The organism is Paenibacillus sabuli (assembly GCF_014705605.1).
GTDB classification, from domain to species: Bacteria; Bacillota; Bacilli; order Paenibacillales; family Paenibacillaceae; genus Paenibacillus_D; species Paenibacillus_D sabuli.
Map to the genome: position 1 here is coordinate 1 of NZ_JACXIZ010000007.1, position 57,671 is coordinate 57,671.

Below are 57,671 nucleotides of genomic sequence, written 5' to 3' on the forward strand. Positions count from 1 at the left end.
ACCCTGGTCGCTCCCTCTAGCCGCCATTTTGGCGGTTACAGCACACGCTCGACCCTGGTCACTCCCTCTAGCCGCCATTTTGGCGGTTACAGCACACGCTCGACCCTGTCCGCTCCCTCTAGCCGCCATTTTGGCGGCTACAGCACACGCTCGCCCCTGTCTGCTCTCTCTAGCCGCCATTTTGGCGGTTACAGCACACGCTCGACCCTGGTCGCTCCTTCTAGCCGCCATTTTGGCGGCTACAGCACACGCTCGCCACTGGTCGCTCCTTCTAGCCGCCATTTTGGCGGCTACAGCACACACTCGCCACTGGTCGCTCCCTCCAGCCGCCATTTTGGCGGCTACAGCACACACTCGCCACTGGTCGCTCCCTCCAGCCGCCATTTTGGCGGCTACAGCACACGCTCACCCCTGGTCGCTCCCTCCAACCGCCATTTTGGCGGCTACAGCACACGCTCGCCCCTGTCTGCTCTCTCCAGCCGCCATTTTGGCGGCTACAGCACACGCTCGACCCTGGTCGCTCTCTCCAGCCGCCATTTTGGCGGCTACAGCACACGCTCGCCCCTGTCTGCTCCCTCCAGCCGCCATTTTGGCGGCTACAGCACACGCTCGCCCCTGTTTCCTCGCTTCCGTTACACCAAGCCGGCCCGGCTGTCGTGGAATGGTCCGTGGACGATTCCCGGCGAGTCGAGCTGCGGATCGAGGTGCCCGCATGAGAAAATCTAAAAGAAGCCGCACCTTCGTCATCTTGGATGAATGAGGTACAGCTCCTTGTCGATCATGGCGATCATGGAGATCATGGCGATCATGGGGAAGCCGCTGCCTCCGCCATTTGGCGGAGGCGCAAGCTTCGTTTTCGCGTCAGCTCCGATCCTTCCCGACCGTACGACGATACCGCGCCAGGATGAGCGTGTAGACGCCGTAGGCGACCACGCCCAGCGCGACTGCGCCGAGCAGCCAGCTGCCGTACGGCTGGTTCGCCAATTCGACCAGCGCGCCGTCGATGCCCTTGGTCTCGCTCGGGTCGGCCTGGACGGCCGTCTGGATCAGGAAGTAGCCGATAATCGCGAATACGACGCCTCTGGCGACAATGCCGGCCTTGCCGATTCGCACGGAGGTGCGGGAGACGGTCCGGCTCATTTTCTCGGTCTTGAACAGCTTGGTGAAATCCGCCCGATACGCCTTCACCCATTGGTACACCCCGTAGCCGATCACCGCCGCGCCGACGATACCAATCAAGAGGGCGCCGAACGGCTGCTGCAACAGCTTGGCCGTGACGCTCTGCTTACCGCCGGAGCCGCCCGAACCGCCGGAGCCGCCGGCGAGCGCCATATGCAGCGCCGTATAAGCCAGACCGGCGTGCACAAGGCCGCTGCCGAGCATGCCGATCCGCTTGGCAAGCGCTTTGCCGCTCGTGCCCTCGCCGTCCGGATCGAGCCAGGCGAAGACGATGCACCAGACCGTATATCCGATCAAGCCGATGCCCAGCACGACAAGGAATACACCGCCGAGCGGCTTCGAACCGATCGCCGCAATCGCACCTTTGGAGTCCGTCAGATCACCGCCAAAGCCGGCAGCCGTCATCACTGCGAGCACGCCAATCGTCACATATACGGCTGCTTTGGCCGCATAGCCGATCCGTGCCAGCTTATCGATCCAGGAGGCATGACGATGGACTGCGCGCCTCGAGTGCGTCGCCACCCGGCTCGGCCGGGTGGCGGTGGATGTAGGATTCATAAGTCAAAAACCTTCCTTCTATTGTGAATTCATGGGGCACGCCATGGAGCATGCGTTGTGTTCGTTCCTCCTCCCCATTTACCCGTTTGCGGTCGCTTTGAACGCAGCCGGGAGACATTTCCATACCCGCCTAACGGAGCGGTGGCGTTGCCGGCGGCAGACACACGCAAAACGTCCGGTACCCTTCTCGGGTACCGGACGTTTTGCGAGGCTTGCTTTTGATTCAGCGACTGCCGCTCTCGGCGGCATGGATGATGCGCACCGACTTGCCATTCTGCTCCAGCCGATTGACGATCTTGTCGAGCGCGAGGCCGGCCGAGTGGTCCATCACCGGCGCCTCGCTCAGATCGATCGACACATGATCGGAGGTGCCGCCCAGTCCGATTTCGTCCTGCAGCTTGGAGGAGGAGACGAAAAACAGCGGCCCCTTCACCTTGTAGAGCGCGTCGCCGCCCTGCAGCTCCTCGCGGCTGATCTGAATCTTCGACGTCTTGTGCGCGAACAGCAGCACGCTTAGCAGCACGCCGACGAGCACGCCGATCGCCAGATCATGCGTATAGACGACGATGCCGACCGTGACGATCATGACGAATGCTTCGCTGCGCGGCACCTTGTGAATGCGGCCGAGGTACTTCCAATCGAAGATCTCGATGCACACCATCAGCATGACGCCGACGAGCGCCGCCATCGGGATATAATTGAGCAGCGGGCCGAAGACGACGGCCAGCAGCAGCAGCGCGACCGCTGCCACCAGCGTGGAGAGGCGCGTCTTGCCGCCGAGCTTGATGTTGATTGCGGACTCGGCGATCAGCGCGCAGCCTGCCATGCCGCCGAAGAAGCCGGTGACGACGTTGGCCGCGCCCTGGCCGACCATTTCCTTGTTCTTGTTCGTCTGCACGCCGGTCATCTCGTCGACGATATCCTGCGTCAACAGCGTCTCGGTGAAGCCGACCACCGCCAGCGACAGCGAATACGGCAGAATAATCCACAGCGTACTGAGATTCCACGGAATATCGGGTATGAAGAACGACGGCAGCGTCGGCGTAATATTCGCCAGATCGCCGACCGATTTCGTCTGCCAGCCCAGCAGCAGCACGACGACGGTCATCATGCCGACCGCGACGAGCGGAGACGGAATTTTTTTGAAAAACCGCGGCAGCACGTAGATGATGAGCAGCGTCACGCCGACCACGACATACATCGGCCACGATTCGCCGCTGAAATTTTTGAGCTGCGATAAAAAAATCAGAATGGCCAGCGCGTTGATAAAGCCGGTAATGACGGCGTTGGGGACAAAGCTCATCCAGCGCCCCAATTTGAGTATGCCCATTAGATACTGTAAAATGCCAGTCAAAATTGTAGCGGCGAACAGGTACTGGATGCCGTGCTCCGCCACCAGGTGCGTCATCAACACGGCCATCGAGCCTGCCGCCGCCGAGATCATCCCAGGCCGGCCGCCCAAAAACGTCGTCACGAGCAAAATGCACACCGATGCGTAAATGCCCACCATCGGGCTTACGCCGGCGATAAACGAAAACGCCAGCGAGTCGGGAATGAGCGCCAGCGTCGCCGTAATGCCTGCGAGCACATCGCCTCGTATGTTCCCGAACCACTGATCCTTCCGCCAAATCGACATTTGATTCATGCTTCTCCTGCCGGATGGCCCCCTCCTTGGGGCTCCGGCATCTCCCACCTCGTTTTCTGTCTGTATTCAGACACATCACGTTCATCTATTCCCTTGCTGTCCTTGCTCCGCAGCCATCAATCTGCAGCCTATATATAGATCCTGCAACGTAATGCAGGCTATCTGCCTATCCGCTAGAAGCGTGGTGAAAAACAAACGCCGCCAAATGTAACCCTCATTAGTTGATCCTGTAACGTAATGCATACAGCGTATCTGCTCTTCACATACCTGCGGCGATGCAGGCAATTCGTATCGGTATTGCTGTAGGGTCCGGCCTGCTTGCTCCCCGTCTCAGCCGGTCTCCAATCACGTCACTCATTATAACACATCTCAGAAATTTGTCACCTTTGCAAACACTCGAACCTACTCTATTTTCACTGCATGAAGCCCGCTCACAAGCGATAGCGCGACACACCGGAAGATGACGCATCGCACAAATTAGACGCTGCCAGGTGGCAGCGTCTGCGGCGTCGCGCTTCATACTCCTTAGCCTCGGTATCGTGCGAGCCTCATTCCTCCTGCGTCGCGATCCACCACGTATTGCCGGCCGGATCCTTGACTCCGCCGCGGCGATCGGGATCGCCTTGCTTGCGCTCGGGCTGCTGGACCGACTCGCCGCCTGCCTCGAGCGCGCGCATAAGCAGCCTCGGCATCCGGCACGTACAGGTGCATGTGCACGGCGACGGCCTTCCACGTCGGCGTCGCATCCGACAGCATCACGACCGTGTCGTCGATTCGCAGCTCCGCATGCATGATCGTACCGTCCGGGCGCTCATAGCGACGCAGCGCCATGGCGCCAAAAGCCTGCTCCAAAAAATCCGCCACTCGCTGCGCCACTCGCTGCGACCAGATAGGGCGAAACCGACGAATACCCCTCCGGCTTCCACTTGGCCGTCATCTTTTTTCCCCCTCGCTTCGTTAAGAATATTCGTGCTCGGGTCAGGAACCGTCGGTCACCGCCACGTCGATATACGCAGGCGACACCTGATCCGCGAGCCAGATTCTGGCGTTGCCAGGATAGAACGGCACCCCGTCCCGCCAAGCCGCCTGGGCTGCAATCTGCAGCAGCACAGGGCGGTCGTCGCGGCGCCGCCCGACCTGCAGCGCCGTGTCAGCGTCCATTGCCAGATGCACGTATTGCCGTGCACGCGGCTTCAGGCCCTCGGCTCGAATAGCGGACAGGAAGCGTCGCGCCGTGCCGTGATACAGCACCTCTGGCGGCTCCGCCTGCTCCCGCTCGATGCGACTCGGTATAGAATGGCCGTATATTGCGCGGATCCGTTCACCCGCGAGCTCCAGCCGCTGCTTGTCCGAGCGCGCCATGACCTCCAGCAGTCGCTGTCGCGTGATCGGCTCGTCCCGCGGCGTCTCGTTCAGCGCCGCCAGCAACTGGCCCACATCGGCCCAGCCCTGCGCGTCCAGCTCCAGCTCATAGGCCCACGGCGCATGCCGCAGCGCGTAAGAGAGCTCCTTGCTCAGCTGCTCATCCTTCATCGGTTCATCCTTCATCGTAATCACTCACCTTACCCTGATCGTTCACCTTATCCTGCTTCGTACACGAACATCGAATCATCGCCCTGCCGCGCCTTCGTCGGAGCATCTCCCTTAGTCGCACCGTGTCAAGCGGCCGCGCCGCACATATGCTGCACTAGAGGAGCACCATTCGACAGGAGGGGACACGCTTGTCCACACCGGGCGTATCGATGATTACGTGTACGAATCAACCGCGGTTTTTTAACAACCTGCTGCGCAATTACCGCCGTCAGCGCTACAAGCACAAGGAATTGATCGTGATACTCAACAAAGACGGCGTCTCCCTTCGCGATTGGCGGCGCAAGGCGGCCCGTTATGCCAACGTACGCGTGTACCAGGTGCCAGAGCGCATCTCGCTGGGCCAATGCTTGAACTGCGGCATCAGCGTGGCCCGTTATCCGCTGCTTGCCAAGTTCGATCATGATGATTATTATGCGCCGTATTATTTGCAAGAACAAGTGAAGGCCTTGCGCCGCACCGGGAGTGCGGTCGTCGGCAAGCACGCTTGCCTCGTCTACCTGGCCGCCAGCCGCAAGCTGATCATCCGGTCGCCGCAGGAGCGCAGCAGACGGGTCGGCTTCGTGCAGGGCGGAACGATCTTGTTCCGCAGAAAGGTGCTCCGGCAAGCCCGTTTCCCGGATCTCTCGCTGGGCGAGGACGTGAAGTTCCTCCGGGACTGTACAAGGAAGGGCCTGGTCATACACGCCACTACGCCTTATAACTATGTCTATGTGCGCCGCAAAAACAAACGCACGCATACATGGCGAGTGGGCGATCATCGTTTCCTGCCGGGCAGTATCCCCGTGGCCGTCACCGGGAACTTTCGCCGGTATGCGGGGCGCAAGCCATGAATAAAGACTGATATGTGGGGCAAGGCGAAATGGCGAGGCCGTTTGGGTGCCGAGTAAGTTTCGTTCCGCCAAATCGAGCGTTGTGTTACGGGCGGGCAAGCTAACCACCTGGAATGGAGACGCTAATGTTTTAAGCCCTTCGCTGGAACGTCACAGGGAACGCTTAGCGGGCGGCCAGCGCCGCCCCTTTTCGCATTATCCTAATCAAGTATCACCATGGAATATTGTTTACGCATGCTTTTATTCCCTTATTGCGCAATTCGGAATCTCCCGTTATCGTCAATATAAGTAGCGGCTTAGGATCCTTTCATGAACGAAAACGTGAAATGATCGATTTCCTATTTTCCTTAATACAAGAAACTGGGCCAAGTGCGACATGGAGCCAAATGGAGAAATTGCATCAAGGGCGACAGTTGCTGCTCGCCATCTAATAAAGGGTTGGGGTATGAGGTAAAGCTGAAGATTCTTCTTGCTCACTCTGCTGATGGACAGGATGTTCGAAAAAGTCTGGTGTATAACTTAAGGTACCACGCAATGGCTCGCCCTGCATGACCTGTATCGCATGCTCTACCGCCGCATGCTGCGGGCGACCGGCGATCACGCCGCCTCCGAGAATCTCGTGCAGGAGGTGGCCATCCGACTCGTGCAGCGGCCGCCGCTTGATGCCAGCGAGGCCCGCTTGCGAACCTGGATCCATGTGGCCGCCCGCAATCTGATCGTCAACAATTGAAAAAAAAACGCCGTGCGCATGCTGGAGACGAGCCTGCCGATTGATGCCGCGCATCACGAAAACCCGGCTCCCACCATGCCGAGACGGTGGAAAGCCGGGTCGAAACAGCCATGCTGGAGGCCGTGATCGAGCGCTGCATGCAGACGATGACGCCCGAGCACAGCCAGCTGATCCGGCTCAAGTGGAAGCGGCAGCTCAGCTATCGGGAACTGGCTCAGACGCTCGATACCACCGAACCGATTATCCGGCAAAAACTGCATCGCGCGCGCCTGTCGCTGCTCCGCAAGCTCGCGCTCTTCTGGGATGAACAGCTCGCCCGGGAACCCTCCGCCAAGCACCGCGTGCACGGATAGCGCCGCTCCGTCCACGTCGGCCGCGCCGCCTCTGCCCGCGTCGCCGGCCGCTAGTCCGAATCCCACAGCTGCCGGCCTGCCGCTATTGCGTATCCGCCCACGGCTGACGCGTCGAGCGAATCGTCTCGCCGGTCTGCACCGCCTGCTCGATCAGAAGGCCGATATACTGATCCTGCGAGGCCTCCGGCAAGCCGTAGAAGGACGGGCCGCCGGCCGCGTAGGCCGCCATCCGGCCCAGACAGGTGGCAATTGCGATCTCGTCGTCGTACAGTCGGGCCGGCGCGTAGGGATTCTCATACAGCCACTGCTCGCCGACCAGGAAGCCCTTCAGAAAGTACCCCTCCGCATTCTCATACTCGCCCTTGTTGACGCGCTTGAGGTCCAATTGCAGCTCCGTGCAGGAGGCGCCCTGCAGACGGATGCGCTGATCGAAGATCTCGCCCCGCAGACCGCGGATGCAGATCGAGTTGGAACGCGTCCACGAGCGGTGCTGCCCGCCGGTAAAGTCGTAAATGCCCAACCTGTCGCCAAAATCGAGCCAGGCCAGATCCCGCGCGCACGGCACGATGCGATCCTCCGTCGGCGGCCCGCTCCGGCCCGGACCCGCCACCCATTCGGACTGAAAGCGCATGCCCCGAATCGTCACATTCTCGAACCGCACCCCCAGCGTCGACCGCATCAGACTCACGGCGTGGTACAAGTGTGAGATTGAGACCGTGACCTCGCTCACGCGGCCGAGTCTGCCGGAATCGATCACCGCCTGGCGCGCCGCCTGCGCCGGATATAAGGGATACTGCTCCGCGACTTGGATGCGCGCCCCCGAGCGCGCAAGCGTCTCATGCACCTGCAGCAGCCCGTCCAGATCGGAGGCCGGCGGCGTCTCCGTCAGCACTGGCACGCCCCGCTGCGCCAGCTCCTGCATGTAGGCATACGAAGCGGCGGGCGGCACCGACAAGACGACGAACTCCGGCTGCTCCGCCGCCAGCAGTCGCTCCAGCGTGCGATAGGTCTTCACGCCCCACTGCGCCTCCATCGCTTCGCCCTTCGCCGGATCGCGGACGACCATACCGCCCACGCGAAATCGTTCTGGAAGTGCTTGCGCAATCCGCAAAAAATATTGCGCCCGAAAGCCCGCTCCCCCCACAATACTAAAAACCGCTCCCATGCCGGTTCATCCTCTCCCTTACTCGAACTGCGAATTGATGCCGATAACCCTCTCCGCTAAGCAGCCGCTCCCCTCTCAGGGGGAATCTTTATATGAAAACACTATCTTTTATTTATATGCAAAGATGATATTATGCTCATTTAAAAGTTTTAAACCAGTCCCACTCTGTAATGAAGAATCTCCATCGTACAAAATAACACCTGACATCTTGCTCATTCCTTTGTAAACTTAATTTATTACAAATTTTCTATTTTCAAATGAGCACATCTCTTAAGAAGTTCTTCTATAAATATCTGTTTATGTGCAGGGGATAATTTTACCTCACCGTATTTATGAAATATATCAATTCCATCAAATTTAGTAAATTCGATAGACTGCCCATCTTCGTACACACGTCTCACCTGAATTTATTCTGTAGCGGACATCCGTTGCCTTGGACGAAGTCGGCCCGAGCTTTTCGCTGTTACGTGCGAACCAATGCGGACGCATGTTGCTTCCACCCGCTCCGCTTCCTTACACATTTCCAAGCAACCTTCTTCATTCCATATCATTAAAATTCTCCTTTTTTCTGAGCATTCCTTTTTATCGGTTTGATTTATGGCTATGATTAACTACAATTGCGAGCGTGACTCGAAAAAGCAGGCATTCAAAAGGCTACGCAGACGACTCCCCGCGAAGCCTTTTACCTAAACGCGTATTCGCTTGGCGCTGCTTATCGGGAGCGGGCCATTCCGCCTCTACGCAGGCGGCCAAGCTTCCCGTTACTTGCTATTCGAGTCCGACGCCAGCTCCAGCAGCTTCACGATATCGTCCGCCATGCCGCGTCCGGGCCGCTCGCCGTGCGCCTCGCTGCGGATGCGCTGGATCAGCTCGACCGCTTCCGGGCTTGTCGCCGTGAGGATCTTGACGTTTGCCCCCATAAATTCATGAATCTTGTCGACCGCTTGCTCGAGATTATTGTCCTGCTCCATCCCCGGCTCGGGCTCCGTGCCGTACGTGCCGACCCGGCTGCCCGGCTCCTGGCCGTGCCCGGAGAAGCCGCCGGTCTGGCTCAGCACCTTGCGCTGCATCGGATCGTATTGCGACGCGGTCATCTCCTCCCGCTCCGTCGCGGCCACGACGAGATCGTCGATGACCAGCACGGAGACGCCGTCGATGCCAGCGCCGCTGAGCCGCGATTCCAGATGCGAGGAGAAGCCCTCGCTCTGCAGCCCGGAGCTGCCAATCCGGCTATACGTCGAGGTGCCCATCCCATAGGTGGTGGCGCCGCGCTCGTTGGTCGTCTTGCTGTGCACGCCGCTGGCCCCGGGGATGAAGGCCTCGCCGTGCATGCCCGTCATCCCGTGCGCCTGGTTGGTCATCTCCCCGTTCCCGCCGTTCATTCCGTTATTGGCACCGTTGCCGTTTAATTCGTCACCGCCATTGTTGTTCCCGATATGGTTGGTGCCATCATTGACCATCCCGTTCGTGCACGCCGTCAGCGTCAGCATCCCGATCAGCAGCGCCGCCGCAAGCTTGTTGCGTGTTCGCATGTTGCATCCTCCCGCTTTCTCGTCATTGTCAGCCCGGCACGAGCTGCTACGCCCTTAGAATGACCAATTTCTGCATATGTATAATCGCCTTCGCATGGAAAATAATAACCGGGCAGGGAATTGGAAGGAGGACCAAACGATGGATGAACGTGATACACCGCAGCATTCGCCCGGCGACTCGGCGCAGGAGCCAGACTTGCCGCGCGAAAAAGGGCCGGGCACCGGACCAGAAAACGACCCGCTCACCAGACCCGACAACGGCCCGGGCGCCAGACCCGGCAATCCCGCCAACGCGCAGCGCGAGCCGACCCAAGGCGAGGCCGCCATCAGCAGTACCCGATCAGAGCCCGTCCGCGCCGCCGCGGCACCGGATGACGACGACCGCGTGCGCGAGCCCTCGCGGCGGCGCTTCCTCGCGCGCTCCGGGATCGCGCTCGGCGGCCTCGTCGTCGGCGGCGCGCTCGGCGCGCTAATCGGCCGCGAGACTGGCGACGAGGGCGACAACACCGCGCCGCCGGCGGCGGACGGCGAGCAGCAGCAGATCCCCGCCAACTTCAACCGCGCGCTCATGCACTTCTCGCAAGACCAGTTCCGTATCGTCGACGCGGCCATGGAGCGCATCTATCCCGCCGACGACAGCGGTCCGGGCGCGAGCCTGCTCGGCGCCGCCTTCTTCATCGACCATCAGCTCGCGGGCGAATACGGCTTCAACGGGCGCGATTACATGTCGCCGCCGTTCTACGCCGGAGAGAAGCAGCAGGGCTACCAAGGCCGCCTCAAGCGGCGCGAGATCTACGACATCGGCATCCAGGAGCTGGAGAATTACAGCCTCGCCGCCTTCGACGCCGGCTTCGCCGAGCTGACGGGGGAGCAGCAGGACGAGGTGCTGCAGGCCTTCGAATCCGACAGTGTGGGGCTGACGACGATCTCGGCGAGCGCTTTTTTCACTATGCTGCGGGCCAATACGCTCGAGGGTATCTACAGCGACCCGCTCTATGGCGGCAATGCCAATATGGATGGCTGGCGCATGCGCGACTACCCGGGCAATCAGATGAGCTACACCACCGTCATCGACCAGCCCTTCGAGGTGATCGAGCCGTCCAGCCTGCAACAGCATATGACCGGACACTAGACTACAAGAGGAGCGACAGACAGCTATGGCCAAAAAACTGCCGAAAACGGACGTCGTCATCGTCGGCGTCGGCTGGGGCGGCGGCATCATCGCCTCGGAGCTGACCAAGCAGGGACTGAATGTGGTCGGGCTCGAGCGCGGCCGCGAGCGCAAAACCGAAGACTACTTCATGGTGCACGACGAGCTGCGCTATGCGCTGCGCTATGATCTGATGCAGGATCTGTCCAAGGAGACGATCACCTTCCGCGGCAACGAGAAGATCCGCGCGCTGCCGATGCGGCAATACGGCTCGTTCCTGATCGGCGACGGGCTCGGCGGCGCGGGCGTGCACTGGAACGGCCAGACGTACCGCTTCCTGCCGTACGACTTCGAGATTCTCAGCCAGACGATCGAGCGCTACGGCAAGGATAAGATTCCCGAGGGCATGACCATCCAGGACTGGGGCATCACCTACGACGAACTGGAGCCGTACTTCGACAAATTCGAGCAGATGGCCGGCATTTCCGGCGAGCCCAGCCCGCTCGGGGCCGCCCGCTCGGCAGACTATCCGACTCCGCCGATGAAGATGACGCCGCAGCTGCAGTTGTTCACCGATGCCGCCAAGCGGCTCAATCTGCATCCGTACAGCATGCCGTCGGCCAACCTGTCGGAGAATTATACCAATCCGGACGGCATCGCCCGCATCGCCTGCCAGTACTGCGGCTACTGTGAGCGCTTCGGCTGCGAATACGGGGCCAAGGCCGATCCGGTCGTCACCGTTATTCCGGTGGCGAAGCAGACCGGAAAATTCGAAATTCGCACCCACTCCAACGTGCGCCGCGTGCTGCACACCGACGGCAAAGCGACCGGCGTGCTGTATACCGACGTCACGACCGGCGAGGAGATCGAGCAGCCTGCGGACATCGTCGTGCTGACGAGCTACGTGTTCAATAATACCCGCCTCCTGCTGCTCTCCGGGATCGGTAAGCCGTACGATCCGCAGAGCGGCAGCGGCGTAATCGGTAAGAACTACGCCTACCAGGTCGTCAAAGGCGGGGCGACCGGATTTTTTGAGGAACAATTCAACAGCTATGCCGGGGCGGGCGCACTGGGCGCAACGCTCGACGACTACAATGGCGACAACTTCGACCATAGCGAGCTGGGATTCATTCACGGCGGCAGCATCTCGACGAGCATGACCGGCAAGCGCCCGATCCAGAACAACACCGTGCCCGGCGGCACTCCGACATGGGGGGCGCAGTTCAAAAGCAATTCGCTCAAGTACGCCAACAGCGTGCTGTCGGTCGGCAGCCAGGGCTCGTCGATGCCGTACCGTCATCACTTCCTGGATCTGGACCCGGCGTACAAGGACGTCTTCGGCGACCCGCTGATGCGCATTACCTTCGACTTCGAGGAGCAGGACCGCCAGCTCGCCCTGCATCTGTCGGGCAAGTGCGCCGAGATCCTCAAGGAAATGGGCGCCGGCACCGTCGACCAGCTCACAGAGCTGGGACCGTACGACATCGTCACGTACCAATCGACGCACAACACCGGCGGTGTCATCATGGGCGCCTCGCCCGAGGATTCGGCGATCAATAATTACTCTCAGGTATGGGACATGGACAATCTGTTCGTCGTCGGCGCCAGCGCCTTCCCGCATAATTCCGGCTACAATCCGACCGGCACGGTCGGCGCGCTGGCCTACCGGGCGGCCGAGGGCATCCTCGCCTACCGCGACAAGGGCGGCTTGCTCGTCTAGCGGCGCGCCTCGCGCGGCCGGCAGACCCATGTCCTGCGGGGCTGCTCGTCTAGCGGCGCCGCGCGCTCGGATTGCGCTTGGCGCGGCGCCGCACCATGCCAGGCAGACCGCGCGCCAAGCCGTATGCGTCTGCCCCCACGTCTGCCGGCAAGACCAACAGGCTGTGCCGCACTCCCCTGCGCAGGCAGGATGCGGCACAGCCTTTTTGACACACAAATCGTATCACATCTTGATCGAACCGCTGGCGATGCCCTCGACAAAATTGCGCATCAGGAAGGCGAACAGGATCAACAGCGGCACGGAGGCCACGACATAGGCGGCCATCATCGCGCCGTAATCGATGAGCCCCTGCGTCGTCGACGAACCCTCGAAGGCGACCAGCGCCAGCGTCAGCGTCTGATGCGCCTGATTGAGCACCAGCGAAGGCAGCAGATAATCGTTCCACAGACTGTTGATGTTCATGATGCCGACCGTCGTGCAGATCGGCACCGACAGCGGCAGCACGATCGCGGTGAAGATGACCGGGCTGCCGGCGCCGTCGATCCGGGCCGCCTCGAAGAGCTCGTTCGACAATTGCTCGAAGAACGTCTTGAGCACGAAGATCGAGAACGCCTGACCGCCCGCGATATAGGGCAGGACGAGCGCCCAGTACGTATCCGAGAGCCCCAGCTTCTTGATCTGCAGATACAGCGGGATCAGCGTCAGGAAGCCCGGAATCAGCAGCAGCGAGAAGACCAGCAGGAACAGCGCATTGCGCAGCGGAAAGCGCAGCTTGGCAAACGCATATGCGCTCATTGCCGCAAACAGCAGGATGAACACGATGCTCAGCAGAACGATCACGACGGTGTTCGCAATCGGCGTATTCACGCGCTCCCATGCGGCGGCGTAATTGCTCCAATTCAGCGTCCGCGGCCAAGCGATCGTGCTCGTCGCAAAGCCGAGCGGCGACTTTAATGAATTCGCCGCAATGAAATAGACAGGCAAGACGGTGAGCACAATCAGCAGCCAGAGGCCGCCATGCTTCATCACGGACAAGGCGCGCAGCTTCACGGCCGTCCCCTCCTTTCGTTACCATATCGGCCCGGCATCCAGGCATCAGGCATCGGACTTGACCAGCCGCATATTCACGATCGTGAACGCCAGGATGACGACGAAGATGACCAGCGCGATCGCCATGCCGTATCCGAACTCGCCATTCACCGTCGAGACATTGTACATGTGCAGGATCGGAACGTAGGTCGAGTAGCCGGGTCCGCCGCCCGTCATCACCAGCGGCGGAATAATATTCTGCAGGCTGCCGATCAGCGTCAGGATGACGATCAGTCGAAACTGCGGCAGCGAGAGCGGGATGTCCAGCCGCAGCACGCGCCGCCAGCCCGTCGCGCCGTCCAGCTTGGCCGCCTCGATCACCTCCTTGGGGATGCTCTGCAGCCCGGCGTAGAAGATGAGCAGATTGAACGGATTGATCCACGGCACCCCCATGAAAATGATCGCGTAGAGCGCAATGTCCGGATCGCCCAGCCACAGCTGCTGCCAATGCTCCAGCCCGAACAGGGCGAACAACTGGTTGATCGCCCCGTCGCCTTGATACACGAAGCGCCATAGCAGGATGGTGACGACCATCGGGATGACGATCGGCAGCACGAAGATCGTCCGATAGACATACTGCCAGCGCGACTTGCGCACGTGGAAGATCAATTCCGCCACCAGAAACGAAGGCAGGACCGCCAGCAATACCGCAAACGCCACCCAGATTAGCGCATTGATCGTCGACTGGCCCAGCACGTCGTCGCTCAGCATGCGCCGGAAGTTGTCCAGTCCGATAAAAGCGGGCGGATTAAAGCCGTCCCAGTACGTAAACGCCCCGCTGAGCGCCTGATAGACCGGGTAGTACATGAACCAGATCAAAAACACGAAAGTCGGGAGAATGAACGCATACCCGGTCAGGGCCATCGCCGTTCGCGCCTTCAGCCGCATCCCGGACCACCTGCCTTTCCGCGCGGCCTGCCTGCCCTAGTACGCGCTGAAATCAATGTCATTTTTCGTCTTGTATTCGTTTTGCGCGGCGTCCAGCGCTTTTTGCACACTTTCGGTCGCTTCCTCCAGGCCGATGTTGCCGCTCAGATACAGGCCGAAGGTGCGCTGAATATCCTTGAGCAGATTGGCGGAGGAATTGCCGATCGAGACGACGCGCAGCGCCTGGGTCGATTGCTCGGCCAGCTCCTTCATCTCCGCGTTGGGCGAGGTGCCCGGCCATGTCGGCACGAAGGTGCCGTTCTCGTTCACGACCTGCTCCACATGCCCCGGCGTACCGATAAAGTGCAGCCAGTCGATGACCGCCTCCAGCTTGCCCGGCTCCTTCATCGTCTTGTTCGCTTCCTTGGTCGCCACGGCGAACTGGAACGCCGCATTCGGTCCCCCTACGGCGCCGGAGACGTCGAGGCCGTTGGTCAGCGGGGTCACCGAGGGCTCCAGGATCGGGAAATTAAAGGAACCGAGCTCGAATTGAATTTGCGCGTCCCGCGCAAGATTCGGCACCCAGCTGCCATCATAAAAAATCGCGGTTTTGCCGGCCAGGAAGTCGTTGCGCGCCGTTTCCGTGACGACCGCTACATCGGCGGTCAGGTAATCGGGCTTCCACGTATCGGTAAAGGTTTTGAAGATCGGCCACCAGGCCATCAGCCGCTCGTCCCCGGTACTCAGAATGCCCTTGTGAATGGCGACCGCCTCATCCTTCGACGACACCCCCGGCGCCTCGTCGAAGCCGGCGATCGTATCGTACTCTTCGGCGTAGAAGTCGCTCAGAAAGTGGCGCTGGAACCAGCCGTAATCCGGCGCCTGCGACATTGGGACAATGCCTGCCTCCTGCAGTTGAGCTGCGAGGGCCAGCAACTCGTTCCACGTCGTCGGCAGCTCCTCGATGCCCGCCTGCTCGAACAGGTCCTTGTTGTAGAAAAAAGCGGTGGCAACGTAATCGCCGTTGATGTTGTAATGCTCGCCGCCCGGCGCCACGGTCTCGTTGACCACCGTCTCGTTCATGGCATCCACCCACTTGTCCTGGTCCGGCAAATACGGATTCGGCGCGTTCAGATAGGGCGTGAGATCGACTGCAATTCCTTTGGGCAGCGTGCCGTTGAGATCCGCCCACTGGCCCCAGAATACGTCGAACATCTCGCCTGCCGCCGCCTTGACGCGCACGGTCTGCGTATAGTCCTTGAATTCCTCGTCGACGAACTGAATGTCGATGCCGGGATGCTCGGCCTCGTACGCCTCCGCCAGCGTCGCCAGCATCTTCTGCTCGGCCTGAATGCCGGAGATGTTTTTGGCATTCGGCGTATAGGCCTGCGCATACATGGTAATCGTACCCGTCCATGTGCCGCCTTCAGCTCTGCCGCCCCCGCCGGACGACGCGGTTCCGGAGTTCGCCCCCCCGTTGCCGTCGCTGCAAGCACCGAGAGCCAGCACCGGAACGAGCATCGCGATCGGCCAGACGCGCTTGAACTTGTTCTGATTCATATGAATTCCCTCCCGCCTTATTTGGTAAGCGCATTCAATTTCGGAATAGGTTCATCATAATAGACCACGGCGCGGGCAGCCAGTCACGTAAATTTGACCAAAGGGGGGATTTTTTTACCCCGGCACTTCCTGGACTCCTAGTGCGGCTGGTCCGGACGCTTCTTGAATTCCGACGGCGTACAGCCGACTGTGTCCTTGAACACGCGGTAGAAATGCTTGACGTCGGCGTATCCGATCCGGCTGCTGATCTCCTGCATCGTGCACGCTTCTTCGCGCAGCAGCCGCTTGGCCTCCTCGATGCGGCACGCCTTCAGATAGTCGACGAAATTGCGGCCGACGGCTCGCTTGAACCAACGGCTGAAATAGCTCGCATTCATGCCCATGTAATCGGCCGCCGTCTGCAGGCTGACCCCTTCGCCGAGATAATCGCGCACATATTGCTGCGCCTTCTGCGCCGCCGCCAGATCCGGCGGACGCTGCTCGGGCTCGACCAGCCGGCACACCTGCCCGATCAGCAGACCGAGGCGCTCCGACAGCGTCGCGCGGGTGGCGGAGCGCTCGAGCTCCGCCAGCCACGTCTGCCACGGCTTGCCATCGAGTCCGGGCGCATAGCCGCGCTGTGTCAGCTCCGTCGCCAGGCGCAGCACGTAATGCACGAGCAGCCGCTTCAGGCCTTGCGGGCCGAGCGCGACCGCCGATATCGCCTGCTCCAGCGCGCCCCGGGCCGGCTCCTCGCGGCCCTGCAGGAGCAGCGTCAGCGAATGCTCCAGCTGGCCGAGCGGCAGCTCGGGCAATTCCTGCTCAGCCTGGATCCGCGAGACCGCCAGCACGCGATCCCCGCCGTAGACATAGCGGTACCCGACAGCGAGCGTCGCCTCCCTGTATGCAGCCGGCGCACTCGAGAAGGCATGCGCCGCGCTGACGCCGACTGTGACCGTGCGGTTGAACAAGGCCGCGATATCCGCACGCAGCCGCTCCGCCTGCGCGGCGGCGTGGGCTGCCGCCTCATCCGCGCTCGCACCGGGCGCGCAGCGTGCGATGACGATCACCTGCGCCGCCTGATCCTGCAGGACGAGCGTGCCGTCGAGGTCTGCGTACCATTCCTGCGCACACTTGGTCAAGGCATACAGGAACAGCTCGATGTCGAAGGCGCTGTAGGCGTCTCGCTCGATCCAGTCCGGACTGACCGCCAGCACAATCACCCGGTCCGTCTCCCGGTCGAACGGCAGCGCGGCTCCGGCGCCGACGATGAACGCCTCGAGCTCCTGAATATCGTGGCCGAGCAGCGCATGCTGTCCGTACAGCTGGCGCGCCAGCGGCTCCGCCTGCCGCACCGCCCGCCGCAGCGTGCGCAGCTCGCCCTGGTGCGCGCGCTCGCGCTCGATGCGCACAGCCGACTTGCGCAGCGCCTCCAGCAGCTCCTGGCGGTCCAGCGGCTTGGTGATGAATTCCAGCACGCCGTGATGGATCGCTTCTTTGGCGAGCTGAAAGTCCGGGTAGGCCGTCAAAATAATGCGATGAATGCGCGGCGACTGCGCGGCGATGGCCCTACAGCATGCGAGACCGTTCTGCCCCGGCATGCGAAAGTCCAGAATTACCAGATCCGGCTGCAGGCGAAAAATTTGCCGAAGTGCCGATACCCCGTCCTCCGCTTCGCCGATCACCTCCCAATCGGGAGCAAATCGCGCGATAATTTTGCGTATGCCTTGGCGGATGACGAACTCGTCATCCGCGATGATGACGCGATACATAGGCGTGGACCTCGCTTTCATTGCGTATAATAGGGATGGAAATGACGACCTGCGTGCCCGCGCCGGGCTCGCTCTGCACCGTCATCGCGCAGCTCTCCCCGAAGTACAGCTTCAACCGGGCGTAGACATTGGCCAGTCCGATGCCTTGCCCCGACCCGGCCGCATCGGCGCCGGCACCCTGCACCTGCGCCTCCAGCTGGGCGCGCAGCTGCTGCAGGCGGCCGGCCTCGATGCCCAGCCCGTCATCGGCCACCGTAATGACGATGCGCTCGGGCTTCGCTCCAGCTTGCCGCGTCTTTTCCGCAACGGTCGAGTCCGCGCTCGCTTCCATGCTTACCCGCAGACGGCCCTTGCCTTCCTTCATCTCCAGCCCGTGGTAGAAGGCATTCTCAATGAGCGGCTGCACCGTCAGCTTGGGCAGATAGCAATCCAGAATCGTCGCCTCCGCCTCTACCGTCATGTCGAAGCGCGGGCCATAACGATTCGCCTGAATATGGAAATAACTGCGGACGTAATCCCGTTCTTCGCGGAAGCGGATAAAGTCGTTGCCGCGGTAGATCGACGTCTTCACGAGCCGTCCGAGCGAGGTCAGCATCTCCACCGTGGAATCGGCTTCGTCCAGCTCGGCCTTCATTTTGATCGTCTCCAGCGTGTTGAACAGGAAGTGCGGGTTGATCTGCGATTTGAGCGCCTGCAGCTCGCTCTCCTTGCGCAGCAGCTCGGCTTGGTACAGGTTGCGAATCGTTTCGTCCAGGCGGCGGCTCATCCGAATGACGCTGCGGATCAGATGGCCGATCTCGTTGCGCGGCGGGTTCGGATACGCAATGGCGAAGTCCTCCTTCTCGACGCGCTTGATCAATGCGATCAGCCGGTAGATCGGCTTCGTAATCTGGATAGAACTAAGCGTGGACAGCAGGATCGCAATTATAATGCAAGCCAGCCCAAGAATAAGCATGGAATTGCGCACGCTGCTGTTGCCCGTCGCAATCTGTACGACCGGCACATCCCCGACGACCGTCCAGCCATAGTCGCCGATCTGGCTGTACACGATGAGATTGCGCTGCTCGCCGTCGCGCACCCGCTGCATCCCCCGCTCGCCGTCGATCAGCTCGGGCAGCCGCTCCAGCAGCGCCTGCTCCACAGGGTCGTTGGCATAGATGAGCTGACTGTCGCGATCCATGATGAAGAACGAGCCGCTCTCGCCCAGGTGCACCGCATCCATAATCTCTTCGATGTCGCGGAGCATGAAGTCGACCTCGAAGTATCCGGCGTACTCCAGCATCGTCGACGATTTGTAAATTTTGCGAACCAGCGAGAAGACTTGCTGCTCGTCGAAGGCGGCGTTGAGGTCCTCCGAGAGCGGCCGGTGCAGACTGAGGAAGAGCAGATTCTCGTCCGATGCGCTAAAGCTGGCGTACCACGGCATTTGCTCCACCGTAAAATCGGCGGGCAAATACCCTTGGTTGAAAATGGATTCGCTCCCCGGACCGGGCTTGTCGAAATAATACATACGCGTGACGCTCTCGCGCTGCGATTGCCAGAGGCTAAAGTTTTTTTCAATCGTCTCCTTCTTCTCCCGAACGGCGGCGGGAGCGGTCGGGCGCTCAAGCGTGAGCAAGTCCTGGAATTCGCGGCTGTAGTAGGGCTGAAGGGTGAAGCGCTCCAGCTCGCGGATATAGCTCTCGATGCTGGCGGCGGTGCTGGTCGACACCTGCAGGGCAAAGTCGCTCAGCTTGTCCTCCATCGCTTGCCGGTACAGGTTGTACGCGCCCAGACCGAGCACGGACAAGGGGAGCACAATGAACACGATGTAGGTCAGGATCAATTTTTGCTTGAAGCTGATAAAATGGCGCATGCGCATCACCTGTCTCTGTCGGAGTCGGATGAGCGTATCATACCATACCAGCCGCGCAAAACAGCGCAAAATGGCCACCCTGCCGCATATGCGGCGGGGCAGCCAGTCTGAGCCGGGACATGCCGTTCGCTTCGGACGACGGCTGTAGCAGCGAGGAGGAACGGCTGACTGCGCCGCGCCGGCTACTCGATCAGCTTGCGCGGCTCGCGCACATCTTCGCGGACCTCTTCGCGTTCGCGGGCGCCGTCCTCATCGGCGATGCCCTTGGTCGAATTGCGGAATTCGCGCAGCGTGTCGCCAAAGGCGCGGCCGAGCTGCGGCAGCTTCGCCGGTCCGAATACAATCAGCGCGATCAGCAAAATGATCGCCAGTCCCGATACGCCAATATTGTTGAGCATGGCTCCTCAAGCCTCCCTCTCGTCAGCTCTGCGGCTGCAATGCGGCCCGATGCCGACGGTAATAGACCCTCGTGGCCAGCAGGGCGCTCAGTTCGAACAGCGCCAGCAGCGGGATCAGCACCGACAGATGCGACACCGCGTCCGGCGGCGAGATGCACGAGGCGAAGACCGCCAGCCCGACATAGGCGTACTTGCGCACCGCGCGCAGCCGCTGCGGCGTGAGCACGCCGAGCCGGGTCAGGAACAGCATCACGAGCGGCATCTCGAACGAGAGCCCGAGCGGCACGACGACATTGAACAGGAACGAGAAATAACGGTCGATGCCGTACGTCTCCAGGGCGCCGATGCGCGCGTTGAGCTGCATCATGAAGCGCAGCATCATCGGAAAGACGAGGTAATAGCTGAACGCGACGCCGCCGAGGAACAGCACGAACGAGACCGGCACATATGCCAGCGTGCCCTTCGCCTCCCGCTCCGTCAGGCCGGGTCTGGCGAACGCCCAGATCTGGTACAGCAGCACCGGCAGCGTGATCAGCGCGGCTACGAGCACGGCGCAGCGCAGATAGACGAACAGCCCGTCCGTAAAGGCGAAAACGTTCCACTCCACCGCGCCCGCGGCCGGCTGCCGCTTGAGATAGAGCAGCACCTGCGGCGAGACGTACAGCCCTGCGGCCAGCGCGGCGCCGAATACGCCGAGCACGACGATTAACCGCTTGCGCAACTCCGTCATATGCCGCAGCCATTCTTCCTGCTTGTCCATACGGCGACCTCCAGGCCCCTGAATTGGCCGAATTTGTCATCCGGCACAATTAGTGTAACCCATTGCACGGCGGTTATGCGGGCCGCGTGTTGGCTGGGCGGCTGCAGCTCCCGTTCCCGTTCCCGCTGACTGCGGGCGCGTCCGTCCTCGGCACGCTGCCCGGGCGGCCCGAGCCCGCGCGGCCGCGACTCAGCGGCGCCAGGCCTCCGCGGCGGCCGCAGCCATCCCGGGCATGCCCGCCAGCGCTGCATCGAGCTGCGCCAGCAATCCCATGCCCATCTGGGCATACACGCGGTAGCCTCCGCGCTGCAGTTCGTCGCCGCCCGCATTGTGCTGCGAGACGCCGTGCAGCACGCCGTCGACGGACAGATAGCCGGTCAGCGCATTCAGCGTCTCACAGGCGCGCTCCGCCATCGCCTCCGGCAGCGCCCCGCTGCGCGCGCCGAGCGCCAGTGCGGCGGCAATGCCGGCGGAGCCGGACGTCTCCGTTCCCGAGGCGGGATCGTCCAGGTAGCAGCTCCACAGCCTGTCGGCGCCGCGCCACGACAGCGCCGCGGCCGCGGCGCGCCGCAGCTCCGCCTCGACCTCGGGCAAGCCGGCCACTCCGGCCAGTCCGCCGTCCGTGAGCTCGGTCCAGGTGCGGGTCATGCCCAGCAAGTACCAGGCCCAGGCGCGCGCCCAATTGCGAAACGTCATGCGCGCGCCGCCATCTGCACTGCGCAAGTAGAAGTCGCGGCCCCGGGCCAGCCGGTCCCTGCGTCCCAGCAGCTGCCGCACAGCCTGCTCGGCCAGCGCCGGGCGCTGCAGACGCACTGCCGCCGCAGCCATCGGATAAGCGATCGTATACGCCCCCTCCGCCGTCACAATCGACCCGTCCATGACCAGCCCCTCCTTCTCCAGCGAGGCCCAGTACGCGATGACCGCCGCGATGAGCGGATGTCCGGGGTCGCGCTTGACCAGCACGCCCGCCGGCAGCGTCGCTTCGATCGTCGTCAGTCGGCCGTCGGCCGGGCGGCTGAACAGATCCTCGTAGCGCAGCCGTCCATGGTCGTCAAGGTACTGGCTGAGATGAGCGTCCAACGCGTCGTCCGCCCGGCGCGCACCGACATGGGGGCGCAAATCGTACAGGCCGTCGAGCACGCAGCCCTCGATCCAGCCGAAGGGCTGCAGCGACGTCAGCGACAGGAAGGCAGCGAGGAAACGCTCGCGCCGGCCGCTGCCGGCCGCACCGCCAGTCGCCGTGTCCTCCAGCAGCAAATGGGGCGCAAAAAATGCCTTGTCCGCCGCACCGCCCAATGAATCGAACACCCATACCGGCCCCGTATCTGCGCTCGTCCACAGCACAATTCCCTCGCGCACAGCCGCCTGCGCCTGCGCCGCGGTGAGCTGCAGCTCGAACGGCTGAAACACGTAGCCGTAGCGGATATCCAGACTGCCGAGCGGCTCGCCGCCGCCAAGGCGCGCCTCAACCCGCTTGATCTGGTGCATGTTCAGCGCCAGACAGAGCCGCAGGACCGCGCCGGACTCCGGCATGAGGGGCGATGCCTCGCCCGCCTCCGACCACTGCAGCAGCGCTTCCTCGCCCGCCGCGCCGATCCGCACCGCGCTCCAGCCCGCCGGGACCCGCGTCCCCTCGGGGAGATGCAGCGCAGGCCCCTTCACAGCGGCCGCCGCGCGCCGGAAGCGCTTCTCCGTCGTTTTGCCTTCCTCGATTCTCGTCATGATGATTCGTCTCCTCCCTCTTCCTGAATCCCCGGTTGCCCTCTCGTCGTACCGCCTCCGTGCCGCTCGCGGTACTGCCCGGGGGTCATGCCGTACGCTTTTTTGAAGTAGCGGTTGAAATTGGAGGCGGTGCTGTAGCGCAGCCGCTGGGCGATATCGGCGATGCGCATATCCGTCTCGTCCAGCCACGCCTTCGCCCGCTCCAGCCGGTACTGGGCGAGATACTCGCTGAACGTGACGCCCGTCTCCTTCTTGAACACCCGGCTGACATAGTTGGGATGGAAATTAAGCTGCGACGCGAACAACTCAATGCTCACATCCTGATCGTACGCGCTGTGGATGGCCTCGATAATCGTGCCCGAAATATGCACATTGCGGCTGCGCTGCTGCTCCCGCGTCCAGGCAAGCAACGGCACCAGCACCGTGCATTCGAGCCAGGCGGCCGTCTCCTGCGGCGTCGCCAGCCCGGTCCAATTGCGCGTCCGGAACACCTCTTCCGGAAACACTTCATGCGCCGGCGTACCCGCCTCCTGCACCGTGCCGACGAGCCGGCTCGTCAACCGGTCGAGGCACAGCCGATAGTCATACGGATGCAGATGGGCTTCGGCGTAGAAGGCGACAAGCCGGCCGAGCCGCTCGCGCGATGCCGCCTCGTCGGCGCGCCCGACCGCTTCGCGCAGGCTCAGCTCCAGCTCCTTGGGGTAGCGCAGCCGCTTGGTCCGCTCCGGCAGCAATTCATCCAGGAACAGGATCGACTCCTGGCCGAGCCGATAGCGATAGGCAAGCGCATCCATGCTCTCGCGGCAAGCGAGCGGCGCATGCGCCAGCTCCTGGTACGTCCGGCTGATGCCGTAGCTGGTCGCGACGCCGAGATAAGTTTTGATCTTGCGCTGGATATCCTCGACTCTATTGAATACCTCGACCTTGAGCGGGGTATCGCCACCTTGCGGCGTGCCGCAGACGAGCAGCAGGCAGCCGCTCTGTATGACCGGACAGAGCCGGCGCGAGGGCGGGACGATCTCCTCGATCATATTCTGCACCGCATACATCAGCAGATCGCGATCGCGCTGCGCATACCGCGTCTCCTCCAGACTGCCGAGCTGCATGGCCACCACGCACCAGTGTGCCCAGTCCGTCGGGAAGCCGCAGCGCTCGGCCCCTTCCTCCCACTCCTCGGCCCGCAGCTGTCCCCGCAGCAGCCGATCGACGAGGAAGGTGCCGGCCTGGCGGTTCAGCATCTCGATCTCATCGACCATCAGATGCTGCGTCCGCACCATCCGCTTCACCTGTTCGCCGATGTAGCGCAGCTCGTTGCTGCCGTCGGCGCCGGATGCGGGCTTGACGAAGGCATAGATCTGGCGGATCGGCGAATACATCCGCATGGAGACCGCCGCCGCGCCCAGCACGACGAGCAGCATCAGCAGCAGGATGGTCAGCACGGTGTAGCCCTTGATGCTCTGCGCCTGTTCGGTGAACTGCGCCAGCGGGGTCAGCGAGATGTAGCGCCAGCCGTTGTACCGCGATTCCGTGTGGAGCACCGCGTACCCGCCGCCCGGCCCGGCCTGCGTGAAGAAGCCATCGCCGCCGCCGCGCTGCGCGATCTCCTCGTAGTAGGGCGTCTCCGCGATCTGCGCGCCGACCTGTCCCGGGTCGGTATGGGCCAGCACGAGGCCGCGTTCGTCGACGATCATCATCGTCTCCGATTGACCGGGAGTCATCCGCTTGGCCAGCTCGGAGAGCGGGATATTGACCGTCATCAGCCCGTCGGGATCCCGCGAGTTGAGCGGAATATGCTTGACCAGCTTCAGCATCGGAGCATGCGGCACTTCCGACTCGAGCCTCCAGTACGACCACTGCGAGTCGCTGCGATAGCGGAGCAATTGCTGCTCCAGGCGCTGCAGGTAGCGTCCCTTGTCATCGGCAGCGTCGCGGCGGTCCATCTGATACAGCACCCCGCCCTCGATCAGCCAGCTCCGACGATAGCTGATGAGATGCACATCCTGAATGCCCAGCTCGTAGACCTGAATCTGCGTCAGTCTGGCGTACAAGCTCTCGAACTGCTTCAGGTATTCGTAGCGGTACGGCAGCTCGAGCAGCGCCGCCATCGCATCGTCGCCCGGCGCCGCAGGCGCGCCGATGGCCGAAGTCGCCAGCGTATCCACCGTCTTCAGGAAGAATTCCACCTGATCCCGGTTCTGCTGCAGGATCATGCGGTTGCCCTCCGTCACCTCGTCCTGGACGACTGTCGCCGACTGCGTATAGGACAAGTACCCCAGCAGCAGCAGCGGGAGGAGGCCGATGAGGCAGCTCAGCGCAAAAACAGTCACGAAGAAACCCGACATTCGAAAACGCTTCACCAATCATCCCCCCCTTGAAGAATACCCGAACGAGGGCTCCGCTGCGTGCTTGCCGGCGTCCGTCAGCTCCTAGCTGCGCTGCTCCCCGTACAACGCCGCCAGTTCCTCGGCCACCTTGCCCCCGCCTCGGCTGCGCCACTGCTCCACCGCCGTATCGAGACCGCCCTCGTCGATCTCGCCGAGCACGAACTGTACGATCGCGTCGCTGAGCAGCTCATTGAGCTGCTGGCCCTGCTCGATCTGGGTCGGCGACAGCAAGCCCAGCGACGGGTCGGCGACGCTCACGTCGGCATGCTCCTCCATCCGCGCGCGCAGCATCTGATTGAGCTCGGAGTCGCCCGGCGGATACATCGCCACCTCGTTGACGATGATATTCTTCAGATCGTCGATGTTGAACTTCGCGTCGTCCTCGCGCGTCTCGTTCTCCGTGACGAGCACCCGGAATTGCTCCGTCGCCTCCGCGCTGCGCTGCGTATCGAAGTAGCGCAGCACCTCGCGCAGCTCCTCCTCCGTGCGGACGCTTGTCTTCGGAATCATAGCCCCGCCGTAGTGCCCGCTCGTCGCATTGGCCTTGCCCTCGACCGGATGACCGGCCACGAGCTCGAAGCGATTGCCCGTCGTATTCATCTGGAAGTAGTAGAACGGAACAACCGCATCGAGCGCCTCCATGCTGACGCCGACGCGATCATTGTACAGATCGCGCCGCGCCTCGTTGCGCACCACGACGGGGAAGTCCGCATTGATGAGTCCTTCCTTGTACAGCCGGCGTACGAACCGAAGTCCCTCGCGGAATTCCGCCGTCTCGATATCCTTGACGAAAGCGCCGTCCTCGAGCTTCCAATTGTTCGGCGCCCCGAACCAGGAAAAGATATCCCGCGGAATCGAGCCCTCGTACAGCATCATGCCGTACGTGTCGTCCTGCCCATTGCCGTCGGGATCGTCGTCCTTGAAGGCAACGAGCAACTCGTAAAAATCATCGATCGTGCGCGGCAGTTCCATGCCGACATTGTCCAGCCAATCCTTGCGGATAATCAGACCGTTGCGGACGAGCGGACGCGGACGCGGAATGACGTACGTCTTGCCCTCGATCTGCAGATTGGCGGTTAGCGCCGGGTCGAAGGTCTGCAAATTCGGAAATTCGTCCAAATACCCGTCCAGCTCCCAAAACATGCCCGAACGCACACCGTTGAGAATCGAGGTGTGAAACGGATTGTCGACCATCAGCACCTGCGGCATATCCCCGGAGGCCATCGTTACGTTGAGCCGCTCGGCATAGACATTTTGCGGAACCCATGTGATGTCCAGCTCCGCTTTGGAGAATTGCTCGATCGAGCGCACGACCTCGCCCTCGTCGGACGGCGCGGTTTCGGAGAAGTACGTATTCATCATGGAGACGGTTACATTTTTACCCGCGGCCCCTTCCCCCTGCTGTGCGCCGCTCCCATTGACGCTATCGCTTGCAGGCGGATTCGAGGCATTGCCCTCGCTGCCCTCGGCTTCCGATCCTCCATTGTTGCTCGTACAGCCTGCTGCGACCACTAGCGCGGCGAGCAGCAGGATCGCCCTCCAGGCGCTACTTCCCCTTTTCTCCCTTGGCATGTCTTTTCCCTCCTCAGTCTATTATAAAACAAGATACAAGTCTGTGCCGCGTCACGCCAGTCGATCGCTTCAACCGACTAGCCCTTAACCGATCCGAGCAGGATGCCCTTGGCAAAATGCTTTTGCAAAAACGGGTAGACGAGCAGGATCGGGAACGTCGCCACCGTAATGACCGCCATGCGCACCGTATCCGGCGGAATCGACTGCTCGCCCTCGACCACGCCCTGCTCGACGAAGCCGGCTTGGGAGACCAGCACGATCTGCCGCAGCAGCACCTGAATCGGCCACTTCGCCGTATCCGTCAGGTACAGGATCGCATGCATGTACGTATTCCAATGAAATACCGCATAGAACAAGGTCAACGTCGCCAGCGCGGGCTTCGACAACGGCATCACGATCTGGAACAGCAGCCGCAGATCGCCGCAGCCGTCCATGCGCGCCGATTCCTCCAGCTCGACTGGCAAATTGCGAAAGAAATTGATGAGTATGATCAGATAGAACGGAATGATCGCACGCGGAATGAGCAGCGCCCAATACGAATTAAGCAGTCCGGCCTCGCGCACAATCAGATAATCCGGAATCAGACCGCCCTGAAAGATGAGCGTGAACACGATCAGGAACATGATCGTCTTGCGAAAATGCACGCGTCTGCGCGACAGGGCGTACGCCAGCAGCGAGGTGCATAACAGATTGATGGCGGTCCCGATCACCGTGATCATGACAGTCACCGCAAGACTGCGCGGCAGTGCGTCCGTCGTGAAGATGTAGGTATAGGCCTTCAACGAGAATTCGGTCGGAATCAGCAGGAAGTCCGTCCGATTGTACTCCGCCACCGAAGCGAAGGAGCTGGCGATGACGTGAACAAACGGCACCAGCGTCACCAGCCCCATCAGCAGCAGCAGCACAATATTGACCGCGTCGAACACACGGCCGCCAAGACTGCGGTCCGGCATAGCGCTCCCTCCTTGTCTGGATTAAAAAATGCCTTCCTCGCCAAACTTTTTGGCCAGCCAATTGGCCAGCAGCACAAGCGCCAGCCCGACCACGCCCTTGAACAGACCGACAGCCGTGCTGTAGCTGAGCTGACCGTTGATGAGACCGACGCGGTACACATACGTGTCGAAAACGTCTCCGACCTCGCGATTGACGGCATTGAGCAGCAGGAACACATGCTCGAAGCTCAGCTCCAGCACGTCGCTGAGCCGCAGGAGCAGCAGCACGACGATCGTGCTGCGGATGCCCGGCAGCGTAATGTGCCAGATCTGACGCAGTCGGCTCGCGCCATCGATGCGCGACGACTCGTACAGCTCCGGGCTGATGCCCGCCAGCGCGGCCAGGTAGATGATCGTGCCCCAGCCGGTATCCCGCCACAAGGCTTGCAAAATATACATCGGCCGAAACCAGCCCCGGTCCATCATGATCGAATGCGGCTCGAACCCAAGACCGGCCAGCAGCGACTGGAAGATGCTGTCCTGCGATTCGAAGATGACGAAGAACATCGCCACCACGACGACCCAGGACATGAAGTGCGGAATGTAAATCATCGTCTGGATCGAACGCTTGAACCACTGCACCCGCAGCTCGTTGAGCATCAACGCCACCAGGATCGGCGCGGGGAAGCCGAGTCCCAGATTGTACAGCGACAGCAGCAGCGTATTGCGCAGCAGCCGAAAAAAATCCGGGTCGGCGAACAGCCGTTCAAAATGCGTCCACCCGACCCACGGACTGCCCCAAAAGCCGGTAAACGGGTGGTAATTCTGAAAGGCGATCACGACGCCGCCCATCGGCAAATACTTGAACACCAGGAAATACAGCAGACCCGGCAGCATCAGCAAATAGATCCAGCGATCCCGCCGCATATCGCGCCAGATCGCAGACCGGGTCTCAGTCCGCATGCGAGGCGCCCCCCCTCCCGCCCGCCGGGGGCCGCCCGGTCAGACCGTACAAGGCGGCAGCGTTGGCCGAGCGGACCTTGGCCCGCATCTCGCGTGGCAGCGAAGCCAGCGCAAACTTCGGAGGGTCGAAATCCCAATGCGGATAGTCGCTGGCATACATCACCCGGTCCTCGGCGCCGCACATGCGGAAAATTTGTGCCAAATGCTCCGGCTCCTGCGGCTCCTCGATCGGCTGCGTCGTCAAGTAGACATGGCGCCGCAGGTAGGTCGAAGGCAGCTCGCGCAGCCACGGCACGGAGTCTCGCAGCGCCTTGTAATTTTTGTCCATGCGCCACATCAGATGCGGCAGCCAGCCGATCCCGCCCTCGATCGCGACGATGCGCAGCTCGGGGTATTTCTCGAACACGCCCTCGCAGACAAGACTGTTGAGATGGGCCATGTAATTGCCGGGCAATGCATTGTGCCATTCCATGTAGCGCGAGGGATAGCCCGACGGGGTCGGCGCGCCGGCGACGCCGCGTCCCTCGGTGCCTGGATGGAAGGCAACCGGCAGTCCGTGACGCTGCGCCGCTTCGTAGATCGGATGATAGCAGCGCTGACCGTACAGCGTGCGCGCGCCGCTGCACATGATGACCTGTACCAGATCCGGATGCCCGCCCAGGCGATCGATCTCGCGCGCCGCCGCTGCCGGGTCCGCGTGATTGACGACAATCGAACCCTTGAACCTGGGACTGGCCGGCAGCCATTGCTCGAGCAGGTAATCGTTGTAGGCCGAGACGGCGGCGTTGGCGTAATCGCAGTCGGGATTCAGCGACATCTCCAGGATGCCCGCTCCGGTGAGAATCGCATAATCGATCGCGAATCGCTCCAGATGATCGCGCAGCAGGTAATGCGGATCGCTGCCCGGGGGCCCGCCGCGCTCCGGCCCGGCGTCGCGGCGCAGCACGCCGACGGGCGAATAATACGGACTTCCCACTCCCGTTCCGACGGCGAGCCATTGCGCATGCCAGACCTTGGGCAAGTAAGGCAGCAGATCCTCGCGCGCCGCAAAGTCGTTGTGCACGTCCGTATCAATCAATCCGGGCCCTTCGCCTGACGCCGAGGCAGGATCAAGCTGTTCCTGTTTCCTTGCGTCCACTTGCCTCCTCCTCCTTTCCATTGTTCATGCATATCGTACAGAGCGCGGCGATTCTCCGTCTATAATCACTTCGTGACCTGGCGCTTTCCGAGGTGCGATATTCATGATCCACACTGCATGAATCCGAAGCCCACCTGCTGCGGCGCGAGAAGGAGGCATTGTAGCCGCCGCTATTAGACGGACACAAGTTGCGCTCCGAGAAATCGAGACAAGCAAAAAAACGGCGGTGCAAGGGAAATTCCCTCGCACCGCCGCTGTACAGATCGGTGGACCGGATAAAATGGCTTTCATTCATGCTTCCGTGCCGTCGTGGCCGGCGCCGGGCGCTTCGGCGCGCACGATCCGCAGCAGCACGGCCGCGGCTTCCGCGCGCGTCGACGTGCCTTGCGGCACGAACTGCCCCTGGCCGCGCCCGCGCACGATGCCCTGCTGCGCCATGGCCGCGGCGTAGCCGCTCGCCCAGCGCGGGATCTGAGCGGTATCGGGGAAGGGGCCCGCCGCGCCGTCCGCTGCAAGCGGCGCGAGCCCGAAGGCTCTGCCCGCCAGCGTCACCATCTCGGCGCGCGTAAGCGCCGCATGCGGGCGGAAGCTGCCGTCGGCGTAGCCCGTCACAATGCCGCTGCGCCGCGCGGCTTCCACCGCGTCGGCCGCCCATGCGGGGATGCCGGCCGCATCGGCAAATGGCAGCGCGTCCTGTCCGCGACCGTCCGCAAGACCAAGCACGTTCATCAGCATCACGACGAATTCCACGCGCGTGACCGGCGCGTCGGGGCGGAAGGTGCCGTCGCCGAAGCCGTCGACCATGCCGCATGCCGCCGCATCCCCGATCTCCCCGCTCGCCCAATGTCCGCCGAGATCGTCGAACGGCATCGCTGCGGCGGCCCGGGCCGGACAGCCTGCGCGTATCGGAGGCGCGCCCGGGGTCTCGGGCGACTCGGCTCCATCCGGCTGATCCGGGTCTCCGGGCTGCCCGCCATCCGAACCTTCGCCGCCGGGCGTATCCGATCCGCCAGGCGGCACGGGACCAGGCCCGGGCTCCGGTTCTGGCTCTGGCTCTGGCTCTGGTTCAGGCTCCGGCTCCGGTTCAGGCAGCGGGTCGTCCGCCGCCCGCACCACGGTCACCGTATAGACCTGCACGGTCGAGCCGTCCCGGGCCGTCACCGTGATCGTGAACGTCTGCCGTCCGACGGCAAGCAGGGCCGGCTCTCCGACGGGCTCCCCGTCTCGCAGGAGGGTCAGTGTGGCGTGCGCATCGTCAGGCGTCGCCGTGATGAGCGTGCGATCCGTCTCGTGCGGCACCTCCGCGGTATAGGTATAGGTGAGCGCCGAGACCGGCTCGCGCAGCCGGATGCCGCTCAGCTCCAGCGTGCCCAGTCCGGCATTGGCCGAGACGAGCGTGAAGCCGCTCGCCTCCGTCATGGGACTGGCATTGCCCGCCGCATCGACGGCTTGCAGCCGCACCGCATGCGCTCCGATTCCGAGCGCCGCGGCCGGCGTGTAGCGCCAGTCGCCCTGCTCGTCGACCGTGACCCTCACCGGTGCGGCGTCGTCCAGGTAGACGCTGATCGTCACACACGGCTCGCCCGTCCCCTTCATGACGGGACGCGGTACATTGAGCACCGCGCCGGGCGCGGGCTCCAGCAGCACCGGCAGACCCGGCGACGTCGTATCGATCACGAAGACGTGCGTCGGGGCGGCCGTCGTGTTGCCGGCGGCGTCCGATGCGGACACCTCCAGCGTCACCTCGCCGTCGGGGAGCGGCTCCGCCGGACGATAGCGCCACTGGCCGCTGCCGTCCGCCGTGACATACTCCGCTGCGCCGCCGTTCACGCGAAGGCTGATTCGCGCATCCGCCTCGGCATTCCCCTCCACGAGCGGACGAGAGGCGGCGACGTGCTGTCCCGAGGCCGGCGACGTCACGGTTACCGCCGCCGGGGCCTCGGTATCGATTGTCAGCGCGGCCGCGACAGTGTCGCTCGCATTGCCTGCCGCATCGACAGCCCTTGCCTGGACGGTATACGCCCCGTCCGGCAACGGCGCATCCGGCAGATAGCTCCAGCCGCCGTCGTACGCCGCTGCGGCGACCGTCGCTTCGGGCCCGTCGTTGAAGCGAATCACGACGCTCGCCCCGCGCTCCGCCGTACCCGAGACGAGCGGTTGCCGCTCGCTCGTGACCGTGCCGTCCACCGGCGCATGCAGCTGCGGCGCATCCGGCGGGAGCGTATCGATCGTCATCGTCACCGCCGCGGACACGGCGCTGCGGTTGCCCGCGGCATCGAGCGCCTCGGCCTCGAGCACGTAGAGGCCGTCGTCCAGCTCCGCCTCGAAGCGATAGCTCCAGCCGCCGTCGGCATCCGCCGTCAGCACCGTATGCTGCAGCGTATCGATGAGCAGCACGATATGCGCATGAGGCTCTGCGGTGCCTGCGACGAGCGGGGCCGGATCGGGCAGCGCCGCACCGTCGGCCGGCGTATCGATCTGCGGCGCTTGCGGCGCCTCCGTATCGATGGTGAAGCTCGCCGTCGCCGCAGATGCGCTCCGATTGCCCGCTCGATCCTGGGCGTAGACGCGCAGCGTGTGGTCGCCGTCGTCCAGCGGGGCGGGCGTATAGGACCAGCCGCCGTCGGATTGGACCGGGACTGGGGCCAGCTCTTGCTCATCCAGCACCAGGATCGCATAGACGCTATCGCTCACCATCGCTGTGCCCGAGAAGAGCGGCGCGGCGACGTTCAGCACGCGATCCGCCGCAGGCGAGAGCAAGGTCGCCGCAGACGGCGCCGTGCGGTCGATCCGGACGACCGTCGAAGTGCTCGACATCTGGCCCACCTGATCGACGCTGCGCACTTCGACCGTCGTCTCGCCCTCGCTGTCAATGACGACCGGCTCCGTATAGGGAGTCCAGTCGAGCGACTCGGCGCCGTCCAGCCGGTACGCGACCTGCGCCACGCCGGACCCCGACAGCTCGTCGGGAGCCAGCGCCTCGACCGATACCGAGGCGACCGATAGCCAGCCGTCCGAATCGGGGGTACGCGTCAGGACGGGGACCGGCGGCGCGGTGCGGTCAATACGGACGACCAGAGTCGAGTCCGGGCTGGCATTGCCCGCTCTATCCAGCGTGCGGGCATGTACAGTCGTCTCCCCCTCCGTCGCGATCGTCAGCGGGGCGGTATAGCGCGACCAGTCTGCGCTTGCGGCGCCCGTGAGGCGCACCTCGACGCGGTCCGCACCCGCGCCGGTGTCCGCGCCCGGCGCAATGTCGACGACGACGTCAGCATCCGTCCACCCGGTCTCCGAAGCCGTGAGCGCCGGCGAATCCGGCTTGGTCCGGTCGATGCGGACAATCCCGGTCGCCTCGGCTCCGACATTCCCCACCGTGTCCACGGTACGGGCGTGAACGGTCGTCACGCCCTCGGCGCTGACCGCGACCGGGCCTTCGTACACCGTCCAGTCCGCCGTCGTCGCCCCGCTCAGCCGGTACTCGGTGCGCGCCGCGCCCGAGCCGCTATCCGCGCCCGGGGCGACGGTCACCGCTACGCTCGCTGCGGCCGACCACGCGGTGGTCGCCGGCGTCACCGTCGGAGCGCCCGGCGCGGTGCGATCGATCCGCACCGTGCCGGAGGCCGCCCCGCTCGTATTGCCCGCGCGGTCGACGGTGCGCGCTTCGAGGGTCGTGACGCCCTCGGCGCTGACTGCGACCGGGCTCTCGTACGCCGCCCAGTCCGCCGTCGTCGCCCCGCTCAGCCGGTACTCGGTGCGCGCCGCGCCCGAGCCGCTATCCGCGCCCGGGGCGACGGTCACCGCTACGCTCGCCGCGGCCGACCACGCGGTGGTCGCCGGCGTGACCGTCGGAGCGCCCGGCGCGGTGCGATCGATCCGCACCATGCCGGAGACCTCTCCGCTCGTATTGCCCGCGCGGTCGACGGTGCGGGCATGGACGGTCGTCTCGCCGGCGGCCGTGACATTCACCGGCCCGGCATACGTCGTCCAGCCGAGTGTCACCGCCCCGCTCAGCCGGTACTCCACGCGCGCGGCGCCGGAGGCGGCGTCGCTCCCGGCAGCGATCGTCACCGTCACATTGGACGAAGTCCAGGCTGCGGTCGACGGCGTAATCGCAGGCGTGCCGGGCGCCGTACGATCCAGCCGCGCCACAGCGGTCGAGACGTCGCTGATATTGCCGGCCGTATCCACTGTACGGGCGCTGATGGTCGTCGTGCCCTCCTCCGTCACCGTGATCGGGGTCGTATACGTCGTCCATGCCTGCGACTGGGCCCCGCTCAGCGTGTATTCGGTGCGGGCGACGCCGGACCCGCTGTCCGAGCCGGGCGTGAGCGTCACCGCCACACTCCCCGCGGCCGTCCAATCCGTCGTCGCCGGACTCACCGCCGGTGCGCTCGGTCTCGTCTTGTCGATCCGCACGCCGGCGTTGGCCGAATCACTCACATTGCCCGCAGCATCCACGGTACGCGCTTCGACCTGTGTCGTGCCCTCGGCGCTGATCGCGACCGGACCGCTGTAGGTGGTCCAGCCTAGCGATGTCGCCCCGCTCAGCCGATACTCCGTGCGGGCCACACCGGAGCCGCCGCTGTCCGTACCGGCCGTCAGGACGACGTTGACCGCAGCGTTGCGCCAATTGCCGTCGGACGGCGCGATGGTCGGAGCGCTCGGGTTCGACTTGTCGATGCGCGCCACAGCCGTACGCTCGGTGCTGACATTGCCGGCCTGATCGATCGTGCGGGCGTAGACGGTCGTCTCGCCCTCCGCCGTGATCGCGGTCGCGCCCGTATAGGTCGTCCAGCCGAGCGTCGTCGCGCCTGCCAAGCGGAATTCCGTGCGGGCGACGCCCGCCCCTCCGGTATCGGTCGCACCGGTCAGGGTGAAGCTCGCGCTCGTCGCCGACCAGCCGGGCGGCGTCAGGTTGATCGTCGGGGCTACCGGCGCGCTGCGGTCGATGCGCACGATCGCCGAAGCAGAGGTGATATTGTTGGCGCGGTCGACCGTCCGCGCCTCTACGGTCGTCTGGCCGGCATTGGTCACGGTAATCGTATCGCCGCCGCCATAAGCCGTCCAGCCCTGAATCGTCGCGCCGCTCAGCCGGTACTCGGTCCGGTCGACGCCGGACCCGGCATCCGTGCCCGGCGTCACCGTGAGCGTCACATTGGAGTTGACCCACCCGCTCGGAGCGCCCTGGATGGACGGAGCCGTCGGAGGCACCTCGTCGAAGGACAGGCGATAGACGGTTCGGTTGGTGTCGTAGTTGGTATCGTTGTACCCGCCTATGACATAGACATCGCTGCCTGCCAGCACCAGATTGCCGGCCTCCAGCTTGCCGGGATTCGGAGCGTCGACCGTCCACGTATCCGTCGCCGGATCATACAGGTAATAGGAATTCACACCCATGACGAGCACCTTGCCGCTATCCAGCGTGACCTGCGCATGCCGGAAGAACACATCCCCCTGGCTGTACGGCATAGAAGCATTCTGCCTCTCCCACGTATTGGTCGCCGGATCGTAGATGTACGCATGAAAGGAAAAGGCCAGCCCGCTCTGACCGCCGGTCAGCAGCACCCGCCCGTCCTGCAGCGTGCTCATGGCAGCGCCGTAAATTTCGACTGGCAGCGGCGCCGCTCCGGTCCATTGGTTGGCGGCCGGATTGTAGATGTACGTGTTGTCGTACATCGGCGGTCCGCCGCCGCCAAAATCAAAGTAATAAATCTGATCCGAACCGCCGACAATCATGACCCGGCCGTCCTGGAGGGTCGTCTGGGCGTTGCCGTACATCGTCATGGGCAGATTCGCCGCGCTGCTCCATTGCGCGGTGTTCGGATTATAGATACGCGCTGCATTGTTGTACGTATAGCCAACACCCGTTACATAGTGTGAACCGCCTGTCACCAGCGCCCGACCGTCCTGGAGCATCGTCTGATGGTGATAAGACAGCTGCAGCGGCGGCGCAGCTGCCAGCCACGTATGCGTCGACACATTAAATAGATAAGCATTCGCGGTATAGCCGTTCGAAGACGTGTTGCCGCCGCTTGCAAGAATGCGACTGCCATTCTGAATCGGACTGGCCGCGACGCCGCTGACGCCAACTGGCAGATCGGACGAGGCGGGCAGCGCCTCGACCATGACGACCGCATGCGCCTCGCGCATGGGGCCCGCCAGCGCGCAGAGCGTCAGCAGGGCCAGCACGCCGAAGCCGCGCCATAGATGATGAATCAAACGCTCACTCCCTTCAAACTGAATAAGTGCCCAGCTTATCCATTGTACCAAGGGAGCGAACGAGGCAAAATTTACTTTGGTTAACTAAAATTTTAACGGGGTTACCGACTTTTGACGAGCAGCGAAATGGCCTCCTTGACGAGCTGGCTCGTGTCGGTATTGCCCGCCGCCTGCTCGCTCAGGATGCAATGCTGCAGATTCTCCGCGACGATATGGGCGATTGCCTTGTCCGAGGCGTTGCGAACTGCGGACAGCTGCGCCACGACCTCCTTGCACGGCTTGCCCTCGTCCATCAATCGCAGCACGCCGCGAATCTGGCCCTCGACGCGCCGCAGCCGCATCTTCATCTCATCGGTATACGTATAGTCCATCCGAATCAGCTCCTCGCTTGCTTGTATGCTATCAGTATAGAGCAAGACCGGCCGGATGTCGCGCGGCATGCCGCACCCGGTCATGGAGTGATACATTTTGTATTTTAAAGCGTGGAATCATGAAATAAAGTTTGACAGAATGCTCGTTTTATTTTATAGTTACCAATGATAATGTTACATAATGTATCATTTTATTAGACCCGTTAAACATCAGGTGAAGGTGGAAGGTGCACGTATGCCTAAGATCAATCAAGCAATCGGATTGCAAAAAATAATATCGCCTATGGTTTCCGTCGTAAGCAGAAAAGACAGCCTCGGCCATATTGCACGACTCGTGCTTTCGAGCGGATTCATCATTCTCTTGAATCTCGTTACCGGCATGATCGTGGCCCGGACTTTAGGCCCGTCAGGCCGCGGCGAACAGGCGGCAATTCTGATGTGGTCGCAATTTTTCACCCATCTGCTGACGATGGGATTGCCCTCAGCCATGATCTACACCTTGCAAAAAAAACTGGAAACCCCGGAAAGACTATACGGCGCCTCGATTTTGCTATGTATCGGTCTTGGAGCCTTGGGGGTCATTCCAGCACTCTTCTTCGTTCCGTTATGGATGGGCGACTATTCGAAGCCGGTCATTTGGTTTGCCCAGATTTTGATGGTGACCATTCCTTTGGGGTTACTAACATTTGTGAATAACGCGATCCTGCAAGCCAACAACGAATTTGGCTTGGTCAATTTCATGCGCTACGCGATGCCGGCGGGCACGCTGCTCTTCCTGCTCCTATTCCTGGCGACGGACACCTTGAATCCTTATACATCGGCGTTCTCCTATGCTTTTCCCACAATCCCGATCCAGATCTGGTTACTGATGCGCTTGGCAAAAAAAATCAAGCCGGTCTTTTCCAAAATAAGAGAACCCGCAAAAAAACTGACTTCCTACGGTTTTCGATCGTATGGCATCGACATTGCGGGCACGCTCTCCTTGCATTTGGATCAGATCATTGTCGTAGGCATGCTCTCCCCTGCCAATCTGGGGTTATATGTAATTGCCTTAAGCTTATCCCGAATGCTCAGCATGATTCAATCTTCCATTAATTTGGTACTCTTCCCCAAGGCATCGGCATTGAATGGCAAGGATGCGGTTCAACTCACGATTCGAATTTGGAAATGCAGTCTCATTACGACAGGGCTGCTCGCCGCCTTTTTGGCGGTTGCAGCGCCGATCGTGCTTCATCTGCTCTACGGGCCGGCGTACATGCCTGCGGTCCCGGTCTTCCGGATTTTGTTGCTTCAGGTCATGGTGACCAGCAGTGCCTGGGGATTATCGCAAGCCTTCATGGCGACGGGCCGTCCCGGCACGCTAACGCTCATACAGGCGAGTATGGTGGTGCTGAATGTTCCGCTGTTACTACTGTTGATTCCACCATTCGGAATCGCAGGAGCCGGTCTTGCCTTGCTTCTTACTTCCATCATCAGATTCATCGCCATCCTGGTTTTGTACAACCGCCTTTTACACGTCCCATTCAGTCATTTTATATACACAAGAGCGGACATTCGATGGTTCACTAACCAATTAAAAAACAGAGCGAATCGTGAAGCCAAATCAAAGGAAGGCGAGACAGGTTGAACAAGCTCATTTCTGTAGTCATTCCTACGCGGAATCAGCCGAACCCGGCTGGTCAAATGCCTGGAGGCGCTCGACATCGCTCGCAGGGCGATTGCATTCGACGTATTCGTATGCGATTCAAGCGACACGCCGGAGCTGCGCGACCAGGTGAAGGCGGTGTGCGGGGCGTTCTCTTTTGTGCATCACCGTACCCACGAAGGGAAAAACGTGGCCATGGCCAGGAACTTCTGCGCCGAGACCGCAACCGGCCAACTGCTGGTCAACTCCTGTTCAAACCATTCATCAAAGTAATGCGAACGGCCCGCCGCGGCTCCCCGAGAGAGTCGCGACGGGCCAGTGGGATTCGTTACTCCGCAGCTTCCTCCAGCTCGGCATTGCCGAACACGCGCGGGTCCTTCCAGCTCGTATCCTCCTCGGCCTTCCACTGCAGCTTGCCGTCGCGAAGATCGCCGTCGTCATCGTCGTTGACTGCAATCTCCAGCCCGATGACGCTGCCCGCCGCGGGAATCAGACCGAGCGTCGTCCACGGCAGCTTGATCTCCATCCGATACCCGACTGTCGTGTCCTGAACCGCGTACTGCACCCCGGCGATCCGATTCAGCTTGGTCTCAATCGGCGTCGTATCGCCGTAGCCGAACTGATACTGCAGGTCGTTCACCTGATCATACGCCGCCTCCTTGCTGTTGTCCGCATCGATGTAGACCTCGACGCTATCGTCGTCCCATACCGATCCCGAATCGTTCACCCGCACATCGTCGGCTACGTCCACCAGGACGTACAGCGCATCCGCGTCCCACAGCGCCTGCCAGGAGGCGGACAGGTCTGCAGCGGAATCGATCGTACCGCGGGTGACCTGCGTCAAGGCCGCCGGATCGGACTGTGTCCACACGCTATCCGCCGCGCCGTCTATGGTCGGCGCCGCAGCCGTAGCCGGGATGCCGATCTCCGGCTCGGTCGACACTTCCGGCTCCGGCTCCGGATCGGGCGTCGCGGGCGGTGTGACCGGGTCCGGGTCGGCATTATAGGCGATGACGGAGACCGGCACCGAATGGCCGCTTGGCAGCCGCACGAACAAGGTCGAGTATTCCTCCGCCTTGTCAAAGGCGGCCTTCGACTTGTCGAGCGTGATCGTGAAGGTCGTGTCCACACCGGCTGTGAACGTGCCGCTGCTTGGCGTCACCGTATACCAATCGTCCGAGGGCGCCTTGCGGATCGCGTACGCCCCGCTGTAGCTGCCGGGCGAGATCGTGAACTGCGCCGTATCGGCATCGTCGGGGATGGCGACGAAATAGCGGTCCGCTGTCAATGGAATCGGCCGCTTCGGCATGAGCCCGCTCTCCCCGTATTCAATGGCGCCGATGTCCGGCGCGCCGCCTGCGTACCCGTCCGTGAAGTTGGGCACGACGACGCCTTGATCGATGACATTCACCTCACCCGTACCGGCGCTCGGCTCCAGCGTGAACAGGCCCGCCGCCGGGTCCGTCATCGCGGCGATGCCCCACTGCGCATTGGCCTCGTTGCCCGGGTACGCCAGGATGCGGCCCACACCGTCCGTCCGGGAAGTCGTGCCCAGCGCGTCGTAATCGAAGCTGTTCTCCTGCCGCTGATAATCATCCCGAATATTGTAGAACCCAGTAGGCAGCGCACGATCAAGTACGATGATATTGTTGCGCGTGTAGGCGCGCATCGCCCGCTGGTTGCTGTACCGGTAAGAAGCGAAGCCGTTGCCGTCGGTATAGTACGTATTGTTGAACAGGAACGACCAGCCGACGCCCAGGTTCGCATTGCCCCCGCCCTTGACGATTGCGCCGCCCGTCGAGCGCGTGGCATCGCCCATGTTCGCCGACAGGTTGTTGTACACATACGACGGCCCCAGCAGGTTCGGAACGATGCTGATACCGCCGAACGTCTGCTCGTTACGGTTATTGTAGAAGCGGACGTTCATCTGGCCGCCGTCGAGCTCGGTCGCGTCGTCGTTGCCGTAGCCCAGGAAGTTGCCGTAGATGTCGGCATCCCGGTAAGGGCCGCCGCTCTCCTGCCCGTTCTCGTACGTCTCGACGACGTCATTGAAGCGGTGCGCGTCACTGGCGGCAAAGTCATTATAGCGCAGCACGATCCCGCCCCGGCCTCGCAGGAATACCGCATTGGGGCCCTTCGGATGTGTGCTGGAATAGGCCAGTCCGCCCATCGTGACACCCTTCCACGTATTGGACCAGCCATTGGGCTCGTACACGTAGCTGCGCTCGACGACAATATTGCGGCCGTCGTAGATGGCGATGCCGGCGTCGTTGTTGATCTCTGCGCCGTCGGCATCGACCGGATAGCCGAGCGTGCCGGTCTCGGTCGTCTCCACGACCTCGCGGCCCCAGCCGGTAATATCCGCGTTCGCGATGCGGATATCCGAATTGGTCCCGCCGATCTGGATACCGTGCCGGATGCCGCCGCGCACGACGAAATCCTCCAGGATCACATACTGGCTGTCCGTCACCGTGACTGCCGCCGTCGCCAGCTTGGCCCCGTCGATGACGATGCCGGTGTCGTTGACGACCTTGATCCAGCCATTCTCCGTTCCCGTCAAGCCGTCCAGCTCAAGTGCGCCGCCCGTATAGAGGGAGGCTAGCGAGATCGTCTGGGCGATGGTCGGCGAGGAGGTCCACGTGTCCACCGCAGCCGTCTCGCAGGCGACGGTCGCCCCATCCAGGGACACAGTCGCCTTCACCTCATAGCTCGTGTCTTCGTTTAGCTTGACGATGCTGCCGCGGAATTGATTCGTGCGCTCGTCATAGACAGGCGGAAAGGCTGTCTGCCAGACCGATGCCCCCGCCTCGCGATACTGCAGCCCGATCTCCGAATCCGCGCCTGCGCCGGGCATGTACACGCTGATCGCTTCGAAGCTCGGCACGAATTCGGCTGCCGGCGCCGTCGGCGTCGGCGACGCGACCGGCCCCGGGACCGGCGACGAGACGACAGGCGGCACGCTCGGCAGCGTGGCCAACGCTTCGACCTCCGCTGTAGTCAGCGCCTGATCGAACACGTACAACTCGTCCAGCTTGCCGGCAAACGGCGAGGAGAAATCCGGCTGGCGGCCGATAAACACCGCGTTGCCATTGACGACTTGCGCAGTCGGCACATCGGCTGTCACCGCCTGATCGAGCACGCCGTTCACATAGATGCGCAGCGCGGTCCCCGGCTCGTAGACGCCTGCCAGATGCACCCACTGCCCGGCCGGCAGCGCGCTCGCCGTCTCGACCGGCACCGTCGTATCGGCGCCGGTGGCAATCTGGAAGCGACCTTTGCCGTCCGCACCCGCGTACAGACTCCACCCTTGCGAGCCGGGTCCGTTCTCCTTGGAGATGATCCGGCCGTTCGTATCGAAGTCGTCCGCATAGACCCATGCCGTCACGCTCATCGCCCCGCTCAATTGCAGCGCGGCAGGATTGCCCAGATCGATGTAATCATTGCGACCGTCGAAGAATACGGCATTGCCGAGCACCCCCTCTACATGCGCAGGCCGGTTCATCAGCGTGCCGTCCAGCCCGCTGCCGGCGCCGTCCGAGGCGGCCTCGGTCCCCGACGATTCATCCAGGCTCCAGTAGCCGATCGGCTCCGCCGCGGTCGCATGGGCCGTGGGCAGAGGCTTGGCGCCTCCCCATACGGCGAATAGCGCCATCGTCAATACCAGCAGTACCGTCATCGGTGTAGCAAGCCGAGCACAATGCTTCATTTCATCCGCTCCCTTGTCCATAGGTTCAATTGCTTGCATACTCACTTGCTTCTCCCCGTCCCCCCCCCTGCAACCGCTTCCATATAATTGAGACTTTCGGTCGCTGCAAGTGCGCTGCAGGTTCATTATAGAAGCCCTGCGCACCGTCTGCGATGGGGCATTTCTACGATCTCCTGTGAGCATGCTACGAACCTCGCAGCCTCGCTTACATTTCCATCCGTTTTTTCAATTCAATCGGCGTCATCCCGTAATGCTCCTTGAACAGTCGCGAGAAATAGACGGCGTCTTCATACCCTAGCCGATCGGCAATTTCATAGAGCTTCAAATTGCTATGCAGCAGCATGTCCCGGGCGCTCTGCATCCGAATCCCGACGAGATAGCTCCATACGGTCGTGCCGGTCTCCTGCTTGAAGAGATGAGACATGTAATTTTTGCTGAAGCCGACGTGATCGGCGACCTGCTGCAGATTCAGACTCTTCTCCGCATGGCGCGCGTGCAGGTAGTCCTTGATGCGCGACATCATCGAGCGCGTCTGATTGTCGCGCTTGCCCTGCAGCGCCGCGAACAAGTGCCCGGCTCCGTCCTCCAGCCGCCTGACGCAGCCGAGCCGGAAGTATGCGCGCACCTTGTCCCGCGCGATGACGCGCTCGCCCAGCCCGAGATCGTCGCCCTCGGGCAATTCGAGCGGGGCGCGAGACTCGCGCAGCTCCCCTGCGACGAGCCGGAGCCATTCCATCGCCAATGGATGGAGCAAGTGGTAGCTCGATTCGACCCACTGCTCCAGCAGCTCCAGGGTATCGACGACGAGCAGCGGCATCGACTCGAATTGGTTGTAGCGAATCTGCTCGACCCAGCGGTCCATCAGCGGCTTGTGCGCGATCAGATGCTGCAGCAGCAGCTCCTTGGCGGCATGCTGCCGGCTGTGCCGGATGTGCGTCAGCGTCTTGTCCAGCACCCGCCCCAGATCCTCGGGCTTGACCGGCTTCAGCAGGTAATCGACCGCGCCGAGCGCCATGCCTTGCTTGGCGTAGCTGAATTCATCATAGCTGGATACGATGATGCTCGGCATCCCCGGATAGCGCCGATTGATCTCGCCAATCAATGCCAGGCCGTCCATCACCGGCATGCGAATATCGGTCATGCACAGATCGGCATAGCGATCGGCGAGCCAGTCCAGCGCCTGCACGCCGTTGGCCACCGTGCCGGACACCAGCGCTTCATCCGAGAGCCGCTCGGTCATCTTGGTCAGACCGCTGCGAATGATCGGCGAGTTGTCGACGATGAGTATGCGATACATCCTGCTCCCTCCCTTCCGCGAATCGTGTGAGCGGCAGCGTCAGCTCGACCTGCGCGCCGCCGCCGGCACGATTGCGCAATGTCATACCGGCTCGCTCGTCGCCGTAATAGATGCGCAGCCGGTAATGGACATTAAGCATTCCGATACTGGACAGCCCCCTGTACTGCTCTCGGCTATCGCTGCGCCGCAGCCGCTCCTCCAGCTCGCGCAGCCGCTCCGTCGCGAAGCCCGGACCGTTGTCCGCGACGCGAATCTGCACACAGGATTCAGACAGACGAGATATGCGCAGCTCGATATGCAGCGGCTCTCCCGTCTGCTCCAGGCCGTGCCGTATACTGTTCTCCACCAGCGGCTGAATGATGGCCTTGAGGCAGCCGACCTGCTCCAGTCCGGGTTCGATCTCGGCCGTGTATGTCAGCTCGTCGCCGTATTGGGTCTGCATAATGTGCAGATAGTCGCCTATGTACTGGACCTCCCGCTCGAGCGGCACCTCGGCGTCCCGATAGCTGGAGATGTAGCGCAGCATATCCGAGAGCGCCAGCGTCGTGCGTACAATATCGCCTTGATCAGCTATATAAGCCATGGACTTGATCGATTCCAGCGCATTGTACAGGAAGTGCGAATGAATCTGCGATTGGAGCGCTCGCAATACTGCCGTCTGCTCGGCGCTGCGGGTGCGCTCCAGCTCCTCCAGCGAGAGATGCAGATTGTCCAGCATTTTGTTGAAGACCCGACCCAGATCGGCCACCTCGTCCCGACCCTCGACCGGCATGCGCACCTCCAGGTTGCCCAGATTCGTACCGATCATCGCCTCGCGCAGCCGCTTCAGCCTGCGTGTGCTCGAAGCGGAGACGACAATGACGAGCACGGCAGAGACGACGAGCCCGATCGCGGTAATCGCGACCGTCATGTCTTTGACCTTGTACACACTCCGCGTCAGCTCGCGATAGGGCAGGCTGGAGACGATACGCCATGCGGTCTTGTCGATGCTGCGGTATGTGATCAGTTGGTCGGAGGCGGGCAGATAGAAGGAACCGTGGCTATCCTGCAGCCGCCCGCTCAGCTCATCCGGCACGAACTGCGTCGCCTGTTCCGGCTGGGTATGGGCCATGATCCGCCCCTCCCGGTCCACGATCATGCCGTGGCCGCTCGCCTCGATCAGCAGCTCGGAGAGAATGGCCTCGATCGGCGCCAGTGCCAGATCCATCTTGATGTAGCCCTGCGAGGAGGCGGAGAACGTGTATTTTTTGACGATCGTCAGTACAGTGAGCTCGAGCGGACGGTTCTTCGCGCCGAGGTAGTCGCGGCTTTTGGCGACCCGCATCTCCAGCAGACTGGCATTGCCGCGCTCCGGCAGCCATGGCTCCTCCCGCAGCCGATAATCGTAGCGCAGCGCCGGCCCGCTCTCCGCCGAGTAGAAGGTCTCCCGGCCGCCCTCGTCGAGCAGTGTGAGCGACAGGAACTCCGGATGCATGACGGCGAACGGACGGAGCAGATTGTCCTTCAGATTGGTAAATGCCAGGCCCTGGCTGGATACCCGCTCCGCCTGCAGCCACTGTCTAAAGGTCTCGCTGGCCGCGATAATGGAAAAGAACTGTTCGTAATCGCGAAAGTAGCGACCCAAATTCAGATTGGCTTCCTTCAGAATTTGCGTGCTGAAGCGTTCGGCGTCCTGCTTGATGCTTTTCGAAGACTCGAAAAAGGAAACCGCGGCCACGGCCACTACGATAAATACGATGATGGAGGAAAATAAAATGATGAGCCTCCATGTCATGGAGCTGCCCATGCGCGCGACGATGTTCTTCATGTCCCTCACGCCATTCGGATTGGTATAGTAGCTCTATTGTACCGGCTGCGCGCCGCTCTGGCGACATCCCTCGGGAGCACAAGCAGGAGGGAAGGGACCCGCGGTCCCTTCCCTCCTCCCCGAAACTGCCCGACCGCGGCCCGCCCCGCGCGCTCAGGCGCCGTCGGACTGGACATTCGCCTCGTACCAGTCGGTGGCCTCCCGGATGACCTTGTCGCCGCCCTGTCTCATCCAGGTGGCGACGAATTCGTCGTAGTGCTCCAGCGGCTCGTCGCCGACGATGATCTTGGCGGCGGCTTCCTGGAAGAGCGAGCCCTCCCAGCCCAGGTCGCTCTGCGAGACGAGCGTCGGGGGCACCGGCATCGCGGCTACCGGATTCGGTATGCCCTCCTGCAGCGACACCTCGATGCCCTGGCGACTGTGCGCCTGGAGCACTTCGTCCGTCGTTATTTGTCCATCTACCTGCTCCAGGTCGATAATATCGAAGATCGGCTTGCGCCAGGCCGACTGATAGTCCTTCTCCTTGCCGATCTCGTAGAAGAGCTGATCCCCTTCCCGGGTCAGCGCCTGGCCCTCGAAGCCGTAGGCTGCGAAAAAATTACCCTCGTCCGTGACCAGCCAGTCGTAGAGCTTGATGACAGCCGCGGCGTTGGCGCTCTGCTTGAACAGGATGAATACCTTGCCGAGCGGCTGCTCGACGCGGCCGACCGGCCCGTCGTAGCCCGTGCCCTGCGGAGTCGGAATGGCCATCAGCTCGACCTCCTCCTCGGGCAAGGCGTCCCGCAGGTCGCGGAACCAGGAGCCGCCCAGCGTCTGATTGTGATTGAACATACCGACCTTGCCGGATAGAATCTTCTGCTTCCAGATCGTTCCGGTGTTGGTCATGAACTCGGAGTCTAGCAGCCCCTCGTCGTACATCGTGTGCAGGAAGGCGAGCGCCTGTTTCGTATTCGGATGAATGAACCCCGGTACGATCTGCCCCTCATGCTGCGCATACGCGTTGGGATTGATGCCCCACATGCCGAATATATTGTCCATCCATGAGATCTTCTCCCGTCCGGAGAACGCAATCTCGTCGGCCTCGCCGTTGCCGTTCGGATCGCCGTTCTTGAAGGCGCGCAGCACCTCCAGCAACTCATCCGAGGTCGTCGGCGCCTCCAGGCCGAGCTTCTCCATCCAGTCCTTGCGCACATACAGGATCCGCTCGGCGGGCGCATTGGCATTGGGCGGCGCCGGGATCGCCATGATCTTGCCGTTGATCGTCACCGCATCCCACGACGACTGGGGAATGCGGGCCTTCAGATTGGGACCGTACTCGTCAAGCAGCTCGTTCAGCTCCAGCGCAAGCCCGTTCTGTACCGGTTCGGAGTCGGCGATGCTCCAGCTCTGATACACATCGGGAATGTCGTTGGACGCGAACTTGATGCGCAACTGATCATGATACTGACCGTGCGGGATCAGCACGAGATCCACGGTAATGCCGGTCTGCTCCGCCATATATTGAATCTCGGGATAATCCTTTGCCGCCGTAGCCGGGTACGAATTGTTGAAGTCGGAGGCGAACATGCGGAATTGCGTCTCCCCCGCTTCCGATTGCCCCGCCTCTGTCCCCGACGCCTCTCTCGCTGCTCCGGCGGGCTCGTTCTCTGCGGCGCACGCGCCGACGACCAGCGCCATGCCGAGCGTCAATGCGCACCCGGCCCATTTTTTCCATGCTTGCGTCATGCTTCGACCTCCTGATTGGGAATTGTTTTGATTTTATGAATGAAGGCTAGGTAAGCCGACTTACCCCTTGAGCGAGCCGAGCAGCGCCCCCCGGATGAAAAATCGCTGCACGAACGGGTAGATCAGTACGACCGGAACCGTGGCCACGATGATCGTCGCCATCTGCAGCCCCTGCGGGGAGAGACTCATGAGGATGTCTCCCTCTGAGCCGGACTGCAGGTCGGCGGCCGAGCTCTGGGCGACGATCGCGTACATGTAGAGCTGCAGCGGCCTCAACTGCGCATTCGATATATACAGCATAGCGGTGTAGTAGCTATTCCAGTGGCTCACCGCGTAGAACAGCACCAGCGTCACCAGGATCGGCACAGACAACGGCAGGACAATCTGCAGCAGAATGCGGTATTCGCTCATCCCGTCGACGCGCGCCGCCTCCAGCAGCTCCTCCGGCAGCGACCGGAAGAACGTCAGGCACAGGATCATATTGAAGGCGCTGAGCGCGGTCGGAATGATTAGCGCCCAGAGCGTATTGAGCAGACCCAGCCCCTTGACGACCAGGAAGGTCGGGATGAGCGGCGCGCTGAAGATCATCGTGAAGATGATGAGCAGCATGACGGCGCGGCGCCCTTTCAGATTCGTCCTGGAGAGCGGATAGGCGGTCAGCGTCGTCATCAGCATATTCAGAGCGGTGCCGAGCAGCACGATGACGACCGACACCCCGAACGCGCGCCAGAACACCGGATTGTGAAACACGACCACGTAATTTTCGATTGTCCACTCCACCGGCCAGATGCCGACGCGGCTGTGGGTCAGTGCGTTTTTGGAGCTGAGCGAGCCGGCCAGCACGTGCAGCACCGGGATCAGCATGACGGCGCACACGGCGAGCAGGAAGATCAGGTTGAAGCCTTCGAACAGCCGTTCCGCGGCGCTCTTGCGAATTTTCACGTCACATCCTCCTTGCTACCTAATAGAGTCCTTCGCCGGTCGCGGCCTTGCTGGCCTTGTTGGCCAGTACGAGCACGAGGAAGCCGACCACCGACTTGAACAGCCCGACTGCCGTCGTGAAGCTGTATTGTCCGCCCTTGATCCCCGCCACATAGGTGTAGGTGTCGAACACATCGCCCTTCTCCGCGTTGAGCGGATTGATGAACGGATAGATCTGTTCGAAGCCCAGGTCCATCACATTGCCCAGCTTGAGCAGCAACAGCACCATGATCGCCGGCAGCAGACCGGGCAGCGTCACACTGAGGAACTGCCGCCAGCGTCCCGCGCCGTCGATGCGCGCCGCTTCGTACAGGCTCGGGTCGATCCCGGTCAGGGCGGCGAGGAAGATGATCGTGCCCCAGCCTACCTCCTTCCATATTCCCGAGGACACGATAATCGTGCGGATGGAGTCGGCGCTCTGCAGCAGCTCGATCGGGGCGTTGCCGGTCCAGCTGACGTAGAGTCCGTTCAGCAGCCCGGTCTGCGTGGACAGCAGCATGTAGACGAGCCCGGCCACGATCGTCCAGGACAGGAAGTGAGGCAGATAGACGAGCGTCTGTACGATGCGCTTGACCGTCATCATGCGCAGCTCGTTCATCAACAGCGCGAGGACGATCGGCGCAGGAAAAGCGAATACGATCTGATATAAGCTGATGAGCAGCGTATTCTCCAGCAGGCGCAGGAACTTGGGATACGTGAAGAGCTGGTGGAACCATTGCAGCCCGACCCACTCGCTGGCGAGAATGCCCTTGAAAATGTTGTAGTCCTTAAAGGCGATCACCGTACCGAGCAGCGGCATATACTTCATGACGAGGAAGTACACGATACCCGGTACGAGCATGACGTAAAACGGGTGATGACGAACGAAGTATTGCCAGCCCGCGCTTCCCGGGCTGCGCTGCCGGGACCTGCTGGCGGTCGCTGCGGCGGCTTTGGTTGCATGCATGCGCTTTCGTCTCCTTGCCTGGCTTCTCGATCGCCGAGCTGTACCGGCAGGGCGGCACGGAGCGCGGCGTCATGAGATTATTGTAATGGGGATTGCCAGGGCGGACAATGTGGCGATCTTCTGATCTGTTGAGAGGATGTAACGGAGTGCGACGACATGCCGATGCGCGCCTGCGTTCATCTCGCAGACAGATATGCGCGCCTGCATCCGTCTCGGCAGGCAGGCCAAATAGCCGGGCTGTACGCCCGGCTATGTGCGATGATCTGCCTATTGCGACGATTCGGCTATGCGGCCTGCCTGCTGCGAGGCGTCGCCCGCCTTGCCCCGGCAGACTCGGACTGAGTCGACGATCCTCCGCGCCGCCGCATCATCGTCACCCGCGGAGCCGCCGAGCGCGAGCTCGCGCCCGCAAATCGCCCGCACGTCGCTGCGGTCGTGGGAGACGAGCAGACAAGTGATACGCGCCTGCCGCAACAGTCGGCCGAGCTCCTCCCGCAGGCCGCCCTTCAGCTCCGCGTCAAGGCTGCTGAACGGCTCGTCCAGCAGCAACAGCGCCGGCGCCGGGGCGAGCGCCCGCGCCAAGGCGACGCGCTGCTGCTGGCCGCCGCTCAGCTCATGCGGGTAGCGCCCGGCTAGCGCGGTCATTTGTGTCAGCTCAAGCATCTGCGCGAGCCGATCCCGCCGCTCGCGGCGCGGACGCCGATGCAGGCCGAAGGCGATGTTGTCCGCAACGCGCAGATGCGGGAACAGCGCATAGTCCTGGAACACCATGCCTACGCCGCGCCGCTCGGGCGGCACGCTGCGGCGCTCGTCGGCCACAATCTGCCCGCCGATTCGGATCACGCCGCACTCCGGCTCCTCCAGCCCCGCCAGCAGGCGCAGCAGCGTGCTCTTGCCGCTGCCGCTCGGGCCGGTGATGCCCGCAATTTCGCCCTCGTCCAATGTGAAGGAGACCTTCTCCAGCACAGGCGCCGACTGCCCCGGGTAACGATAGGACAGATTTTGCACAGTCACGGGATTCATTTCGTATGCTCCTTTCGTTCCTCCAGCCGCAGCACGAGCAGGACGGACAGCAGACTGACCGCGATCAGCAGCACCGCCGGTGTCGCAGCCTCGTAGATGCGCTCATCGATCGCATATTGATACGTGCGCGTCGCAAGCGTCGTGAAATTGAACGGGCGCAGCAGCAGCGTCAGCGGCAGCTCCTTGACGATCTCGATAAAGGCGAGCGCAGCCGCGGTCACCAGCGAGCCGCGCAGCAGAGGCAGCTCGACGCGGACGAAGGCCGCAAGCGGACGGAGCCCGAGCGTCCGGGCTGCCTCCGCATAGCCATGCGGAATGCGCGTGTAGCCAGACTCCAGCGCATTGTACCCGATCGCCAGGAAGCGCACCATATAGCCGAAGAGCAGCATGCCGAGCGAGAGGCTGATCACAAGTGCGTCCTCGCCTCTGCCGAGCCGGGCATACCACGGCGCGAGCAAGCGGTCGAGGCCGATGCACACAGCCAGCACGCCGATCGCGACGATGGCGCCGGGCACTGCATAGCCCGATGCCGCCGACCGCGACAGCAGGGCGCCGGCTGTGCCAGGGAGCAGACGCACGCTGCGAGCGATGAGCAGCGCGAGCGCCAGGATCGGCAGCGTAGCGAGCGCCGCGCCGGTCAGGCTATTCAGCAGCAGCTCTCCGAAGTCGGCGCGCCACACCTTGGCGTAGCTGCGCGCCGCCCAGTATACGAGCTGGCCGAACGGCAGCAGGAAGCCGGCCGTCAGCACAAGCGCGCACAGCGCAGTCGCTCCCCAGGCGGCGGCGCCGCGCAGCCGCATCGGCGACAGTGGCCGCGCGCCGGATGCTGCATGATACCTGCGGCGCGCGCGCAGCGCCCGCTCGGCGACGATGAGCCCCACTACGATGAGCAACAGCCACGCTGCGAGCCGAATGGCGGCGTCCACGTCATACATGCCGAACCAGGTCTGAAAGATGGCCGTGGAGAGCGTCTGCACGCCAAAAAAGCTTGCTACGCCATAGTCGCTGAGCACCTCGAATACGACAAGCATCCCGCCGGCCGCGATTGCAGGCCGCCCCAGCGGCAGCACCGTTCTCGCCAAGAGCCGCCAGCCGCTATGGCCCAGCAGTCTCGCATTCTCGATATAGGCCGCGCTCTGTCGTTGCAGGAACGCCTTCGTCAGCAAAAAAACGTAAGGAAACAAAAAGAGCGTCAGCGTAAACGCCGCTCCCCGCAAGGACATCACATCAATCAGCCCGGGCGGCAGTTGAATACCCAGGTGGTTGCGCAGACCGGCGCGGATGAAACCGGTATAACTCGTCATCGTGCTGTACGTGAAGGCACCGATGTAGGGCGGAATCGCGAGCGGCAGCACGAGCGCCCAGCGGAATAGACGCGCCAGCGGGAAGGCATAGGCGGACGTGAGCCAAGCCACCCCGACACCGAGCAAGACCGCCGGCAGCGTGGTGAGAGCGACCAATTGCACCGTTCCGGCAATGTAATCCGTCAGCAGATAATTCCGTACGCTCTCCCAGCGCTCGGGTAGCGGACGCAATAGAGCGATCAGCACGTAGAGAAGGGGCAGCAGCACTGCCGCCCCCCCTAGTACGCTCGCCGCAAGCCAGCCAACCGAGTGTCTGGCCGCCGGCGACAGCCATTTCAGCAATCGCATCATCCGATTCTACTTCCAGCCGACCTTGTTGGCAATCTCCACCGCAGTCGGATTGTGCTCGCCGTAGACCGCGAAGTCGAGACCCTGGTGAGCGAACTCTCCCCAGCCGGTCAACAGCTCGGGCATCTCCGCATCCGAATTGACCGGGAATTCAAAGTTCGCCGCCGAGAACCTCCCCTGCGCTGCCGGCGCGGTCAAAAATTCGATCAGCCGAATCGCTTGCTCCTGGTTCGGGCTATACTTGACCAGCCCGACGCCGCTGAGATTGAGATGTGTACCTGTCGTCTCCTGGTTCGGGAAGAAGACCCCTACCTGCTCCGCAACCTTGACCTCCTCGGAGTCCTCCGACACCGACATCCGGCCGACATAATACGTGTTCATAATCGCGACATCGCCCTCGCCGGCGACGATCGCCTTGGCCTGATCGCGGTCGCCGCCCTCGGGATCGCGAGCCAGATTGGCCGCGATACCGGCCGCCCACCGCTCAGTCGCCTCTACCCCGTTCAATGCGATGAGCGATGCGAGCAACGACTGGTTGTACAGATTCGTCGAGGAGCGCACGAGCAGGCGGCCCTGCCACTTGTCCGTCGCCAGGTCCTCGTAGGTAGACAGCTCCGCCGGATCGACGCGATCTTTGGCATAGACAATGACCCTGGCTCTGGTAGACAGGCCGACCCAATGATCGTCCGTATCGCGCAGATCGGCCGGTACCTGGGCATCTACCGTCTCCGACAGGATCGGCTGCAGCAGCTCGCGCGTCTTGGCCGTATTCAGGATGCCCCCGTCCACCGTGATGAACAGATCCGCTGGCGAACTGGAGCCCTCGCGCGCAATACGTTCGATCAGCTCAGGCGCTGCTCCCTCTATAATATTGACTTCAATACCGGTCTCCTCTGTGAAGGTCGCGTATAATTCTGCGTCGACATCATAGTGGCGGGCGCTGTACACATTGACCTCACCGCCGAGCTGCCCGTCGTCCGCCGCTTGTCCCTCGTTGTCCGCGGCGCTCGTCTCTTGTCCCTCTGCCTCGTCCGCTCCGCCGCTGTTCGCCGCTTGTCCGTTCGCCGCAGGGATCGATCCGCCGTCGGCTCCCTCGTTGGCATTGTTGCCTCCGCCGCATGCGGCCAGCAGCAACACGAGTACCACCATGGCTGCCGCCAATCCGATCCCCTTAATTCTCATCATTCTCACCGTATCCCCCTCAAGTCCTCCGCACCGAAGCGCATGAATTGCCGCCCTTGCCACATTGCCGAGTAGCGCTACGGGGCCCTCGCAGCCTCCCGACAATGATAATCATTATTAATCAGGCGTCTTGGATCATTATAGCTTACGAAGATGAGAGGCATCTGTGAAAATAAATGAAAACTCCGCCAATTGCGTTGCGGTTCCCGCTAGGGCCAATCCGCACGCGCGAACAGCTCCGCCGCCAGCTGGCGATAGCGGCTCAGCGCACGGGCATCGAATGGCTGCGCATCGAATTCGCCCCACTCCGCCAGCAGCTCCGGGAGCTCGGCCTCCGGATGCACCGGGTATTCCATACTGCCGCCGCTCAGTTGCGCCTGCGCCTCCGGCGCGGTCAGGAACTCCAGCAGCCGGATTGCGCCCTCCGCATTCGGCGCGTCCCGCACCAGCCCCGCCCCGCTGATATTCACATGGGTGCCGCCGCTGTCCTGATCGGGAAAGACGATGCCCAGCAGGGCCGCCGCCCGAGCTTCCTCGGAATCGCCGGATGCGAGCATCTGCCCCAGATAATACGTATTCATGATCGCGACATCGCCCTCGCCGCGATAGACGGCGAGCGCCTGCGAGCGGTCTCCGCCCTCCGGCGGACGCGCCAGATTGCTCGCCACGCCCTCGGCCCAGGCGGCGGCGCGATCGGCGCCTTGCCCGGCAATGAACGATGCGAGCAATGACTCATTGTACAGACTCGTGGACGAGCGAGCCAGCACCTTGCCCCGCCATCGCGGATCGGCCAGGTCGGCGTATCCGGCAATCGCGCCCTCCTCCACGCGATCGGCTGCATAGACAATGATGCGGGCGCGCGTCGTCAATCCGATCCAGCCGCTATCCGCATCCCGCAGCCGCCCGGGCACCTGGCGCTCGAGCAGCGGCGAGTCGATCGGCTGCAGCACCCCGGCCTCGCCGGCATCGACGAGTACGCCGCCGTCGACGGCGATGAGCAGATCCGCCCCGGCCGCAGCTCCCTCCTCGCGCAGCCGGGCGATCAATTCCTCCGCCGTCCCCTTCGTCTCCACGACGCGCAGGCCGCTCTCCCGTTCGAACGCATCATACAGCTCGCGGTCAATACCGTAGTGTCTGGCGCTGAATACATGCACGACCTGCTGCCGCGCGTCGCTCGGCGCACCGCCGCCTGCCGCGCACCCTGCCGCCAGCATGGCGGTCAGCAGCAGTGCGAGCGCGGCAGAAGTATAGCTAGTCTTGCCCATGCTCCCCATTCCTCCTCCTTGGATGCGACGGTCGCCCCACGCGCTCCGCCTCCGCTTGACATGCCCTGCGCATGCCCGACGCCGGATCATCCCCGGCCATGCGATCCGTGCGTACGGGCAAGCCAAGCGACACTGTCGTCCCGATGCCCTCGCGGCTCGTGATCGCCACGCGTCCGCCCGCGCTCTCGACGAGCCTCCTGGCAATCGCCAACCCCAGCCCATTGCCGCCTAATCGCCGGCTCCTCGCCTTGTCCACCCGGTAGAAGCGATCCCACACATAAGGCAGGTCCGCCGCCGGTATGCCGAGGCCCCTGTCGGCGACATGCAGCCAGGCAAGCCCGTCGCCGCGCTCAGCGCGCTCTGCGCGGACGGCGATCTGCGGCGTGCCGGGCGAATACTTCACGGCATTGTCCAGCACGATCAGCAGCATCTGCTCCAGATGCCCCTCGCCCACGGCCAATTCCGTCTCGCTCCAGGCCTCCAGCTCCGCCTCCGGCTCGGCCTGCGGATGCGCCGCGACGAAGCGTCGCAGCACGGCCGCCGCCGCACGCTTCGCCTGTGGCGTGTGCGCCGCCTCGGGCCGCTCCGCCTCCTGTTCGGCCCTCGCCAGCTGCAGCAGCTCGTCTACAAGCCGCTGCAGCCGTGCGACTTCCTCCACAGCGATGCTCAGCGACTCCTCCAGGATCTCCGGGTCTTCCCGACCCCAGCGCCGCAGCAGCCCCAGGTGCCCGCTCAGAATCGCCAGCGGCGTTCGCAGCTCATGCGAAGCATCCTCTACGAACTGACGCTGCTGCACGAAGCCGCGCTCGACCTCGTCCATCATGCCGTTGAACAGCTTCGTCAGCGCGGTCAGCTCGTCGTTGCGGCGAGCGACCGGCATACGCTCGCGCAGCCCCTTGCGCGCAACATCGCGAATCGTGTCCGCCATCCCCTGCAGGGGCGCCAGCAGCCTCCAGGCCAGCAGCCGGCCGCCGAGCGCACTGAGCAGCACCGCTCCAAGTCCGAACCAGAGCGTCAGATGGAGAATCGCCGCATTCAGATGAGCGTAATCCTCCATCCGGCGTACGATCTCCACCGTACCCGAATCGTCGAAGATCGTAAGCGGACTGCGCATGACGAGCAGTTGGCCGCTCTCCACCTCCAGCTCGGACAGCGCGATCGGACGCGGCTCCAGCGCCACCTCCGGCTCCAGCCGACTCACCTCGGCAACGACGACGCGGCTGTCGTTGTCCACGAGGCGGATCAGTTGCCCCGGTTCGTTGTAGCGCTGCAGCAGCGTGCGGATCGCGGGGGCATCGCGCGCCTCGAAGCGCAGCTCCTTCTCCAGCAGACCATTGAGCACCTCGTTCATCTGCCCGCGCATCGCCGCCTTCTCCTGCGCGAGCGTGTACCGTTCGACAAAGACGTACTGGACAAAGGTGTACACCGCAAACAGCGCCAGCAGGATCGCCGCCGCTCCCAGCGTCAGCTTCCACTTGATCGGCAACCCGCCGCTGCGCTGTGCGCCCCCGTCCCGCATGTCTGCCATTGCCCGCCTCATGTCCGCAGCACGTAGCCGATGCCGCGCAGCGTACGGATCAGGCTCGGCTCGCCGGGCGTATCCAGCTTGTTGCGCAGATAGCGTACATAGACATCGACCACATTGGTATCGACGACCGCTTCTACGCCCCATACGGCATCCAGCAGCTCCTCCCGCGTCCAGACCCTGCTGCCGTGCCGCATGAATGCCGCCAACAGCTCGAATTCGCGGCGGGTCAGCGCAATATCGCGTCCTCCCTTGCGAACGCTGCGGCTGTCCAGTCGCATGTGCAGATCGCCGCGGACGAGTTCCCGCTCTGCATCGTCCCACTCCTCGCCACGGCGGAAAATGACGCGCATGCGCGCCAGCAGCTCCTCCATTGCGAACGGCTTGGGCAAATAATCGTCGGCGCCCTCGTCCAGCCCTCTCACGCGGTCGGACACGCTGTCGCGCGCCGTCAGCATGATGATCGGCACACGCTTCAGCCTCCGCAGGCGTCGGCACACGGTGAGGCCGTCCAGCCCCGGCAGCATCAGATCGAGCAGGATCAGGTCCCATTCGCCCGCTGCCGCCATATGCAGCCCGGTCTCTCCGTCGAGCGCTACCCCCGCCTCGAAGGCGGCGTGCCGCAGCTCCAGCTCCACGAACCGCGCCATATGCATTTCATCTTCAATAATCAATATTCGCTTGTTCACGGCACTCTCCCAATCTCCAGTGTGGGCCATGCTCCCGATTATACTCGATTTCGAGCTAATTGAGAATACTTATCACTATTGATGCGACCGCCAAGCGCCCGTGGCGTCCGTGAGAGCCGCGCATGCGCCCCATTGATGCGCTAAGCGCCGCTTGATGTCCATTACAGCTGCCGCCAGACAACTGGGGCGTCCGGCACATGCGCCATGTATCTCGGATCATTGGCGATGCAATTGGACCAATTCCCTTGCTATACGTGACAACTGACAAGCAAAGGTTTTTTCCCATGTAAAAGACCGGGCAACAGCCCGGCCTCGCTTTTCTATCCAGTTCTATTCAGTTCTATCCGGTTGCCTTCTGCGGCGCTCTGTCTACCCATGAATGTCGTAGACAGCTACTCGCTCCTCACGCCTGCTGCGCCGCAAAAAATTGCGGCAAATACGCGCGTCCCGCCTCCAGCAGCTCGTCCGCCAGCTCGCGGGCGCGGTCCTTGTCCTGGACGAGCGGCGAGATGTGCATCGCCTGGTACACCGCCTCGCGATTGCCGGTGAGCGCGGCCTCCACGGCCAGCTCCTGCTCGCCGACGATGGAGAGCATCGAGCCGAACGCCACCAGCGGCACGTCGCCGCTCATGACCGGGTCCACGCCGCCGCGTCCGGCGACCGCCCACGTCTCGACCGCGGCGCCTAGCGGCAGATTGGCGACCTGCCCGGCGTTGGGCATCGTCACCATGACCCGCTCCGCCCGGCCGGTCTGAAGCGCCTCGCAGATCGCGGAGAGCCCCTCGTGCGACAGCTTCATCTCCGGCAGCGGCTGCTCGCCCGCGAGCACCTGCTCGACGCTGCGCTTGCGGTCGTCGATCAGCACCTGCCGCCGCGGCAGCACGCCCTTGCGGCGGATATGATACTTCTGCATCGCCTCCGGATGGTTGCAGTAGTAAGGCAGATTCTCGGCGACATGATTGGACGAGCCGACCGGGAAGTAGCCGAGCTGCTCGTACAGCGCGAAGTTGAGGTAGTACTCCTTGTTCGTCTTCATCTCCAGCGCTTCCTTGATGATATCGTCGGTCGTATTGGTCACCAGCGCCATATGCTTGTCGCGGTGGTAGGCCTCATAGCCCGCCAGCGTCAACCGATCCGCGACCGGCTTGCCCTGACAGGTAATGTCCTTGAGCCATGTATAGTGGTTCACGCCGACGCTGACCGCGTCGATGTCTTCGTACCGGGCATCGAGATACTTGGCCAGCATGGCCATCGTGCCGGCATAATTGTGACACAGGCCGACGACGCGGATCGAGGTCCTCCTGGCCACCGCTCGGGTCAGCTGCGACAGCGGATTGGTGACGTGGACCATCCAGGCGTCCGGACAATGGCGCTCCATCTGCCGCGCGATATCGACCAGCACCGGGACATTGCGCAGCGTACGGGCGATGCCGCCCGGTCCGACCGTGTCGCCCACCGTATGATAGATCCCGTACTTCTCGGGAATGTGGTAATCGTCGTGCATCGCCTGCAGGCCGCCCGTCGAGATCGAGACGCAGACGACATCGGCGCCGCGCAGCGCATCGGTCAGACTGTCCGCCGTCACCGTCCAGCCCGCGCCGAGCCGCTCGTTCATCAATGCGCAGTACCGGCGCATTTGCTCTGCCGCCGCGGCGTTGAGATCGACCAGCGACAGATGCCCGCCGGCCAGCCCCTCGCGCAGCATCAGGTCTCCGGCCAGCGTCGGCGTCCAGGTGTAGCTCCCTCCGCCTATCAAGACCACTTTCATAGGTGCCATCGCACTCCTCTCGCGTATTCGCTTACATTTTATTTGAATTTGGCGCATCTTCCATACGTACCCTTGTCCCTCAGGATATGCGCGCGCCTTGGTCCTATTATTGGGGGAGACCGGTCAAGAAGCCATGGGCGAGAGTATCGGATGGATGGCAGATGGTACGATACTACCCACTCCCGAATACCGCCTCGACCTCCGCCTCGAGCAGCTCCAGCAGCGGGAAGCGGGAGGCGTACTTGAGGCTTTCAACCAGTCCCGTGTAGTACCACTTCTGTTGGTCGTAGCCGCGCTTGAAGCGGTCCCATACCCGGTCCTGCAGCGTCTCCATCTCCCGCCTCACCGAGCGCAGGTTATGCAGCTTGTCCGCGCAGGCGAGCAGGCGCAGGTCGAGATCGGCGCTTCGCAGGAAGTCCAGCGT

The 57,671-nt window shown here is 62.6% G+C and carries 41 protein-coding genes and 1 pseudogene (1 of these 42 running past the window's edge); 5 read left to right on the top strand and 37 right to left on the bottom strand.

The annotated features are described in order from the left end of the window. Positions 1–861 precede the first annotated feature (861 nt). The 5 genes and pseudogenes from IDH44_RS01895 to IDH44_RS01910 all read right to left on the bottom strand — a co-directional run bounded on the left by IDH44_RS01895 (position 862) and on the right by IDH44_RS01910 (position 4,930). On the bottom strand, positions 862–1,737 hold the full coding sequence (locus tag IDH44_RS01895; protein WP_223869291.1) for a DUF1206 domain-containing protein: 876 nt from the start codon (positions 1,735–1,737) through the stop codon (positions 862–864). A gap of 223 nt (positions 1,738–1,960) precedes the next feature. Next, a complete protein-coding gene (locus IDH44_RS01900; protein WP_223869292.1) occupies positions 1,961–3,373 on the bottom strand; it encodes a SulP family inorganic anion transporter in 1,413 nt (470 codons plus the stop codon). 557 nt (positions 3,374–3,930) lie between these two features. Further along, the gene (locus IDH44_RS26930; RefSeq protein ID WP_263364350.1) at positions 3,931–4,059 is read right to left on the bottom strand and encodes a VOC family protein; all 129 of its coding nucleotides are present in this window, start codon (positions 4,057–4,059) and stop codon (positions 3,931–3,933) included. A gap of 37 nt (positions 4,060–4,096) precedes the next feature. Then, positions 4,097–4,213, bottom strand: a pseudogene (locus tag IDH44_RS27315) (hypothetical protein); the annotation flags it as partial. 147 nt (positions 4,214–4,360) lie between these two features. Next, positions 4,361–4,930: an RNA 2'-phosphotransferase gene (locus IDH44_RS01910; RefSeq protein WP_397326731.1), complete on the bottom strand. Its 570-nt coding sequence runs from the start codon at positions 4,928–4,930 to the stop codon at positions 4,361–4,363. Positions 4,931–5,103: 173 nt separating this feature from the next. Between IDH44_RS01910 and IDH44_RS01915 the strand changes: the two genes are divergently transcribed. After that, entirely contained in the window at positions 5,104–5,805 is a 702-nt protein-coding gene (locus IDH44_RS01915) for a glycosyltransferase (RefSeq protein WP_223869293.1), read from the top strand. 427 nt (positions 5,806–6,232) lie between these two features. Here the strand turns inward: IDH44_RS01915 and IDH44_RS27520 are convergent, their stop codons facing one another. Continuing rightward, positions 6,233–6,592 (bottom strand): hypothetical protein, encoded by a 360-nt coding sequence (locus IDH44_RS27520; protein WP_263364351.1) that lies wholly within the window; start codon positions 6,590–6,592, stop codon positions 6,233–6,235. Between the two features lie 53 nt (positions 6,593–6,645). Here IDH44_RS27520 and IDH44_RS01925 point away from each other — a divergent pair, with 53 nt between their 5' ends. Further along, positions 6,646–6,888: a sigma-70 family RNA polymerase sigma factor gene (locus IDH44_RS01925; RefSeq protein ID WP_190914156.1), complete on the top strand. Its 243-nt coding sequence runs from the start codon at positions 6,646–6,648 to the stop codon at positions 6,886–6,888. Positions 6,889–6,970: 82 nt separating this feature from the next. Here IDH44_RS01925 and IDH44_RS01930 read toward each other — a convergent pair whose 3' ends face one another. Both IDH44_RS01930 and IDH44_RS01935 read right to left on the bottom strand, forming a co-directional pair. Then, positions 6,971–8,053 (bottom strand): Gfo/Idh/MocA family protein, encoded by a 1,083-nt coding sequence (locus IDH44_RS01930; protein WP_190914158.1) that lies wholly within the window; start codon positions 8,051–8,053, stop codon positions 6,971–6,973. A 761-nt stretch (positions 8,054–8,814) separates the two neighbouring features. Beyond that, positions 8,815–9,585 carry a hypothetical protein gene (locus tag IDH44_RS01935; protein ID WP_190914160.1) on the bottom strand — a complete coding sequence of 257 codons (771 nt, stop codon included), beginning with the start codon at positions 9,583–9,585 and terminating at the stop codon, positions 8,815–8,817. A 385-nt stretch (positions 9,586–9,970) separates the two neighbouring features. Here IDH44_RS01935 and IDH44_RS01940 point away from each other — a divergent pair, with 385 nt between their 5' ends. Together IDH44_RS01940 and IDH44_RS01945 are read left to right on the top strand one after the other, a co-directional pair. After that, a complete protein-coding gene (locus tag IDH44_RS01940) occupies positions 9,971–10,717 on the top strand; it encodes a gluconate 2-dehydrogenase subunit 3 family protein (RefSeq protein WP_397326734.1) in 747 nt (248 codons plus the stop codon). Between the two features lie 25 nt (positions 10,718–10,742). Then, positions 10,743–12,455, top strand: a complete 1,713-nt coding sequence (locus IDH44_RS01945; RefSeq protein WP_190914164.1) for a GMC family oxidoreductase — start codon at positions 10,743–10,745, stop codon at positions 12,453–12,455. A gap of 222 nt (positions 12,456–12,677) precedes the next feature. Here the strand turns inward: IDH44_RS01945 and IDH44_RS01950 are convergent, their stop codons facing one another. From IDH44_RS01950 to IDH44_RS02020, 15 genes are all read right to left on the bottom strand, one after another. Then, the gene (locus tag IDH44_RS01950; RefSeq protein WP_190914166.1) at positions 12,678–13,505 is read right to left on the bottom strand and encodes a carbohydrate ABC transporter permease; all 828 of its coding nucleotides are present in this window, start codon (positions 13,503–13,505) and stop codon (positions 12,678–12,680) included. Between the two features lie 45 nt (positions 13,506–13,550). Continuing rightward, positions 13,551–14,432: a carbohydrate ABC transporter permease gene (locus IDH44_RS01955; RefSeq protein WP_223869294.1), complete on the bottom strand. Its 882-nt coding sequence runs from the start codon at positions 14,430–14,432 to the stop codon at positions 13,551–13,553. A gap of 36 nt (positions 14,433–14,468) precedes the next feature. Continuing rightward, a complete protein-coding gene (locus tag IDH44_RS01960) occupies positions 14,469–15,971 on the bottom strand; it encodes an ABC transporter substrate-binding protein (RefSeq protein WP_190914168.1) in 1,503 nt (500 codons plus the stop codon). 137 nt (positions 15,972–16,108) lie between these two features. Further along, positions 16,109–17,722, bottom strand: coding sequence for a response regulator (locus IDH44_RS01965; protein ID WP_190914170.1), 1,614 nt, complete (start codon positions 17,720–17,722; stop codon positions 16,109–16,111). Further along, positions 17,697–19,577 carry a sensor histidine kinase gene (locus tag IDH44_RS01970; protein ID WP_190914173.1) on the bottom strand — a complete coding sequence of 627 codons (1,881 nt, stop codon included), beginning with the start codon at positions 19,575–19,577 and terminating at the stop codon, positions 17,697–17,699. The genes IDH44_RS01965 and IDH44_RS01970 overlap by 26 nt, the downstream gene beginning before the upstream one ends. A 182-nt stretch (positions 19,578–19,759) precedes the next feature. After that, entirely contained in the window at positions 19,760–19,975 is a 216-nt protein-coding gene (gene tatA / locus IDH44_RS01975) for a twin-arginine translocase TatA/TatE family subunit (protein WP_190914175.1), read from the bottom strand. Positions 19,976–19,997: 22 nt separating this feature from the next. Then, entirely contained in the window at positions 19,998–20,735 is a 738-nt protein-coding gene (gene tatC / locus IDH44_RS01980; RefSeq protein ID WP_190914177.1) for a twin-arginine translocase subunit TatC, read from the bottom strand. A gap of 189 nt (positions 20,736–20,924) precedes the next feature. Next, positions 20,925–22,457, bottom strand: a complete 1,533-nt coding sequence (locus tag IDH44_RS01985; protein ID WP_190914179.1) for a glycoside hydrolase family 88 protein — start codon at positions 22,455–22,457, stop codon at positions 20,925–20,927. Beyond that, a complete protein-coding gene (locus IDH44_RS27080; protein WP_190914181.1) occupies positions 22,454–24,814 on the bottom strand; it encodes an AraC family transcriptional regulator in 2,361 nt (786 codons plus the stop codon). Before IDH44_RS27080 ends, IDH44_RS01985 begins: the two co-directional genes overlap by 4 nt. Before the next feature lie 69 nt (positions 24,815–24,883). Then, positions 24,884–26,413, bottom strand: a complete 1,530-nt coding sequence (locus tag IDH44_RS01995; protein ID WP_190914183.1) for an extracellular solute-binding protein — start codon at positions 26,411–26,413, stop codon at positions 24,884–24,886. A 77-nt stretch (positions 26,414–26,490) separates the two neighbouring features. Then, positions 26,491–27,366, bottom strand: coding sequence for a carbohydrate ABC transporter permease (locus IDH44_RS02000; RefSeq protein ID WP_190914185.1), 876 nt, complete (start codon positions 27,364–27,366; stop codon positions 26,491–26,493). 21 nt (positions 27,367–27,387) lie between these two features. After that, the gene (locus IDH44_RS02005; RefSeq protein WP_190914187.1) at positions 27,388–28,308 is read right to left on the bottom strand and encodes an ABC transporter permease; all 921 of its coding nucleotides are present in this window, start codon (positions 28,306–28,308) and stop codon (positions 27,388–27,390) included. Further along, a complete protein-coding gene (locus IDH44_RS02010) occupies positions 28,298–29,446 on the bottom strand; it encodes an amidohydrolase family protein (RefSeq protein ID WP_317890090.1) in 1,149 nt (382 codons plus the stop codon). The genes IDH44_RS02005 and IDH44_RS02010 overlap by 11 nt, the downstream gene beginning before the upstream one ends. Before the next feature lie 291 nt (positions 29,447–29,737). Then, positions 29,738–35,665, bottom strand: coding sequence for an OmpL47-type beta-barrel domain-containing protein (locus tag IDH44_RS02015; RefSeq protein ID WP_223869295.1), 5,928 nt, complete (start codon positions 35,663–35,665; stop codon positions 29,738–29,740). Positions 35,666–35,766: 101 nt separating this feature from the next. Beyond that, positions 35,767–36,036, bottom strand: coding sequence for a metal-sensitive transcriptional regulator (locus IDH44_RS02020; RefSeq protein WP_190914191.1), 270 nt, complete (start codon positions 36,034–36,036; stop codon positions 35,767–35,769). 235 nt (positions 36,037–36,271) lie between these two features. On the opposite strand from IDH44_RS02020, the gene IDH44_RS02025 reads away from it, so the two are divergent. Next, positions 36,272–37,663: a lipopolysaccharide biosynthesis protein gene (locus IDH44_RS02025; RefSeq protein ID WP_190914193.1), complete on the top strand. Its 1,392-nt coding sequence runs from the start codon at positions 36,272–36,274 to the stop codon at positions 37,661–37,663. 346 nt (positions 37,664–38,009) lie between these two features. Here the strand turns inward: IDH44_RS02025 and IDH44_RS02030 are convergent, their stop codons facing one another. The 14 genes from IDH44_RS02030 to IDH44_RS02095 all read right to left on the bottom strand — a co-directional run. After that, positions 38,010–41,387, bottom strand: a complete 3,378-nt coding sequence (locus IDH44_RS02030; protein ID WP_190914195.1) for a sugar-binding protein — start codon at positions 41,385–41,387, stop codon at positions 38,010–38,012. A gap of 205 nt (positions 41,388–41,592) precedes the next feature. Continuing rightward, a complete protein-coding gene (locus tag IDH44_RS02035) occupies positions 41,593–42,684 on the bottom strand; it encodes a response regulator (protein ID WP_190914196.1) in 1,092 nt (363 codons plus the stop codon). Then, positions 42,605–44,491, bottom strand: coding sequence for a cache domain-containing sensor histidine kinase (locus tag IDH44_RS02040; RefSeq protein WP_190914197.1), 1,887 nt, complete (start codon positions 44,489–44,491; stop codon positions 42,605–42,607). Before IDH44_RS02040 ends, IDH44_RS02035 begins: the two co-directional genes overlap by 80 nt. Positions 44,492–44,644: 153 nt before the next feature. Next, positions 44,645–46,216: an extracellular solute-binding protein gene (locus IDH44_RS02045; protein ID WP_190914199.1), complete on the bottom strand. Its 1,572-nt coding sequence runs from the start codon at positions 46,214–46,216 to the stop codon at positions 44,645–44,647. A 60-nt stretch (positions 46,217–46,276) separates the two neighbouring features. After that, positions 46,277–47,158 (bottom strand): carbohydrate ABC transporter permease, encoded by an 882-nt coding sequence (locus IDH44_RS02050; RefSeq protein ID WP_317890091.1) that lies wholly within the window; start codon positions 47,156–47,158, stop codon positions 46,277–46,279. 19 nt (positions 47,159–47,177) lie between these two features. Further along, positions 47,178–48,143, bottom strand: coding sequence for an ABC transporter permease (locus IDH44_RS02055; RefSeq protein ID WP_223869296.1), 966 nt, complete (start codon positions 48,141–48,143; stop codon positions 47,178–47,180). Between the two features lie 267 nt (positions 48,144–48,410). Further along, a complete protein-coding gene (locus IDH44_RS02060) occupies positions 48,411–49,166 on the bottom strand; it encodes an ABC transporter ATP-binding protein (RefSeq protein WP_190914200.1) in 756 nt (251 codons plus the stop codon). Beyond that, positions 49,163–50,821 (bottom strand): ABC transporter permease, encoded by a 1,659-nt coding sequence (locus IDH44_RS02065; RefSeq protein ID WP_223869297.1) that lies wholly within the window; start codon positions 50,819–50,821, stop codon positions 49,163–49,165. The genes IDH44_RS02060 and IDH44_RS02065 overlap by 4 nt, the downstream gene beginning before the upstream one ends. 6 nt (positions 50,822–50,827) lie before the next feature. Continuing rightward, on the bottom strand, positions 50,828–52,003 hold the full coding sequence (locus tag IDH44_RS02070) for a Fe(3+) ABC transporter substrate-binding protein (RefSeq protein WP_190914202.1): 1,176 nt from the start codon (positions 52,001–52,003) through the stop codon (positions 50,828–50,830). 206 nt (positions 52,004–52,209) lie between these two features. Further along, entirely contained in the window at positions 52,210–53,265 is a 1,056-nt protein-coding gene (locus IDH44_RS02075) for an extracellular solute-binding protein (RefSeq protein ID WP_190914203.1), read from the bottom strand. Beyond that, complete coding sequence (locus tag IDH44_RS02080) at positions 53,252–54,793, bottom strand: sensor histidine kinase (RefSeq protein ID WP_190914205.1); 1,542 nt, start codon at positions 54,791–54,793, stop codon at positions 53,252–53,254. Before IDH44_RS02080 ends, IDH44_RS02075 begins: the two co-directional genes overlap by 14 nt. Before the next feature lie 8 nt (positions 54,794–54,801). After that, on the bottom strand, positions 54,802–55,446 hold the full coding sequence (locus tag IDH44_RS02085) for a response regulator transcription factor (RefSeq protein WP_397326735.1): 645 nt from the start codon (positions 55,444–55,446) through the stop codon (positions 54,802–54,804). Positions 55,447–55,882: 436 nt separating this feature from the next. Next, on the bottom strand, positions 55,883–57,247 hold the full coding sequence (locus IDH44_RS02090) for a family 4 glycosyl hydrolase (RefSeq protein WP_190914207.1): 1,365 nt from the start codon (positions 57,245–57,247) through the stop codon (positions 55,883–55,885). A 172-nt stretch (positions 57,248–57,419) separates the two neighbouring features. Continuing rightward, on the bottom strand, positions 57,420–57,671 hold the 3' end of the coding sequence (locus IDH44_RS02095; RefSeq protein ID WP_190914209.1) for an HD domain-containing protein. Its footprint extends 291 nt past the window's final position; 252 of the gene's 543 nt are visible here — the last part of the coding sequence; its start codon lies beyond the right edge, outside the window; the stop codon is at positions 57,420–57,422.

Excerpts from the sequence above, each read along its gene's own strand:
- IDH44_RS01985 (WP_190914179.1), bottom strand. The coding sequence starts at position 22,457 with ATGACGAGAATCGAGGAAGGCAAAACGACGGAGAAGCGCTTCCGGCGC.
- IDH44_RS02070 (WP_190914202.1), bottom strand. The coding sequence starts at position 52,003 with ATGATGAGAATTAAGGGGATCGGATTGGCGGCAGCCATGGTGGTACTC.
- IDH44_RS26930 (WP_263364350.1), bottom strand. The coding sequence starts at position 4,059 with ATGCGCGCGCTCGAGGCAGGCGGCGAGTCGGTCCAGCAGCCCGAGCGC.
- IDH44_RS02045 (WP_190914199.1), bottom strand. The coding sequence starts at position 46,216 with ATGACGCAAGCATGGAAAAAATGGGCCGGGTGCGCATTGACGCTCGGC.
- IDH44_RS02035 (WP_190914196.1), bottom strand. The coding sequence starts at position 42,684 with ATGTATCGCATACTCATCGTCGACAACTCGCCGATCATTCGCAGCGGT.
- IDH44_RS01925 (WP_190914156.1), top strand. The coding sequence starts at position 6,646 with ATGCTGGAGGCCGTGATCGAGCGCTGCATGCAGACGATGACGCCCGAG.
- IDH44_RS01935 (WP_190914160.1), bottom strand. The coding sequence starts at position 9,585 with ATGCGAACACGCAACAAGCTTGCGGCGGCGCTGCTGATCGGGATGCTG.
- IDH44_RS02080 (WP_190914205.1), bottom strand. The coding sequence starts at position 54,793 with ATGGCAGACATGCGGGACGGGGGCGCACAGCGCAGCGGCGGGTTGCCG.
- IDH44_RS02055 (WP_223869296.1), bottom strand. The coding sequence starts at position 48,143 with ATGCATGCAACCAAAGCCGCCGCAGCGACCGCCAGCAGGTCCCGGCAG.
- IDH44_RS02085 (WP_397326735.1), bottom strand. The coding sequence starts at position 55,446 with ATGCATATGGCGCGGTTCGTGGAGCTGGAGCTGCGGCACGCCGCCTTC.
- IDH44_RS02000 (WP_190914185.1), bottom strand. The coding sequence starts at position 27,366 with ATGCCGGACCGCAGTCTTGGCGGCCGTGTGTTCGACGCGGTCAATATT.
- IDH44_RS01970 (WP_190914173.1), bottom strand. The coding sequence starts at position 19,577 with ATGCGCCATTTTATCAGCTTCAAGCAAAAATTGATCCTGACCTACATC.
- IDH44_RS02040 (WP_190914197.1), bottom strand. The coding sequence starts at position 44,491 with ATGAAGAACATCGTCGCGCGCATGGGCAGCTCCATGACATGGAGGCTC.
- IDH44_RS01910 (WP_397326731.1), bottom strand. The coding sequence starts at position 4,930 with ATGAAGGATGAACCGATGAAGGATGAGCAGCTGAGCAAGGAGCTCTCT.
- IDH44_RS01955 (WP_223869294.1), bottom strand. The coding sequence starts at position 14,432 with ATGCGGCTGAAGGCGCGAACGGCGATGGCCCTGACCGGGTATGCGTTC.
- IDH44_RS01945 (WP_190914164.1), top strand. The coding sequence starts at position 10,743 with ATGGCCAAAAAACTGCCGAAAACGGACGTCGTCATCGTCGGCGTCGGC.
- IDH44_RS02020 (WP_190914191.1), bottom strand. The coding sequence starts at position 36,036 with ATGGACTATACGTATACCGATGAGATGAAGATGCGGCTGCGGCGCGTC.
- IDH44_RS02065 (WP_223869297.1), bottom strand. The coding sequence starts at position 50,821 with ATGATGCGATTGCTGAAATGGCTGTCGCCGGCGGCCAGACACTCGGTT.
- IDH44_RS02090 (WP_190914207.1), bottom strand. The coding sequence starts at position 57,247 with ATGAAAGTGGTCTTGATAGGCGGAGGGAGCTACACCTGGACGCCGACG.
- IDH44_RS02005 (WP_190914187.1), bottom strand. The coding sequence starts at position 28,308 with ATGCGGACTGAGACCCGGTCTGCGATCTGGCGCGATATGCGGCGGGAT.
- tatC (WP_190914177.1), bottom strand. The coding sequence starts at position 20,735 with ATGGACAAGCAGGAAGAATGGCTGCGGCATATGACGGAGTTGCGCAAG.
- IDH44_RS01960 (WP_190914168.1), bottom strand. The coding sequence starts at position 15,971 with ATGAATCAGAACAAGTTCAAGCGCGTCTGGCCGATCGCGATGCTCGTT.
- IDH44_RS01930 (WP_190914158.1), bottom strand. The coding sequence starts at position 8,053 with ATGGGAGCGGTTTTTAGTATTGTGGGGGGAGCGGGCTTTCGGGCGCAA.
- IDH44_RS02060 (WP_190914200.1), bottom strand. The coding sequence starts at position 49,166 with ATGAATCCCGTGACTGTGCAAAATCTGTCCTATCGTTACCCGGGGCAG.
- IDH44_RS02025 (WP_190914193.1), top strand. The coding sequence starts at position 36,272 with ATGCCTAAGATCAATCAAGCAATCGGATTGCAAAAAATAATATCGCCT.
- IDH44_RS01995 (WP_190914183.1), bottom strand. The coding sequence starts at position 26,413 with ATGCCAAGGGAGAAAAGGGGAAGTAGCGCCTGGAGGGCGATCCTGCTG.
- IDH44_RS02030 (WP_190914195.1), bottom strand. The coding sequence starts at position 41,387 with ATGAAGCATTGTGCTCGGCTTGCTACACCGATGACGGTACTGCTGGTA.
- IDH44_RS01900 (WP_223869292.1), bottom strand. The coding sequence starts at position 3,373 with ATGTCGATTTGGCGGAAGGATCAGTGGTTCGGGAACATACGAGGCGAT.
- IDH44_RS01895 (WP_223869291.1), bottom strand. The coding sequence starts at position 1,737 with ATGAATCCTACATCCACCGCCACCCGGCCGAGCCGGGTGGCGACGCAC.
- IDH44_RS02075 (WP_190914203.1), bottom strand. The coding sequence starts at position 53,265 with ATGGGCAAGACTAGCTATACTTCTGCCGCGCTCGCACTGCTGCTGACC.
- IDH44_RS01965 (WP_190914170.1), bottom strand. The coding sequence starts at position 17,722 with ATGTATCGCGTCATCATCGCGGATGACGAGTTCGTCATCCGCCAAGGC.
- tatA (WP_190914175.1), bottom strand. The coding sequence starts at position 19,975 with ATGCTCAACAATATTGGCGTATCGGGACTGGCGATCATTTTGCTGATC.